We start from the raw sequence: 48,636 nt of genomic DNA on the forward strand, positions 1-48,636 counted from the left end.
GAATCACATAGGGGCACCCCCCGCCGCCCAGACTCTGCTATAATTCGCGTCCCGCCGGAGAGATGGATGAGCGGTTTAAGTCGCACGCCTGGAAAGCGTGTATAGGTTAATAGCCTATCGGGGGTTCGAATCCCCCTCTCTCCGCCAGGAAGAATTCCAAGCCCTTGATTTCAAGGGCTTTTTTCTTTTTTACTCGTTAGTACCCATACACCAACCCATACAACTCTCTCGCGCAGATTCCAACTTCTGCGCCCACGAAGTTGGCTACAATGGGCGTGAACAGGCATGGGAGACCGACGTGACTGATGATGCGCTTGCAACTAGAACCGACCTTAGCTTAGCGGCGTCGGGGATGAACAGCGTGCTGCGGCGAACGAAGTGGCAGTTGGCCACGTCGCAAATCATCGTTTCGATCGCCGTGCTCATCGCCCTAAAGTTCATCAACTGACCTAGGGCACAAAAAGCAAGTGCAACGCTGCGTCAGCACTATCAGTTCTTGTGGCACCCTAGTGCCGAACGTTGCGGGCCCGATCCGCTCCCGTCCACCCGCCCACGCACCCGACTCTCTTAGGTCTGACCGGATGCAGACTTTCGTTGCAACCTTTTGAGCCTCAATTCAATATAGTCAGCAAGGAACTCATACGTCTCTTGGCTCGGCTCTCCGCTAAAGGTAATAGTGACATCAAGCCCATTTGGGTCGATGATCTTTTCGCTGCGAGCGACCTTTTCGCTGCGGATTGGCTCGGGTGATGCCCTTGGATACGAGGGGAGTTGATTGACGACATCTTGGGCTATATCCAGAAGCCCTTCGCGCCGCACCGGCGGCGCGGCAGCTTCGCTCAGTGGAGCGTCGTCCTCCCCATCGTACGCGTCGTCTTTCGATGCCGGATCAACGTGGACTTCATTCTGTCGCAAGATTTTAGCGGCACGAACAGCGGTATCGTCCTGAAACCCACGGTCGAACATCAAAAAGTGGGTCAACGTATGATCTGACGGCAAACCCTCTGGCCATCGCTGGAAGACTTCACTTGCAACAGCCGGGGTAAGTGCCGCTTGACGCAACAATCCGCTTCGATCACGGGAATCCGGGCGGCCGTCTAACAAGATTCTGACTGCCAAATCAGAGAGGCGAACCATCCGCCCGCTGGAGCTTGGTTCATCCACCAACAGACCGTAGTTCTTCAAGGCGCCCAGAGTCTGCTTGAATCCACTACTTGTCTCGCTATATCCCCAATGTTTTGCAACGGCAACAGTCGGCGCACCGCCCCGCCGCTCATGCGAATACATTGCCTGCGCTCGCTGCAACGCGACGTCCAACGATATGAAAGGGAAATTCGGGCTACGTTCCTTACTCTTTCGCGGCTCAATGGTTTCGCTCACGGTATCCTCCCAGTATTCGTGAACTATACGCCCACACCCACCGGAACTCAAGAACCAAATTTATCTCTTAGTCACGGATAAAGTGATTGACTTCAGAGATAGTGCTACGCTACATTGTGCCGGTAGTGAAACCGTTTAGCGCGGTGAGGTACAGCGCAAAACAAAAAGCCCAGATCAGCCTTTAGCGAGGCGTCGATCTGGGCTTCTTCCTACGAGTCCCTGTGTTAGCGCACAGGGCATACGGCAAGGTGATAAGGACACACCGGATGCCGCACGGCTTGGTTGGAACCAACATTCTACCAAAAGTGGAATGGTGCTGTGGCGACACTTGTCCTAGATTCCTCATTGGGAGGGATTGGATATGATTCCATCCAGCACCATTAAGGACGTCTTTGTAACGGCGTACACACGGTTTCGGCTCGGTCGAATCGAATGCGTTTGCCAACACTGGCGCTCCTCGCCTAGTCGCTAAAGAGATCTAGGCAGTCGCGGCACCTTAAGGGTGTCGCGACTTCGATCGTCGCTCGCTTGGTGACACTCAGTTACTACGAGGCAGGCAGATCAAATTGCCATGCGTTTACGCAGCTCGATCTACTTCCGCCAAAAGCATTTCATAGGTGAACGCTTCGATCGCTTCATCGTGCGGAGTGTAGTTCTCGTCCCGCTCGCTAGCGGGAACACCCGCCTTCCAGATGTTTCGTAACGAAAAGCGCAACCAATATGATGCGTTGCACGAGGTTCGACTCTGAGTTAGGTTGGCAATGGCCCCCGCGAGATGAAACTTCTCCCAATATCCTAGCTTGCCTTCATACTGGTTCAGACGTGCGCGGATAACGTTGGTGATAGGCACTATCAGGATGTCCGGTCCTTCGCCCTTCTCTACGCGCTCCCAAAGTAACTCCAAGTCGTCCATCTCACTCTCCTCGCCGATCAGAGGTTTGATATTGCCACGGGCAGGCAAGGTTGACGCCCCGATACTTCCGGCGTCGGGGCCAGCGCGAGGGAAGCCGATTTAGCGTGATTTTCCCGTCACGCTCCCTTCGGCAACAGGGTATCCGCGGGTAGAACAGCCGAATCGATGTGATTTCCCCGTCACATCACCCCTCGGCAAACAGAGCACATCGGGCCCCTCCGATTCGGTGCGATTTACCCGTCGCGCCTCCCCTCGGAGAACAGGGCGGACCGGGTGTAATCGTTATGCGCGATCGATCGTTTCAAAGCCGCGCCGAACCAGGCCGACAGTCGCTTGGCTTAACGACACCCGCATGCCGGTTTGCTGCTGCACTTGCGCACGGTGCTGCTCAATGCGCGCCATCAGATCGGCGTCAACGCAGACCGTAAAGGAGCGGGCTTTGCCGCTGGTTGTGCTTTCGGGCGTTTTGGTTTTCATGCGGTTTAGACGATGAAATAGTTTGTCGAATACTTCGCTTTCGTGGGCTGCTGGGCTTGCCGCTCCCTTGCGATAGACGCGGCAACACCAGCGTCGATTGCCCGCAACACGTGGGCCACTTGCTCAGCTCTGAGATTGGGCCATGCCTTCGACACACGCTCTTGAAGGTTCGGCGTCTGCTGCACGATCAGATGGCCCAAGCCGACCATCCAAAACAGCGTCCGATGCCCTTCGTCAGTCGCCGCGCGCTGCATGTACGTCGCGCCCGCTATCGCGTCTTCCACGTCGCGTGGCAGCTTGACTGCCTTAGCCGTATTCTTCGCGGTCTTCATTACGCCCCCACCGTCCAGAAACGCGACGTATCCGGCAGCAAAGGTTGAAGGGAAACAATCGCCGTCACGGCGAGCGTTCCAGTCAGCGGGTTGGCCGCGCTCACACGTTCTGCAAAGACGTCAACTGTCGAGCGAATCATGATCGCGGAACGCGAGAATGCGCCCACGATGGTCGTCGCCATGTCGGCGGTCAGTTCGCCGCGCACACCTGCTGCTCGCAGGACACCATCCTGACCAACAGCTGCGCCCGTACCTGCAGTACCGATTACGGCGCGGAGTTCATCGAATCGAACAGACGCGGCAGCAGCGGCAGACAGGGTGAAGGCTGCGGGATTTTTCGCGACGATTGCGCCGAGCAAGACGGCATCGGCGGTGCGCGCCAGGCCCGCCGTAATCGCGTGCATGATCGCGTCGGAGAAATCCGGATAACCCTTCATCGTCGCGCGGTCGAACTCGAAACGCAGCATATAGATGCCGGTATTCGTCTGCGGCCCGCCAGAAGTGTCCACGTGAATCTGAGCGCGGCTGATGGGCAGCGTCGATACGGCCACTTCCTGCCCGTCAGGAACGAGAGCGAACGGCGATGCTTCGACCGTTTCAAAATAGGTCGGAATGTTCTGCATGAACACGTCGTCAGCGGGGCCAACCGGGATAGCGCTCGTCGTGTCCTGATAGATGATCACGTTTGCGCCAGCTTGCGCGACGAGGGACTGGGCGATGATATCGGCGCCGAGCGTGATCGTTTGACCGGCAGGACGGCCAACCGGTGGACGCTTCAGGTGCATGCCGCTTTTCGTCTGAAGCTCCGGCAGCATGTCGCCGTTCAGGTCGATAAGGCTGTTAACAATTGGCCGGCGCGGGATGTACCGGCGCACGTCGCCGTTACCGTCATACGTCACATCGGCGTTAGGCTCGCGCATCGCGCGTTCCAAAAGGTCGTTCAGGAACGTGGGTTTTTTCGTCATATCTCTAGGACTACTTATTGTGTGGAAATGGTGAAATTATGCGATCCAGTGAAGATCAGTTACACATGAGGGTTTCGGTTGTATCGCAGGCGGTCGAGAATCAATTTCGTTTCGAAGAACGCCATGCCTTCGTCAAGAGCGTCCGTGAAGTCATGTTGGTCGAGGCCGTTCCGCAGGAATATGGCCTTCAGCGGATCGAGGCCGCCTGGCTCGCCAACGAGGTCTCCGAGCGCTTGCATGTAGCCGACGAACACCGTGACTGGTGGCGTCAACTCTGCCGGGTTTTCCATCAGAAACGCGTGGCCCACGATGAAATAGGAAAGCCAAGCCGCGTCATATTCGCCACCGGCGCGGCGCGGGAGAGCGCATTCTGCTCCATACAATTCAATCATTGACAGGGGGATGCCATAACGCTTGTGGAGAGCGGCGGCGGAGTGGAAATAGCGTCCATGGTTTTTGCTAACTTCTCGATTTTGCGAAAATTTCATTGTTAAGAACCCCGGTTTTCTGTCTTTCCAGACGATAAAGACTATTCCTACAAACCAATTTCCCACATTGCAATCAACCATTTACAGCACGCGATATAGTCGTAGTCCGCGATTTCAAAACCCTCTCAGACTTTTATTCTCGCGGTGCTTTGTACCCCTCTCCCATCCGGCCTGAGGGAGGACCCGTGAGTTATCCACAGGCCGATGCGCTGCTGGGCTCCCCCGTCTTGCCCTGACATAACCTAGCTGACCTCATCGGGCAGTGGCGCGGAGTTGAGTCCGCGCCCTTTTACGTCCGACATCCGCATGTGCCACGTGGCCAGCCCACGTTCGAATGCCTCTGCCGCAACGATGCAACCGCACGCCATCCACGCAGCTACATCGCCGCGCGGCACAAGCTGCAGCATTTGCAGGTACTCCTTGCTCAATGAATCGCGAACAACAAGGTGCTTTGGACTCGGATCTGGGGCATGCATGCGCTTTTGTGAGGTATTCACTGTAGCCAACTAGATATAGTGTTTCGATGTGAATAAAGCGTAACACCAGAATCCAATTGAGCGTTATTTACATAGGTAAACGTTCAACGTTTACCTATTCGACAAACTATTGATTTTCATGAGAAAAAAGTCGAAAAAAATGTCGAAAATACTTATTCCGTTGCCCTTTGCCACTTTCCCTGTATGACGCTTTTCCGTAGGGCATACAGGGAAGGGGATTTTTTGCGCTTTCGCATCGATTTGGGGTGTCAGTCTCTTCTTGCCACCCCGGGGAAAGCCTTACTGGATAAGGCTTTTAACGAATCGGGGGGGGGCACGGTGGTGCAATTTCACAAGAGTTTATTGGGCTGTCTATCAAACTCTTCAGAACTACATACCCCATGCCCCCCCAAATCCATCTAAGCCAAGCTACATATGGGTTTCGCCGGGGGGGGCAGCACGAAAAAGCACCTCATTTGCCACCCCCGCACATACCCCGTGCCACCCCCGATTAGCGATTAACCGTTCAGAGAAAAAAACCCTCATGTGGAAACTGTCTCCATCAGTATTCAAACTCCGCCCTGCACTCACACACACTTTGGGCAAGCAAAATGCAAACACAACTGCAACCGACCAAGATCATCCGAATTGCAACCGTGATTGAGCGAACGGGCCTTTCGAAAGCGTTCATCTACCAAATGATTCGTCAGGGAGACTTCCCCGCCTCCGTGCGACTTGCGCCGCGTTACGCCGGCTGGGTAGAAAGCGAAGTGAATGACTGGCTTAACACGCGAATCGCCGCAGCACGCGCGCAATAAAGGGGGAGAAGCAAACGACATGACGGCTCAAAAAAAGAAAGCGGCGGCGCGGGCGGGCGAAGTGACACCTATCAATCGCCGTATCCGCCCCGCTGGCAGCCTGCCAGGCGCTCCAATGGAGCTGCCCTTGAACGTTCATGATTTTCCCGACCCCGGCAAGGATGCACCGCTTCCGACGCAAGGGAACCTGAAACACATGCTCGACCAGTACGGCGTGAAGGTTGTCTATAACCTGATCTCCAAAGAGGTGGAGATTTTGATTCCCCACGCGGATTTCACGCCGGAGAATCGGTCCGAAGCGAGCTATGGGAAGATCATCGACCTGTGCGCTAGAAACCGGATGCCGACGGGAAATGTCCCTGTCTATATCACCGCGCTGGCCGATTCGAACCGCTACAACCCCGTAGCCGAATGGATCGACTCAAAGCCGTGGGATGGCGTGGACCGTCTGGAACCTCTCGCGGACACGTTGGACGCGGCAGACCGCGACCTTACGCGCCTCTTGCTTCGGCGTTGGCTAGTCGGCGCGGTTCGCTGCGTGTACGAAGAGAAAGGCTTCTCGATGCAGGGCGTGCTAGTGCTGCAGGGCGCGCAGGGCTTGGGCAAGACGACGTGGATTATGGGCATGGCCGGCGAACACCAAGAATGGGTCGCGGAGTCCGTCATTCTCGACCCGTCGAACAAAGACAGCGTGAAGCAGTTCGTGTCCTACTGGCTGGTTGAGTTGGGCGAGTTGGAAGCCACTTTCTCGAAATCGGATATCACAGCGCTTCGCGGGTTCATCACTAGGAAGATGGACGAATTACGGCTGCCCTACGCGAAGACCAGCAGCAAGTTTCCGCGCCGCACGGCAGCGCTGGCCAGCGTGAACGAACACGCCTATCTGCGCGACGAAACGGGGAATCGTCGTTACTGGACGGTGCGGTGCGGTCCGAACTTGAATGGCCTGCACGGTATTGACATGCAGCAATTGTGGTCTCAAGCTAAAGCGCTTTATCTGGCAGGCGAGCAACACACCCTGTCTCGCGAAGAGTCGGCACGTTTAAACGCGTCGAACCTCGATCACACGGAGCGCAATCCGTTGGAAGACCTGATCATGTCAAGATTCGCATGGGACAGCCCGAGTACCGAGCGAATGTCCGCAGCCGATGTGTGCATTGCAGTTGGGTACGACAAGCCCACGCAGAAGCAAGCGAAAGACGTAGCGGTCATCTTGCGCAGGCTAACGGGGAACGAACCCAAGAAGTCCCACGGTCGCATGGTATTCGAGATGCCACGCCGCGCACGCGCCTCCGATGACGAAAACGGGAGGGCATTTTGACGGCGACGCTTCAGACTATCGCAGAGCGCTATCCTGATTTGACGGGCGGGGGCTTCCCTGGCGGGGAACCCCATGAGCGCCCTAACCTGCTTGATCACCAAGAAGAATTTGATGCGGCGATGCGTTTCCTGCAGGGTGTCAAAGTCACATCCAGGGCGAATAGCCCAATCACTAGCTACGCACTGAAGGGCGTGGCGCAGGCATGGAGCGGCCAATACATCAGCAACGGCGCAATGATCGCCGCTCTGATCGCGAGCGGCGTGCCGATTGACCGCGTGAGTGACGAATCCCCCAATGTACGATTCGGCATTATGAAAGGATGGGTCACTTGGCGGTCAAAGCGTTACGCCGATTGACTGTGCAGATTGACCACCGCGCCGGGTTGCCGTTTCACGCCGCAGTATGCCGCCCACGCTTCCATCATCTTGCCGCGCTTCGCCAGTAAATCGCCGCGCTGGTAGGCTGCTTCCGTTTCGCTGCGGACGGCGTGAGCAAGGGCCTTTTCAGCCTGTTCGCGCGGGAAGTTGGTGCATTCCGCCGCCCAGTCGCGAAACGTCGAGCGGAACCCGTGGACAGTCGCCGTCTTAGAGTCCACTCCCATGCGCTTCAAGACGGCAGACAGGCTCATGTTGGACAAGCCGGTGCCGTCCCGCATGCCGGGAAACACAAAGTCGCCGTGTCTGGCCGATTCCATTTCCTTCAGAATGGCAATGGCGCGCTTGCCCAGCGGCACACGATGCTCCTTTTTCATCTTCATGCGCTCGGCTGGAACCGTCCACAGCTTCGCGGCCATGTCGATTTCGCACCACTGCGCACCAATGATTTCATTCGTGCGCGACGCGTTCAGAATTCCGAACTCCAGCGCCCGCGCTGCAACGCCGTCCATAGCTCGCAGGCGTTCCATGAACTCGCCAATCTCTGCGTAAGAGAGCGCAGCATGATGCTCCTCCTTTTGGACCGCGCTAGGTTTCGCCAGCAAGGTATCGAGGTGACCTTTCCAGCGCGCCGGGTTATCACCGCTGCGGAGACCGCGTGTGCTTGCCCATGCGAGCACCTTTTCGAGTCGTCCACGCACGCGCGAGGCGGTTTCGTTCTTCTTCGTCCAGATCGGTTCTAGCACGCGCACAACGTCGTGCGTATCGACTAGCGAAACGTCCTTCTTTCCGATGATCGGTCCAGCGTAGGTTTCCAGCGTATTGGTCCACTGGTCGCCGTGCTTTTCGTTCTTCCAGCCGTGCTTGTGTGCGTTGATGTAGGCCGTCGCGCAGTCGGAGAAAGTCATTCTCGACGCGATCTTCGCGCGCTCTGATTGACGCATTGCGTGCGGATCATCGCCGTTCGCGATGGCGCGGCGCATGCCATCGGCCTTTTCCCGCGCGCTTTCGAGCGAGACGCTAAGGTATGGCCCCAACCCAATGTCAGTGTGCTTTCGTTTGCCGTTCTTCGTCAGCACGTCAGCTCGCGAATAGCGGAATATCCACGACTTCGTGCCGGTTTTGCTCACCTGCAAATATAGGCCACCGCCATCCGCGTAATAGCCTGGGTTCTTCTCCTGCTTAACCTTCACCGCCGACAGCTTCTTAATTGGTCTGGACATGGTCTCTGCCTAAGTTATCTACCCATACACCTACCCATACATTTGGTGTTGATGGTAGCACACTCAAGTGGACCCATGAACACGCAAAACCCTTGTTTTAAAGGACTTTAAGCGTGACTATTACCCTCATGAATATCTATGCAGACCCGCCTTAGGCGGACCCTCTCTCCGCCAGGAAAAATTCCCGAAACCCCGTAAGTTCAAGGACTTGCGGGGTTTTTGTTTTTTCTGGCCGGCCAATTTGCCCATCAGCGGGCACAGGCTCGCCGCCCATCCCATCCGCAGCCGGCCGACCCAGCGCGCCGAGGTGAGCGGCAAGCTGGAAGCCGCGCCTGCCAACTACAGGGCGATGACCGGCGAAGAATGGCCGACGATCATCGCAGCGACCCGCGTCGAGCGCGAAGCCAAAGCAAACGGGTAATTGCGCAACCAACCGCGCGCCACGGGCATCTGCTTATCAATCGAAGCACCGAGCCACCAAGCCTCGATCTGAACCCCCTTCCCCCTGCTGGCGCATTGCCAGACATCAAGCCGCGCTTCATCACGAATGCGCTACGAATCACTCACGCCTCAATTCAGACGTATCTGATGTTTGGCTCTGAAGAAGCGCGCAAGCATCCCTTTTCCGTTGAAAGCATTAACTTTCGCGCGTGCGGCGCGTACACAAGAAATTTGAACCTACGCGGCTCAAGATCTTGAATTCAATGTAAGCGTGAGGGGGATATATCAATGACGCCACCCGACTTCCCTACTTTTCTGGACATATCGAAAGCGGGCGTGGATGCCTTGGCTGATCGGCATCTGGAATATGGCTACAAACGATATGCGAGCCATGATCTACATGCAGCCGAACGCGCATTTCGCGACGCACTTCATATCAAAGACGAATGGCCGCCCGCCTTGAATGACCTTGGATTGGTCTTGAGAGACATGGGGCGATTTGACGAAGCCGAGGAATATTTTCTTCGCGCAACGGCGGCATTGCCATCATATAACGCGGCCCGGAACAATCTAGCCGTCCTTTACTGGAAAACAGAACGCATTCAAGAAGCAGAGATTGAATTTCGCTCCATTATGGAAAGTGACAGCAGGAACTGGCTGGCAGCGACAAATCTTGGCTTGATGTTGTATGAGCGAGACGCTATTGCCGAGTCCGAGTCCTTGTTTCGCCACGCGTTGATTCACAACCCAGGTTCGGCCGACATCACTGCGAACATTGCGGCGGCGATGTTACGCCAACATCGAGTGCGCGAAAGTATTCCAATGCTCGAATCCGCGCTGGCGATCGAGCGAGAGCATCTCAATGCCAATCAGCATATGGCGTCTGCGCTGCTAAGTCTTGGCGACTATGCTCGTGGCTTTGCGCACTTCGAATATCGCCTTCGCGATCGGAAGCCGGGCAGCCGCGGCGGCCCACCCGCGTTCCCTTATCCTCATTGGAACGGTGAATCGTTGGCGGGTAAATCTTTGCTCATTTGGCCGGAACACGGCTTTGGCGACATCATCCAGTTTTGTCGCTACGCACAGGTTTTGAAGGGGCGCGGCGCCAGTCGAGTCGATATTGCCTGCGCGCCTTCACAAAAGCGGCTATTCGAAAGTCTCGATGGCGTTGACGAAGTATTTGCGTTAGACGGCAAAGGGACCATCTCAGCGCATGATTACTGGTGTTGGATCATGAGCTTGCCGTTCAATTGCCATACGACGATTGAAACGATCCCGAATCACACGCCATATCTGCGAGCGCCGCATGATCGGGTTGAATTCTGGAAATCGAAAATTCCATCGAACGAGTTGAATGTTGGGATTGTATGGAGTGGCGATCCCCGTCCGAATGAGCCCCATTGCCATGCAGTCGACAAGCGCCGATCCATGCGCCTTGCCTTATTTTCACCGATGCTAAGTATCGACAATGTGAACTTCTTCAGTTTGCAAAAAGGCGAATCGGCAGAGAAGCAAATTTACGAACTTCCCGAAGAGATACGGCCATTGGACGTGATGCGGGACGTGTCTGATTTCGCCGAAACCGCGGCAATCATCGAGTGTCTGGATTTGGTCATAACCGTCGATACCTCGGTTGCGCACCTCGCAGGCGCATTGAATAAACCCGTCTGGATTCTGTCTCGCCACGATTCCTGTTGGCGCTGGCTGCTTGAGCGCGATGACTCGCCGTGGTATCCGAGCGCACGCATTTTCCGCCAGCGGGAATCAGGAAATTGGGTGGAATTAATGGAGCGAGTCCATCAAGCGTTGATGGAGCTTAGGAACGATTCCGCAGCGGCTCGATGAATCGGACGTGGCGCGTTCGCTTCGCTACGCAGCGCCATCAACTCCTAAGGATGCCGAATATAATCCACCAGCGCGACCATATACTCATCCGGCTTCCGATCGACAAGACTCACTAAGATAGCGACCAGAAACCCGGCCGGCACGCCGAACACGCCTGAAGAAATCGCGTCGATGCCAAACCACCTTGGGCCTTCGAACCCGGTCAACTGCGTGAAAAACGGATACGTCGAGACGATGTAATACACGCACACGACCAGCCCGGCGATCATCCCCGCCACCGCGCCGAGCCGCGTCGTGCGCTTCCAGAACACGCCCAGCACCAGCACCGGGAACAAACTCGACGCCGCCAGCGAAAACGCCGCGCCCACCAGAAACAGAATATTCCCCGCGTTCAGCGAAGCCACCCACGAAGCAAACAACGCCACACCCAGCAGCAGGATCTTCGACATCGTCACGCGCCGCTGACTCGACGCATTCGGATCGACCATGTGGTAGTAGACATCGTGCGAAAGCACGTTGGAAATCGTGAGCAGCAAGCCGTCGGCGGTCGACAGCGCCGCCGCGAGCGCGCCCGACGCAATCAATCCCGACATCACATACGGCAGCCCCGCGATCTCGGGCGCCGCGAGCACGACCATATCGGCCTGCATCTGAATGTCGCCCCAATGCACGATGCCGTCGCCGTTCACGTCGCTCACGCTGATCATCGACGGCTCCACGCGCCGCCACTGCATCACCCAATGCGGCAGATCCGAAAAATGCTGTCCGACGAGATGCGAAAGAATCTCGTACTTCATCAGCACCGCCAGCACCGGCACGGTCAGATAAAACAGCGCGACGAAGAACAGCGTCCAGCCGACCGAGCGCCGCGCCGACGCCACCGAAGTCGTCGTGTTGTAGCGCGTGAGGATGTGCGGCAGGCTCGCCGTGCCCAGCGAAAGACACAGCAGCAGCGACAGAAAATTGCGCTGATGCACGCGCCGCGCTTCGTCGCTTTCGGCGGGAAACGCTTCGTGCATCGGCACGGGCGGCGTCGCCAGCGCGAGCAGGTCGTCGCGTGCGCGCGTCCACGCCACGCGCGCGGCCTCGGCGTCGCGCGGAAAGCGCGCGACCTCGCGCTCCAGCGAATCGATATCGCGCAGCGGCCCGTTATGGCGGCGCAGATCCACGAGCGCATCGACGAGGCGCGATTTCTCCTCGACATAGGAACCCGGCAGCGCATCGATGCGCGATTGCCACAGCGCCGCGCGCCGCTCGTATTCGTCGCGCACATTGGCCTCGGCGCTCGACGCGCGCACGTCGCGTTCGAGCGTTTCCACGCGCTGCATCACGTTGCCGTAATTGAGTTGCGGCACCCAGCCGAGTCCGTCGCGATGCGCGATCAGCGAGATGGGAATCAGGATCGCCGCGATCAGGATGATGTATTGCGCGACCTGCGTCCACGTCACCGCGCGCATGCCGCCGAGGAACGAGCAGACGAGAATGCCCGCGAGTCCGCAGAAGATGCCGATCGCGAAGTCCACGCCGATAAAACGCACCGCGATCAGCCCCACGCCCTGGATCTGCGCGACGAGATAGACGAACGAGCACAGGATCGTCGCCAGCACGGCGAGCGCGCGCACGAGGTTGCTCGAAAAGCGCGTGCCCAGAAAATCGGCGATGGTGTAGCGCGCGAGCTTGCGCACGTACGGCGCGAGCAGAAACGCGACGAGGCAGTAGCCGCCGGTCCAGCCCATCAGGTACGCGAGGCCGTCGTAGCCGGTCGCGTAGAGCGAGCCCGCGAGGCCGATGAACGAGGCCGCCGAGAGCCAGTCGGCCGCCGTCGCCATGCCGTTGAAGACCGAGGGCACGCGGCGTCCCGCGACGTAGTATTCGACGAGGTCCGAGGTGCGCGAGAGCAGCCCGATCACGGCATAGACGGCGATCGGCACGAACAGGAACACGTAGCCGATCCACATGCCCGGCCCGGTCACGCGCTCGATGCGCCCCATCACGAAGACGAAGGCGAGAAAGCCGAGCGTATAGAGCGCGTAGGAGCGGATGAGCCGGTGCGCGAGCTTCATCGTTGCGGCGCCTGGCTGGCCTGGCGGATGGCCAGGTCGGCTTCGCGCGCGGCTTGTAGCACGCGGTCGGCGCGCTGCATCAGCACGATATAAACGACGACGAGCGCCACGTAGATCAGAATCGCCCCTTGCGCGCCGAGGTAGAACGGCAGGCTGAAGCCGGCGAAGCGCAGGCCGTCGAGCGTGCGCGCGAACAGCGGCGCGACGAACGAAACCGCGAAGCCGATCGTCATGAGCACGGCGATCAGCGCGAGATTGAAACGCCAGTAGCGCCGATGCGCGTGCGCCATCGCCTCGCTGACCGCGGGCGGCTCAGGCAAGGGATTGACGTTGTTCCGGGGTGTGGTGTGTGGCGCGGCCATGCGCCTGTGTAGCAAAAAGGCGCATGACCGGCAATTGGGGGCAACTCGGTGCGACCGGGAGAAGCGTTGCGGGCGGCCCGTCGAAGCGGGTCGAAGCGGGCCGCCGCGCGCCTGCTGTGAGCTTAAAGCGACTCGCCGAGCTGATCGAGAATCGCCGGGTTCTCCAGCGTGGAAACGTCCTGCGTGATCGCCTCGCCCTTCGCGAGCGAGCGCAGCAGGCGGCGCATGATCTTGCCCGAGCGCGTCTTCGGCAGGTTCTCGCCGAAGCGGATGTCCTTCGGCTTGGCGATCGGCCCGATCTCCTTGCCCACCCAGGCGCGCAGATCGTTGGCGAGCTTCACGGCGTCGTCGCCATGCGGACGGTTGGCCTTGAGCACCACAAACGCCACCACGGCTTCGCCGGTCGTGTCGTCGGGGCGGCCCACCACGGCGGCTTCGGCCACGAGCGGATTCGCCACCAGCGCTGACTCGATTTCCATCGTGCCCAGCCGGTGGCCCGAGACGTTCAGCACGTCGTCGATGCGGCCCATGATCGTGAAGTAGCCGGTTTCCTTGTCGCGCACGCTGCCGTCGCCGGCGAGATAGAGCTTGCCGCCGAGTTCCTCGGGGAAGTAGCCCGACTTGTAGCGCTCGGGCTGGCCCCAGACGTTGCGGATCATCGACGGCCACGGACGTTTGACGACCAGAATGCCGCCCTGCCCGTTCGGCACGTCCTGGCCGGTTTCGTCGACGATCGCGGCCATGATGCCCGGCAGCGGCAGCGTGCACGAACCCGGCACGAGCGGCGTGGCGCCCGGCAGCGGCGTGATCATGTGGCCGCCGGTTTCGGTCTGCCACCAGGTGTCGACGATCGGGCAGCGCTTGCCGCCGACGTTCTCGTAGTACCACATCCAGGCTTCCGGATTGATCGGCTCGCCGACCGTGCCGAGAATGCGCAGCGACGAGAGGTCATAACTCTTCGGATGCACCTTGGCGTCGGCTTCCGAGGCCTTGATCAGCGAGCGGATGGCCGTGGGCGCCGTGTAGAACACGCTGACCTTGTGGCGCGCGATCATGTCCCAGAAGCGACCCGCGTTCGGGAAGGTGGGCACGCCCTCGAACACGACCTGGGTCGCGCCGATCGTGAGCGGGCCGTAGGCGATATAGCTGTGGCCCGTGATCCAGCCGATGTCGGCGGTGCACCAGAACACGTCGGTGGGCTTCCAGTCGAAGGTCCACTTCATCGACTGCGCGGCCCACAGCAGATAGCCGCCCGTGCTGTGCTGCACGCCCTTGGGCTTGCCCGTCGAGCCCGACGTGTAGAGGATGAAAAGCGGATGCTCGGCGCCGACGGGTTCCGGCGCGCAGACGTCGCTTTCCGCCGCGGAGACTTCGTGCATCCAGAGGTCGCGGCCTTCGTGCCAGGCAACCTTGCCGCCGGTGCGCTGATAGACGATCACGGTCTTCACCGCGTCGCAGCCGCCCATGGCGATGGCTTCGTCGGCGATGTTCTTGAGCGGCAGCGCCTTGCCGCCGCGCATCTGCTCGTCGGCGGTGATGAGCGCGACCGCGCCCACGTCGACCATGCGTTCGTTGAGCGACTTCGACGAGAAGCCGCCGAACACGACCGAATGCGTCGCGCCGATACGCGCGCAGGCCTGCATCGCCACGACGCCTTCGACCGACATCGGCATATAGATGACGACGCGATCGCCCTTCTTCACGCCGCGCTTCTTGAGCGCGTTCGCGAAGCGCGAGACGCGCGTGAGCAGGTCTTGATACGTGATGTTGGTGACGGTGCCGTCGTCGGCTTCGAAGACGATGGCGACGCGCTCGCCGTTACCCGCTTCCACGTGACGGTCGAGGCTGTTGTACGAGGCGTTGAGTTCGCCGTCCTCGAACCAGGTGTAGAACGGCGCCTTCGACTCGTCGAGCACCTTCGTGAAGGGCTTTTGCCAGGTCAGCGTTTCGCGCGCGAGGCGCGCCCAGAAACCCTCGTAATCGCGTTCGGCTTCGGCGCACAGCGCCTTGTAAGCCTCCATGCCGGACACCGTAGCGTCCGCCACCGTTTGCGCGGACGGCGCAAACACACGATGTTCCTGAAGAACCGATTCAATCGCAGACATCGACAACCCCTTGGTGAAGATGAAACGTCAAACTCGTGGACGCGCCCAGCATCTTCGATGCCTGCGCGCGCCGTCTCCATGTGCCGCCGCGCTGCGATCCAGGCAAGCCTGGACGCGCGGCGGCGCGTTGTTTACCACCGCTCGAAGCGGCGAAGCCGGGGCGCGTGAAGCGCGCACGAACTTCGCAGCCGGCGGTTTGCACGGACCCGCGCGCGAGGCCCATGCGTTCAAAGGTTAAGCGTGGCAACTTACCCGCTACTTACGTGCGGCCCTGCGCGTCGCAGGGGTTTGCCCCAAGGCGTCGCGCGCCGCATCGCCTTGTGGCACACCTCGCTGCCTTCACCGGCCACCCTGGCGAGGCATTAAGCGGGCATTTAGAATGCTAACTGATCTCTGCGCCCGGATTCCAGCTTGAACCGCCATTCATTTTTTCTCGTCGCCGCCATGCTGCTGGTCGGCAGTAACGTCGGCATCGGCAAGTCGATCGTCGCCTATTTGCCTGTTCCGCTGTTCGCGCTGCTGCGCTTCGTGATCGCGCTCGCCGTGCTCTGGCCCCTGCTGCGCCTCGCGCGCATGCGCCGCGTGAAGCGCGACGAATGGATCAATCTGTTCCTTCAGGCCCTCTTCGGTACATTCGGGTTTACGCTGCTGATGCTCGGCGGCGTGCATCGCACGAGCGCCGTCGCCGCGGGCGTCATCACGAGCACGATTCCGGCCGTGGTCGCGCTGTTCGCGTGGCTGTTCCTGCGCGAGCGTCCCGACGCGCGCGCCTTCGCGTCGATCGTGCTCGCCATCGCGGGCATCGCCGTGGTCAATCTCGCGCACGCGGACGCCGACGCGCACAATCCCGGCTCGTTCGCGGGCAATCTGATGGTGCTCGGCGCGGTCTGCTGCGAATCGCTCTACGTGATCCTCTCGCGCCGTCTCACGCAGACGCTCGCGCCGCTCGAGATCTGCGCGTACACGCATCTGTTCGGCTTCTTTCTGATGCTGCCCGTGGGGCTGGCCGGCGCGTTCTCGTTCGACTACGCGAGCGTGCCCGCGGGCGTCTGGGGCCTCGTGATCTGGTACGGGCTCTCGGCGAGCGTGTTCTCGTTCGTGCTCTGGATGATGGGCATCCGTCACGTGCCCGGCAGCATCGCGGGCGTGTTCACGGCAGTGCTGCCCGTGGCCGCCGCGCTCTACGGCATGGCCTTCCTCGGCGAGCGGCCGACGCCCGCGCACGGCGTCGCGCTCGCCTGCGTGATCGCGGGCATCGCGCTCGCGAGCGTCAAGACGAAGCGGCTGCCGCCCGTGGCGTCCTGAGCCGGTGGACTGAAAGCGGTGCGCTGAATTGGCGTGCTGGATTGGCCCTGCCGCAGCGCCTTGCCTGGCGGCGTTTGAATCGCCTCGGCCCTGTCCTGGCGTAAGCGCCCTGAAAGTTTGTCTGCCCGCATCCCGGCGACGCGCGCCGCCGACGCGTTACAATAGCGCCCGCCCGGCCCCTGCGGCATTGCGGCGCAGCGCGCGAACGTGAAATACGTGCCAGCGCGCGCGGCGCGCGCCGTCGCGGCCCTGCCCGAATCGTCAGAACCGTCCGTTGCGCCTGCTGCGGGCGTTTCGTCCGGTTCCCACGATCATCGCGACCCACAACGCACATGTCAGCCGCTCGTCCCCAGCCGCCGTCCCGCCATCGCATGCCGCTGCTGCCCAGCATCATCTTCATGAGCCGCTGGCTGCAGGTGCCGCTGTACCTCGGCCTGATCGTCGGGCAGATCGTCTATTGCGTGCTGTTCCTCAAGGAAGTGTGGCATCTCGTCAGCCACGCGACGTCGCTCGACGAGACGAGCATCATGCTCGCCGTGCTCGGCCTGATCGACGTGGTGATGATTTCGAATCTGCTCATCATGGTGATCGTCGGCGGCTACGAGACTTTCGTCTCGCGCATGGGCCTCGAAGGCCACCCCGATGAACCCGAATGGCTCGACCATGTGAACGCCGGCGTGCTCAAGGTGAAGCTCGCGATGGCGCTCATCAGCATTTCGTCGATTCATCTGCTGAAAACCTTCATCAATCCTGATGCCGTTTCCGAGCGCACCGTGATCTGGCAGGTGGCGATTCACGTCGCCTTCCTGCTCTCCGCGCTCGTGATGGCCTGGATCGACCGCATCACGACGCACACGCATCCCGAGCATTACCACGACCTCGCCGCGCGCCATCCGGTGCCGGAGCGTGTCGTGCGCGAAACGGCGACGTCGGAGTAATACCGGCGCACCGGCCACAATTCGAAACACCCCTGTCCCCACAGAAGCTAGCCATGACCGTCATCAAGCAGGAAGACCTGATCCAGAGCATCGCGGATTCGCTCCAGTACATCAGCTACTACCATCCGCAGGATTACATCGAAGCGCTCGGCCGCGCCTACGAGCTCGAAGAGAGCCCGGCAGCGAAGGACGCGATCGCGCAGATCCTCACCAACAGCCGCATGTGCGCCGAAGGCCGCCGCCCGATCTGCCAGGACACCGGCATCGTCACGATCTTCGTGAAGGTCGGCATGGACGTGCGCTGGGATGGCGCGACGATGGGCGTCACCGACATGATCAACGAAGGCGTGCGCCGCGGTTACCTGAACCCGGACAACGTGCTGCGCGCGTCGATCGTGTCGCCGCCCGAAGGCGGCCGCAAGAACACGAAGGACAACACGCCGGCCGTGATCCACTACGAGATCGTGCCGGGCGACAAGGTCGACGTGCAGGTCGCGGCCAAGGGCGGCGGCTCGGAGAACAAGTCGAAGTTCGTCATGCTCAACCCGTCCGACTCGATCGTCGACTGGGTGCTCAAGACCGTGCCGACGATGGGCGCGGGCTGGTGCCCGCCGGGCATGCTCGGCATCGGCATCGGCGGCACCGCTGAAAAGGCGATGCTGATGGCGAAGGAATCGCTGATGGAGTCCATCGACATTCAGGACATCATCAAGCGCGGTCCGAAGGACTGGATCGAAGAACTGCGCGTCGAACTGCACGAAAAGGTCAACGCGCTCGGCATCGGCGCGCAGGGTCTGGGCGGTCTCGCCACCGTGCTCGACGTGAAGATTCACGCTGCACCGACGCACGCGGCCTCGAAGCCGGTCGCGATGATCCCGAACTGCGCCGCCACGCGCCACGCGCACTTCGTGCTCGACGGCTCGGGTCCCGCGAAGCTCGAAGCGCCCTCGCTCGACGCATGGCCGAAGGTCAACTGGGAACCGAACACGGAAACCAGCAAGCGCGTCGACCTGAACACGCTCACGCCGGAAGAAGTGGCTTCGTGGACGCCGGGCCAGACGCTGCTGCTGTCGGGCAAGATGCTCACGGGCCGCGACGCGGCGCACAAGCGCATCGCCGACATGCTCGCCAAGGGCGAAAAGCTGCCGGTCGATTTCAAGAACCGCGTGATCTACTACGTCGGCCCGGTCGATCCGGTGCGCGACGAAGTCGTCGGCCCGGCAGGTCCCACGACGGCCACGCGCATGGACAAGTTCACCGAACTGATGCTCTCGCAAACGGGCCTCATCTCGATGGTGGGCAAGGCCGAGCGCGGTCCGGTCGCGATCGAGGCGATCCAGAAGCACAAGGCTGCGTACCTGATGGCCGTGGGCGGCGCCGCCTACCTCGTGTCGAAGGCGATCCGCGGCTCGAAGGTCGTCGCGTTCGAAGACCTCGGCATGGAAGCCATCTACGAATTCGACGTGTTCGACATGCCGGTGACGGTCGCCGTCGATTCGTCGGGTACCTCGGTTCACAAGACCGGCCCGGCGGAGTGGCAGGCGAAGATCGGGAAAATCCCCGTCGCGACCGCATGATGTGTATGATTCGGTTTCACACCGAAATCTAAAAACCGGGGCTTACGCCCCGGTTTTTGTTTTGGAAAACGCAAAACGTAACGAGATTAATTCTCAGCACGTGCAAGTGTTTGATTTCAGCCGGGATTCGGCCTTGGCATTTGCGTATTGAGCGTTTATTGTTCGAACCAGTGTTTGAAAACCCACGCCCCACAAGGAAGGAAAGATCATGCAAGGCGACAAAAAAGTCATCGAGTATTTGAACGCGCAACTCAAGAATGAGCTTACCGCGATCAACCAGTATTTTCTGCATGCGCGCATGTACAAGCACTGGGGGCTCGAGAAACTTGGCAAGCATGAATATGACGAATCGATCGGCGAAATGAAGCACGCCGACTGGCTTATCGAACGCATTTTCATGCTCGACGGCCTGCCTAATCTCCAGGATCTGCATAAGCTGCTGATCGGCGAAGAGACCAAGGAAATCCTCGAATGCGATCTGAAGCTCGAACAGATTTCGCAATCCACGTGTAAGGAAGCCATCGCTTATTGCGAATCGGTGCGTGACTTTATTTCGCGTGAAATCTTTACGAAGATTCTCGACGACACTGAAGAACATATCGACTGGCTCGAAACGCAGATCGACCTGATCGACAAAGTCGGCCTCCAGAACTATCAGCAAACGATGATGGGTTCGGTAGAATCCTGATCGCCCGGGCTCACGCGGCGCATCCGCAGCGATTGCGGGTGCGGCCCCGAGCGCGGCGTGGCTTCTCTATATAGTCACGCCGTCCGCGAGCCCTGATTCTTTTCCGCTTTCCCGACGCACTTGAACCTTCCGGCTTCCACTCGCGCCGCGCCCATCGGCATCTTCGATTCCGGTCTGGGCGGCCTCTCGGTGCTGCGCGCCGTGCGCGCGCTGCTCCCCGCCGAACGGCTCGTCTATGTGGCCGACTCGCGCTATGCGCCCTACGGCCAGCGCGACGACGACTTCATCGCCGACCGCACGCTCGCGATCGGCGAATGGCTGGTGGCGCAGGGAGCCAAGGCACTCGTGGTGGCCTGCAACACAGCCACGGCGCAATCCATCGAATTCGTGCGCGCGCGCCTGCCGATTCCGCTCGTGGGCGTCGAGCCGGGCATCAAGCCCGCCGCGCTGCTGTCGCGCTCGCGCGTCGCGGGCGTGCTCGCCACGCAGGTCACCTTGCGCAGCGCGCGTTTCCAGGCGCTGATCGAACGCCATGCCGCCGATCTGCGCGTGCTGAGCCAGCCGGGCCACGGTCTGGTGGAAGCAGTCGAGCGTTGCGACGTCGACTCGCCCGATCTGGTGCAACTGCTGCGCGGCTATGTCGAGCCCATGCTCGATGCGGGCGCGGATACGCTCGTGCTCGGCTGCACGCACTACCCATTTCTCGATGCCGCGATCCGCTCGATCGTCGGCGAACGCATGACGCTCGTTGATACGAGCGTCGCCATCGCGCGTCAGCTCGAACGCGTGCTCGATCAGCACGGCCTGCGCGCCGACGCGCTGGCATCCGGTTCCGAAAGCCCCGAGGCGCGCTTTTGCTCGACCAGTGACGGCGCGCATCTGCGCACGCTCGCGGCGGCACTGCTCGGCATCGAGGCGCAGGTGGAACGCGTGAGCATTCCGTCGCGCCGCACGCGCGAACTCGCCTCGCTCTAATCTCCCCATCGGCGTCAGGGTCGCTCGGCGATTTTTCGCCGCTCGCGCCACGCCGCTCGCGCCCCTTTTTCTCGCAGCCCGTCTCTGCGCACGCGCTCGATCGGCGCTCACGTCCCCATCCCGCGACGCCCACCCAGCGGGGCTTTCACGCTATCGGCCCTCTCGGCGGCCCACATCGCGCCCCGATTCGCCGCACCCCGCCCCGATCCCACCCCTTGATCTCAAACAGCAATTTCTCTGCTAAGCCCCGAGTTTCGTTACAAAAATTCCCTGCGCATGCTTGCCAAATGGTCCAAACATAATGATAATAATTCGCATTAACTCTCTCTATTGCGCTCCATCATGATTGTCTGCGTGTGCAAGTCCGTCTCCGACCGGACGATTCGTGCCTCGATCGCCGAGGGCATGGACTCTTTCGACGAGCTGCAGTTCGAGCTTGGCGTCGCGACCTGCTGCGGCAAGTGCGAAGAATCCGTTCGCGACGTGATGGCGCAAAGCGGCGTCTGTGCGAGCCGCTGCGGCGTGACCCGCCCGCAAGTGGCCGTCGTCCCGCACGTGGTGCCGATGACGTTCTACGAGCGCAAGGCGGCCTGAACCGGCGCTTGCACCGAGTTTCCGGCGCGCGTTCGCAGCTCCCGCGCGCCGTGCTTCACCGCTCGCTAGCCGAGCGCTTTACCGCCGACAGCAAGCCAGTTTCTTGACCAGCCAGCTAGCGCCTGTTTCCTTTTTCCCGGAGGATGCCCGCTATGGAATTGCTGATCGGATTCGTGACCACCGTGTGCATCTCGCTGTTGATTTTTCGCCCATAAAGCTGCCTGTAGCGACGCGTTGCCCAGCCTGCGCGCCGTCGTTATCCGGGCGGCAACGCTAATATGCAGGCTACCCAAACCACCGCTAGCGCGTTCTCGTTTCCCGCCGTCCGCACGAACCGCCGAGTCGTGACGGCGAGCGCGATCGTCATCGCGCTCCACGCCGCGCTCATCGCCGTCGTGCTCATGAAACGCGACGCCGTCACGCCGGTCGCCCTCGAATCGCAGACGATCACGGCCGAGCTGCTCAAGCCCGAACCGGTCGCCGCGCCCGCCGCGATCCAGTCCACGCCCACGCCGCCACCGCCCAAGCCGGTGCCGGTCAAGCACGAAAAGCCCAAGGTCCAGCCCAAGCCGAAACCCACGCCCACCCCGCCGCTGCCGGTCGCGGACGCGCCTTCGCAGCACGTCGTGGAAACGCCCGCTCCGTCGCAGCCGGCTCCGCCCGCGCCCACGCCGCCGGCTCCGGCCGCCCAGGCCGCACCCGCGGTCGGCAAGCCGACCATGGCCCTGACGGCGCCTAAGAACGTGTCGCACCTGGAGTGCAACATCGTCAAGCCCGACTACCCGACGCTGTCGCGCCGCCGCGGCGAAACCGGCACCGCCTATGTCCACTTCGTGGTGGGCCTGACCGGAAAGATCGAGAATATCGAGCTGAAGAAGAGCAGCGGCTACAGCCGTCTCGACGACGCCGCGATGGGCGCGATGCGCGACAGCTCGTGCAAGCCGTACCTGGAGGACGGCCAGCCCGTGCGCGCCGCCTACACGCAGCCTTTCGGTTTCACCCTCGACGATTGACGACGCCCGGTGTAACGGCAGCGCCATCCGTCTGAATGAGAATCACAACGTTTAACGCATCGAATCAAGGAAAAAAGCATGCAGAGCTACGGTATCGCCCACGTTTGGGCGCAAGGGGATTTCGTCACACGCGGCATCGCGCTCGCGCTGTTGATCATGTCGGTGCTGTCGTGGTGCGTGATCGTCATCAAGGGCTGGAACGTCGCGCGCCTCAAGCGCCTCACGAAGAACGCCGAACAGCAGTTCTGGCACTCGGACGACCTCGCCGACGGCGTCAAGAAGCTCGGCACCGGCACGCCTGAGGACAATCCGTTCCTCGCGCTCGCGCTGTCGGGCCAGGAAGCCGCCGATCACCATCACCAGACGCAGCCGCATCTGCACGACCGCATGGACGTGTCGGACTGGGTCACGCGCTGCCTGAAGGACACGATGGACGAGTCGGTCGCGAAGATGCAAAGCGGTCTCGCGATTCTGGCCTCGATCGGCAGCACGGCGCCGTTCGTCGGCCTGTTCGGCACGGTGTGGGGCATCTATCACGCCCTGCTCTCGATCGGCGCGACGGGCCAGACCTCGATCGACGCGGTCGCGGGTCCGGTCGGCGAAGCGCTCATCATGACGGCGTTCGGCCTGTTCGTGGCGATTCCGGCGGTGCTCGGCTACAACGCGCTCACGCGCGCCAACAAGTCGATCGTGACGAAGCTCAACCGCTTCGCGCACGGCCTGCACGCGTTCTTCGTGACGGGCGCGCGTCTGTCGTCGACCACGGCGAAGAACGGCAACCTGCGCGTCGCCGCACGCAGCCACTAATTCGCGGAGGCAGCAAACATGGCGATGAGCCCCTTTGCCAGCGACGACGACGATGGCCTGATGAACGAGATCAACATGACGCCGCTCGTCGACGTCATGCTGGTTCTGCTGATTGTTTTCATGGTGACGATCCCCGTGATCCGCCACGCCGTGAAGATCGACCTGCCGCACGCGAGCAGCGTGAAGGAAGACAGCAAGCCCGCGCAGATCAACGTATCGATCGAAGCGGACGGCACGGTGCTGTGGGACGGCGACGCCGTCAACGACGATCAGCTCACGGCGAAGATCGCGGCGGCCGCGCAGCAGCAGCCGCAGCCCGAACTGCATCTGAACGCCGACCGCAAGGTGCAATACGAAAAGGTTGCCCAGGTGATGTCGGCCGCGCAGAGCGGCGGTCTGACGAAGCTCGGTTTCGTGACCGATCCGGCGCATCACTGATGCGTTGATCCGCACGTCAAACGCGGGATAAAACGCGCGGCGCTCATCGCCGCGCGTTTTTGTTTTCAGGCCTTGTTTTCAGGGCCCAAAAGTAAAAGGCCTTCATCGTCAGATGAAGGCCTTTTTTCGTGCGCACGCAGCGCATTCGGGCGGTGGCGACACTCCCCGACAATCGATCGGTTCACATCGGCACATGCGACTGCCGTGGTCGACACGGACTGCGCTTTCAGCCCTGAAGGCCCACTATGATAGCGGCCATCTAATCCCGCTCAAGACCGGTGCTTGGCGAGACGGCTTCAATATATGCCTCCCGCCGCACACGTTCAATAGTTCGGCCATTGAAAGTAACGATTGCCGGCCGCGCTTAAATGCCAAAAGGCAAAGACGTGACACGCGCGCGGATGTTCGCAAAGCTTCGAACGCGTTGAACCGCAACGCGACTCAAGCCGTTTCGACTCAAGCCGTTTCGATATTGCTCGGCGACTTCGTGCGCGGCCGGCCGCCCGTCGAAAGCGAACTACTGGGTCCCTGATTGCCCTGCCCAGCCTGGTTCTGTGCGGCAAGCGCGGCGATCTCGCTGCGAAGCGGACATTCCTGCTGAAGACCCTTGTCGGCGTCGAGCACTTCGACGAGGTAATCGACGAACGCGCGCACAGCGGGCACCATGCCCTGACGCGAGAGGAATACCGCATAGAGTTGCGGCACCGGCAGCGTCCAGCCCGGCATCACCGGCGAAAGCTTGCCCGAGCGCAGCGCGGCGCCGTACATCATCTCCGGCATCGCGGCGATACCGAGGCCCTGCAACGCAGCCTCGCGGATCGTCGTGAGGTCGGCGCTGATGAGGCGCGGCTCGTGTTCATGCGCGTGGCGCGTACCGTCCGGCGCGATCAGCTGAAAGACGTGGCGGCCGTCGCCCGTGGGCGTGTCGAGCGTCTCGAAGCGGGACAGATCGTCGGGCGTGAGCGGCGGCGCGTTCTGCGCGAGCAGGCTCGGCGCGCCCACCAGCATCTGCTCGGTGCGCCACAGCGGACGCACGACGATATTGGCGTTCTGCGGCGGCTCCGAGCGCACGCGCAAAGCGATATCGACGGAGTCCTCGAACAGGTCGATCACGCGATTCGTCACGCGCATCACCACCCGCACTTCGGGATAGCGATGCATGAATTCGGGGATGATCTGCGAAAAGATGGTCTGCGACAGCGTGACCGGCACGCTCACGCGCACCGTGCCGCGCGGCGAGGAACGCAGCGACTGCACCACGTTCACGGCGGCCTGCGCCTCGGCGAGCATGGCGCGGCAGTGCTGGTAGAACAGCTCGCCCGCCTCGGTGAGCGCAAGCTTGCGTGTGGAGCGTTGCAACAGACGCACGCCGAGCGACGACTCCAGCTCGCTCACGCGCCGCGACAGCCGCGACTTCGAGATGCCGAGCACCCGTTCGGCCGCCGAGAATCCGCCGTGCTCCACCACCTGCGAGAAGTACATCAGGTCGTTCAGGTTGTGCGAATCGATTTTCATGTCGTCGTTCCAGCGATGGGACAATCCATTGCGATCAGGCGGTCAAACAGGCCAAATCGGCTACCTATAATAGCGGTTTGTTTCGCATATCGCGCAATTCCCATTTTTCCGAGGTGATATCCATGCCGGCCATCCGCTCGATCGAACGCGTCTTTCCTGCTGTTCGCACCACCGAGGGCGGAGGATTCATCGTCCACCGCCCGTTCCCCACCCGTCAGTTGATGGATTTCGACCCGTTTCTGCTGCTCGACGAAATGGGCCCGACCGACTACGCGCCCGGCGCCGCCAAGGGCGCGCCCGATCATCCGCATCGCGGCTTCGAGACGGTCACCTACATGCTCGCGGGCCGCTTCGGCCATAAGGATTCGTCGGGCCAGTCGGGCACGCTGAACCCCGGCGACGTGCAATGGATGACGGCGGGCGCGGGCGTGATCCACAGCGAGATGCCCGACCCCGAGTTCACGCGCACGGGCGGCCGCATGCACGGCCTTCAGCTGTGGGTGAACCTGCCTGCGCGCGACAAGATGATCGCGCCGCGCTATCAGGAGATGCCGCACGCGAGCATTCCGCAGGGACGCTCGGCGGACGGCAAGGCCACGGTCAAGGTGATCGCGGGCGAATCGCTCGGCGCGCAGGCGGCGATCGAGACGCGCACGCCGATCCTCTATCTGCACTTCACGCTCGCGCCCGGCGCGCGCGTCGAGCAGCCGGTGCCGCACGCGTGGAACGTGTTCGCTTACGGTCTCGCGGGCAAGGCGCTGTATGGCGATCACGCCGAGGCGATCGACGCGCAGAACATGGTGGCTTTCGCCGGTGACGGCGAAACGGTGGCGATCGCCGCGCCCGCCGACGCGACGGCGCCGGTCGAAGTGCTGCTGATCGGCGGCCTGCCGCTCAACGAGCCGGTGGTGCGCTACGGCCCGTTCGTGATGAACACGGAAAACGAGATCCGCCAGGCGGTGCTTGACTATCAGGCTGGTCGTATGGGTCGTATTACGCACTGAGCCCCCCCTAGCCCCCCCAAAGGGGGGGGAAGCACTTGGGAGACGGGAGACGAAAGCACCCGGGGGACGGGGGGCGAAAGCCCCCAGCGGCGCGTAGCGCCGCTTTTTGTCACAATAAGCGTTCACTGGCCGCACCCCGCCCGCTGCATCGCGGGCGCCGCGGCCACTCTCCGTTCAACTGTTCCGTTAGCGAGAAGCGCATGAGCGATTCCGTAGTCACCGCACACATCGGCTCGACCAACTACCAAGTCCAGTTCGACGACGGCACCCACACCTGGATCGCCGACGAACCGGCCTCGCTCGGCGGCGGCGACCGCGGGCCCACGCCCTTCTCGCTGCTGCTATCGAGCCTGGGCGCCTGCACGTCGATCACGCTGAAGATGTATGCGCAGCGCAAGGAATGGCCGCTCGACGGCGTGCGCGTGAAGCTCTCGATGGAAACCGGCAGTGCGGGCACCACGATCGACCGCCAGATCGCGCTCGAAGGCAATCTCTCGGAGGACCAGCGCGAGCGCCTCCTGCAGATCGCGAACGCGTGCCCGGTACATAAAGTGCTCACGAATACGATCACGATCCGCTCGGGCCTCGTCGTCGCCTGAAGGCGGCGCGCCCGGCGCACGGACATAGACACACAGGACGTTGCCTTGAATTTCGAACACCTTATCCAGATCAACGACCCGCAGAACCCGCTCGTCCTGCCCATGACGCGCGAACAGCTCTGGGAAGGCCTCGTGCTGCGCGCCGAGCAGCCGCAGCTGTTCGTGATCGGCCTCGACGGCTGCACGATCCTCTCTCACGAGGCGAACACCATGGAGCGCGAGCTGCATTACGGCCAGGCCACGGTGCGCGACCGCGTGACGTTCACGCTCAACGAGAGCGTGCGCTACGACATCCTGCCGACCGCCGAGCACGTCGGCGGCTCGCTGACGATGACGATCGAGGAACCGGAGGAGGCGCAGCTGTTCCTGCGCTTCGAGTACCGCACCACTCTGCCGACCGCCGAGAACGAAGACGATCGTCAGACCTCGGAGATCGTGAAGTCGGCGTATCGCGAGTCGGATATCGACACCGTGCGGCTGATCCGCCAGTACGTGCAGGGCATGCCCGGCGAGCTGGACGCGCCGCTGCATTGAGGTTTGGAGGCACGCGCGCGGGTAAAACCGCGCGCGTGCCGAGCTTGTGCCGGGTCGCGTCAGGCTTGATTTGTAAGCCATTTTTCACGCGACACGCATAAAGCTATCGACACACGAATCCGATGAATTTATCGCAGTTGAAAATAGGAACGATTATCATTTAGAATTCATCCATCGAATCGAGACACGCACAAGACGTCACGTTCATGACTGAATTCAACCGCTCATCGACACTCAGCCTGCGCCGCAACGGTTCCGCGCTGACTGGCTCGCGACCCGCGAAACCCGTCACCGTCGCCGCTGCCGCCCGCAAGAGCGCCGACACCGCCAGCACGGCAGCACCCGCCAGCAGCGAGCGGACGCTCGACAGCACGGCCCTGTTGCAAGGCCGCAGCCATGTGAGCATCCTGCACAACGGCGAGACGTATCAGCTGCGCGCCACGCGTCTGGGCAAGCTGATTCTCACCAAGTGAGGCAGACGAGTTTGTTGTAGTACCGAGTATTGTGGGGACCGCCTCCATCGAGAGGCGTTGGGCAGTAGCCAGCAACGACGGCTTGCACGCGAGATCTAGACCCCTTCGTGCAGACATCCTTCAAGCCAGCCGTCACAGCAAGCCAAGCCATTTTTTTGTTCTCACCTGTGATGACGGAGCGGCGCGCGAAGCGTGCCCGCCCGAGGCGAGCGCCGCGGCAATGTCCGCGGCGTTTGTCATTCTATGGGGTATTTTTTTGTGCCGCCTGGGGATGGCAGCCAACGCTCGCCGTCTTGTTCGACTGTGCTGCTCGATACAGCAGCGATGCGTGAGCCGCGATTATAACCACAGCTCCGCGTCGCCGCGCGTAAACCCTGGCGGTTTGCTCGGGATTGCCGGATCACTCCAGGCAATCGATGAGCATCCCTAAGCGTATTCGGACGTAAGACGACCGAACCTATTCGATGCCGAGCGCCGCGATACCGGCGCGCGCGATCTCCGCATCCTGATCGGACTTCACGCCCGACACGCCCACCGCGCCGATCACATCGCCGTTCACGACGATCGGCACCCCGCCCTCCAGCATCGCCGTCATCGGCGCGCTCAGGAACGCCGTGCGGCCCTGGCGGATCGCCTCCTCGTAGAGCCGGCTTTCGCGGCGTCCGAGCGCCGCCGTGCGCGCCTTGCCGGGCGCCATCTCCGCGCTGATCGGCGGCGCGCCGTCGAGGCGGCGCAAGAACAGCAGATGCCCGCCGTCGTCGACGATCGCGATCGTCACGTTCCACTCGTTCGCACGGGCGTGCGCGGCGGCCGCGTCGGCCACCTTCGTCACATCTTCTTCGGTCAGAACTGCTCGCGTTCGCATACGTCTCTCCGAAAAGTCAAAAACCGGGTGGCAAGGGCCAACCCGGTTTTTGAGATTAACATCCGGCGGCGCGCCGCGACACGCTGATCCCGCATATAGCGGCCGCTCGCGATGAAGCGCTTAGTGAACGATCCGTGAACGACGATCAGCGCGTCCAGCCCCAGAACATCAGCCACCACGCACTGTCGACCACCGCGAGCGCGAGCGCGAAGCCCACGAAGGCGAGTCCGCGCTGCCAGAAACGCGTGCTGTAGCGGCCCGTCACGCGCCACGCGAGCCACGCGCTCCACAGATTCGTGATGACGAGAATGCCGATCCGCACCTCGGTCGCCCAGTCGAGCGGCACGTGCTCGGCGCGCAGCAGCGAGAGCGTCGTAGCCGACAGGCCGAGGAACACGCCCGCGCCCGCGAGCGGAATCAGCGACTGCGCGAGATGATGCAGGCGGCGCATCTCGAAGCGGCCGAGCATCGCGCTCGACGCCGCGAGAATCGCGAACAGCACCGTGCCGTAGATCAGCCCCGTCGTCATGATGTAGCCGACGATCATGGTGCCGTCGAGCCACGAGAACACGTCGTTCTGCGCCGGATAGTGCGTGAGCAGGAACCACGGCGCATTCGTTTCGAGCGGCCAGGTGATGTCGCGGTCGATGAGCCAGCCCGCGAGCCACTGCTTGATGTCGATGAACCACGGCGAGCCGGTCCAGTGGAACGCGCCAATCGCGATGCCGAGCAGGCCGTAGAGAATCAGCGCCGTGTCCCAGCCGCTGGCCTGGCTGTCGCCGAGTTCGACCACTTCTTCCGCGGGCGAGCGCCACGTCAGCGCGATGGCGTCGCGGTGGCCGCTGCAGCGTCCGCACATATGGCACTGCGCGGCGCCCTTCATGTTGCGCAGGGGCACGAGCGGCGCGCAGTTCACGGGAATCACGCGCTGCCCGCCGTGCTCGCCGTGCGTGTACGAGTTGCGCCAGGCGTCTTCGTCGACCTTGAAGCGGAACGGCGCGAGGCGCGCCAGAAGCGCAAAAACCCCGTTCACGGGGCAGAGGTATTTGCACCAGACGCGTTTCTCGCGTCCGTACAGGAATCCGATAATCATGGCGCCGAGCGTCGATCCGCCCAGCACCAGCAACACCGCTTTCGGGTACTGGTAGACGCTGACCATCTGGCCGTAGATGGTGGTCAGGCCGAAGGCCACGAACGGCCAGCCGCCCCAGCGCATCCAGCGCGGGATCGCCCAGCCGCGCCCGAACTTGCTGGCGAACTCGGTGAGCGCGCCTTCGGGGCACAGCACGCCGCACCAGACGCGCCCGAGCATCACCATCGAGAGCAGCACGAACGGCCACCAGATGCCCCAGAACACGAACTGCGCCGCGAGCGTGAGGTTGTTCCAGAGGTGCGCCGTGTCGTCGGGCAGCGGGATGACCGCGGGCACGAGAATCAGGAACGCATAAACGGCGACGACGACCCACTGCACAGCGCGGATCACCGCACTGTGCCGTTGCATCCATTGGCCCGCCTGGGCCAGCTTGCCCCGCTTCTGAAGCGGCGGGGCCGATGCACAACTCATGCTGCCTTCCTTTTGGTCACGGCGGCGTGACGTCCGCTCGCGCGGCGCGCGAGGAACCACACCACCAGCCAGTAAGCCGCGTAGGCGATCAGGTTCATCAGCGCCGGATGCGCACGATAACCCGTGAGCGTCGCGACGAGCGACCCGAAGGTGCTCGAATCGTCGAGGATCGCCGACGAATTCCACACCTGGTCGACGATGGTCGGCAGGATTTCCTTGTCGATCAGCTTGTCGACGCCCGTCTGGAACAGGCCCGCGCCGAGGAACAGCAGCATGATCTCGGTGACGCGGAAGAAGTAGCGCCACGAGAAGTACTTGCCGCCCAGTTGCAGGATGTAGAACGTCAGGAACGCGAGGCCGAGGCCGAGCAGCACGGCGACATACTGGCTCAGATCGACGTGACCCGACTGGCCGAAGCCGAGGCCGTACAGGAAGATCACCGTTTCGCTGCCTTCACGCGCGATGGCGAGCGCGACCAGCACCGTGATGCCCCACCAGTTCGCGTCGCGCGTGCTTTTCTCCAGCGACTCTTCCATCTCGCGCTTGAGCGTGCGGCCGTGCTGCTTCATCCACAGCACCATCTGCACGATCAGCACGCAGGCGACCAGCACCATGCCGGTCTGGAAGTAATCCTGGGCGTCGCCCGAGAGCACTTCGGTGAAGCCCACGAGCGCCGCGCCCAGCGCGATCGCCGCGAGAATGCCCAGACCCACGCCGGCCCACAGATACGGCAGGCCTCGGCGCGCGTCGGCGTCGCCGTTCTTCAGCCACGCATACAGAATGCCGACCACGAGCAGCGCTTCCACGCTCTCGCGCCAGACGATGAACAATACCTGACCCATTCCTTACCTCCTGCCGCCGGCTCATGCGCCGGCCACGTTCTTCACTTCGCGACGATCGCCGCCCTTGTCGGAACCCGACGCTCGCCTTACTTCGCGACGATCACGCCCTGCGCCTGCTGATGGAAATCGTCGAAAAACTTGTACTCGCCCGGATCGAGCGGCGCGATCACGACGAACGAATCCGCGCCCGGCGCCAGCACTTTTTCCTTGCGCAGCTGGACGCTTTCGAACTCGGCCGCGCCCTTGCCCGTGTTACGCACCTCGATCTTGATGCGCTTGCCCGCCGGCACTTCGATGCGCGCGGGATTCAGCTTGCCGTCGGTCATTTCGAGCTTGAACGTCGGCAGATCCTCGGCGTGCGCCACCGTGGCCACGCCCGCCAGCGACGCTGCAAAAGACGCGCTGAGCGCGAGCGCCGCAAACTTGCGAATTCCAGTCATCAGTCTTACCTGCTCCTTCGTGTGCGGCGCGCATTCGCTGCGCGCGACTCGGGGTCCTGCTGGATGCATCGCGACGCGGCCCGCGCGGCGTCTGGCGCGCGCGGGCCGCATGCGGATTTAGTAACCGCCCTTCTTGCCGATGCCCGCGAACGGGAAATCGTATTCGATCGTGATGGGCTTGAACCACGCGCCCACGCCGGTTTCCTTGTCGACGTGACGGCCGAACGCCATGTGGCCCGTCTGCATCGGCGCCTCGACGATCAGCTTCAGATGGTACTTGCCGGGACCGGCGAGCTTGACGTTGTCGCCGTAGTGCGGACCGTCGTTGGCGACCATCGGCATCAGGTCGCCCTTCTGCACATAGCTCGAACCCGGCTTCGAGAGTTCGTAGTGGACCTGCAGATACGGCATCCAGTCGCCTTCGGCGAAACCGGTCGGGTTGTTCTTGACCGCGTGGATGTCCGACTCCAGGTGGATATCCGAGTCCGACGCCTTGCGCATCATGCCTTCCGGCTCCATGGTGATCGGCTGCAGATAGACCGCGCCGATTTCCATGCCGCCCTGGATGACCTGCTTGCCGATCGGGTATTCAGCCGCCTGGGCCGAGAACGCCGCCGCTGCGGCCGCCATGACGACGGTGCCGCGCACGAAAGATTGGATCCGCATCGAAACTCCTGATTTTTTTATGAGTGATACCACCGAACCGACAACGCGCATCAACCTGAAAACGTTAATGCGAACAATTCTCAATAATGGCGGAGTTTAACACCTAAGACAGTGCGGAACAATTTGTGAAAGCCAGAAAACCCTATCCCCACAGGGTTTTAGCAGCGTTATGTTAACGGAAGCTTACGGCTTCTTCCGATTCTATTTTCGGGTTTTATCGAGGCGAAAGCGAATCGCAGGATCGTGCACTAAAAAGTGCCGCGACCGGCGAAAGCCAAACATAAGGCGCGCCTCGAAACACCACGCGCCCCCGGCTTTCGCACGCATCGCGATCACGCCGGATGGTCGTCCACGTTCGCGCCGAACACGCGCCGGCGCAGCACGGCCAGTTGGTCGCGCGTCTGCGCGGCCTTCTCGAATTCGAGGTTCTTCGCGTAGTCCATCATCTGCTTTTCGAGCTTCTTGATTTCCTTGGCGATCTGCTTCTCGGACATGTCCTCGAACTTCGCGCGCTCCTGCTCCTCGCGCAGCTCGGCGCGCGCCTCGTCCACGTTGTAGACGCCGTCGATGATGTCCTTGATGCGCTTGACCACGCCGCGCGGCACGATGCCGTGCTCCTCGTTGAAGGCCATCTGCTTGGCGCGGCGGCGCTCGGTTTCGTCGATGGCCTTGCGCATCGAGTCGGTGATGCGGTCGCCGTAGAGAATCGCCTTGCCGTTCACGTTGCGCGCCGCGCGGCCGATCGTCTGGATCAGCGAGCGCTCGGCGCGCAGAAAGCCTTCCTTGTCCGAGTCGAGAATCGCCACGAGCGAAACCTCGGGAATATCGAGGCCCTCGCGCAGCAGGTTGATGCCGACCAGCACGTCGAAGGTGCCCAGACGCAGGTCGCGGATGATTTCCACGCGCTCGACCGTGTCGATGTCGCTATGCAGATAGCGCACCTTCACGCCGTGATCGGCGAGGAATTCGGTGAGCTGCTCGGCCATGCGCTTGGTCAGCGTGGTGACCAGCACGCGCTCGCCCACCGCCACGCGCTCGTTGATCTCGCCGAGCACGTCGTCGACCTGGGTGGACGCCGGACGCACCTCGATCACCGGATCGACGAGGCCCGTGGGCCGCACCACCTGTTCGGCGATCTGGCCCGTGACCCGCTTCTCGTAGTCGGCGGGCGTCGCCGACACAAAGACCACCTGGCGCATCTTGTGCTCGAACTCGTTGAACTTGAGCGGCCGGTTGTCGAGCGCCGACGGCAGACGGAAACCATAATCGACGAGATTTTCCTTACGCGCGCGGTCGCCGTTGTACATGCCGTTGAACTGGCCGATCAGCACGTGCGACTCGTCGAGGAACATCATCGCGTCGGACGGCAGATAGTCGACCAGCGTAGGCGGCGGCTCGCCGGGCAGCGCGCCCGAAAAGTGCCGCGAATAGTTCTCGATGCCCTTGCAGAAGCCCAGTTCCTGGAGCATTTCCAGGTCGAAGCGCGTGCGCTGTTCGAGGCGCTGCGCCTCCACGAGCTTGCCTTCGGTGTGGAAGAACTCCAGCCGGTCGCGCAATTCGGTCTTGATCGTCTCGACGGCGCGCAGCACGGTCTCGCGCGGCGTCACATAGTGCGACGACGGATACACCGTGAAGCGCGGAATCTTCTGGCGCACGCGGCCCGTGAGCGGATCGAACAGTTGCAGCGTTTCCACTTCGTCGTCGAACAGCTCGACGCGCACGGCCATTTCGGCGTGCTCGGCCGGGAAAATGTCGATGGTGTCGCCGCGCACGCGGAAGGTGCCGCGCTGGAAATCCTGCTCGTTGCGGCTGTACTGCATGGCGATCAGGCGCGCGATGACGTCGCGCTGACCGAGCTTGTCGCCCTGGCGCAGCGTGAGAATCATCTTGTGGTACTCGGACGGATTGCCGATACCGTAGATCGCCGACACGGTCGCGACGATCACCACGTCGCGGCGCTCCATCAGGCTCTTGGTCGCCGACAGCCGCATCTGCTCGATGTGCTCGTTGATCGACGAATCCTTCTCGATGAAGAGATCGCGCTGCGGCACATAGGCTTCCGGCTGGTAGTAGTCGTAGTACGAGACGAAGTACTCGACGGCGTTGCGCGGAAAGAACTCGCGGAACTCGGCGTAGAGCTGCGCGGCGAGCGTCTTGTTCGGCGCGAACACGATAGCCGGACGGCCGAGCCGCGCGATGGTGTTCGCCATCGTGTAGGTCTTGCCCGAGCCCGTCACGCCGAGCAACGTCTGGAACGAGAGACCGTCGCCCACGCCCTCGCAGAGCGTTTCGATGGCCGTCGGCTGGTCGCCGGCCGGCAGATACGGCTGATAAAGCTGGAACGGCGAGCCTTCGTACTGGACGAATTTCGACTCGTCGAGCGCGGGCGCGTCGGCCACGGAATGGTCGGACATGGGTGACATCCTGTGCGCGGAGCAAACAACTATTCTAGCGTCTCGCCCGATCTTGCCGGGGGGCGAGCCTGGGAGGGCGCCAGGCGAGGCGGTGCGGGTTCGGCGCGCGGTCTGGAACCGTTAATCGCCGCCGGCACCGTCTGCACCATCGGCAAGGTGCAAGCGCAGCCTGGCAAGCACCGCAGATGGGGCGTCGCACGCCGCGCTACAAGGGCCGCGCCGCACGCCGCGGCGCAAATTCACGTGCAAGCGCGGGTGCGGCGACACGAAATGGCCCCGCTGACGTCGCAGTCGGCGGAAATACGGCCAGAGGATTCGCTACAATAGCGAGTTGCGTGGCCGGCTGCCCGGCGCTCGTCGCTAGCGAGGAGCGCGCCAGAGAAGTCCCGAATTTGCCGAAGCACCGGCGGATATCGGCAGCGTGTGGTCCACCGAGCATCTCCCTTCACTTTTGCCGAACCATCATGTCCCTCTTTTCCGCTGTCGAACTCGCCCCCCGCGACCCGATCCTGGGTCTGAACGAAGCCTATAACGCCGATGCGCGCGCGACCAAGGTGAACCTCGGTGTGGGCGTGTACACCAACGAGGACGGCAAGATTCCGCTGCTGCGCGCGGTGCGCGATGCGGAAAAGGCCCGCGTGGAAGCCGGCCTGCCGCGCGGCTATCTGCCGATCGAAGGCATCGCCGCCTATGACGCCGCTGTGCAAAAGCTGCTGCTCGGCGACGACTCGCCGCTGCTGGCCGCAGGCCGCGTCGTCACGGCGCAGGCGCTGGGCGGCACGGGCGCGCTGAAGATCGGCGCCGACTTCCTCAAGCGCGTGAACCCGAACGCCAAGGTCGCGATCAGCGACCCGAGCTGGGAAAACCACCGCGCGCTGTTCGAAAGCGCGGGCTTCGAAGTCATCGCCTACCCGTACTACGACGCGCAGACCAACGGCGTGAACTTCGAAGGCATGCTGAGCGCGCTCAACGGCTACGCCGCGGGCACGGTCGTCGTGCTGCACGCGTGCTGCCACAACCCGACCGGCGTCGACCTCACGATCGACCAGTGGAAACAGGTGGTCGAAGTCGTGAAGGCGCGCGAGCTCGTGCCCTTCCTCGACATCGCCTATCAAGGTTTCGGTGACGGCATCACCGAAGACGGCGAAGTCGTGCGCCTGTTCGCCGCTTCGGAACTCAACGTGTTCGTGTCGTCGTCGTTCTCGAAGTCGTTCTCGCTGTACGGCGAGCGCGTCGGCGCGCTGTCGATCATCACGAGCAGCAAGGAAGAATCGACGCGCGTGCTGTCGCAACTGAAGCGCGTGATCCGCACGAACTACTCGAACCCGCCGACGCACGGCGGTTCGGTGGTCGCCGCCGTGCTCGGCTCGGCCGACCTGCGCGCCATGTGGGAAGCCGAACTCGGCGAAATGCGCAACCGCATCCGCGCGATGCGCACGGGCCTCGTCGAGCGCCTGACGGCTGCCGGCGTCGACCGCGACTTCAACTTCATCAACGTGCAGCGCGGCATGTTCTCGTACTCGGGCCTGACGGCGGCGCAAGTCGACCGCCTGCGCGAAGAGTTCGGCATCTACGCCGTGAGCACGGGCCGCATCTGCGTGGCCGCGCTGAACACGCGCAACCTCGACGCCGTCGCGACCGCCGTCGCCGCCGTGCTGAAGTAAGCGATTCGCCTCGACGCGCCGTTTTCGAACGGCGCCTTGAAGCCGCGATAAAAAAGGCGTCCGTTCGCAAGAACGGACGCCTTTTGTTTTGGCGCGAGCTTCTGCGCTTGCCGCCGCGCAGATAAAACGCTCAGCCGTGGCCGCGCATGTCGCGATGGATATCGTGCGTGACGAAGCCCGAATCGTTGTCGGGCTTGTCGAGCCAGCCCGGCTGCGCGAGCGACGCGCGAATGTCCTGCAGGCCGCTCGTCCAGTGCTCACGCATCGTCGAAATACCGAACTGGAAGTCCTTGAAGTGGCCTTCGTACTCCTTGTGCCGGTAGATCAGGTGGATCACGTTGTACTTCTTCGAGCACGAGAGTTCGTCCGCCAGCTCGACCCACGTATCCTGCCGATGCTCGGGCGCGACACGCTCCAGCACCTCGCGCAGCACATGCCGGAAACGCTGCGAGCGTTGCAGCATGTCGGTGACCAGACGCGTGCGGCTCGAATACTGGATGTCCTTCATGCGGCCCTGCACGTCGGTGATGTTGTCGGGCACCGGACCACGCGCGCTCCACAGATCGACCTGAAACGCGAGCGTGTCGCGCCGCGGCGTGGTCTGAATGACCTCGTAGAGCGGCGTGTTCGACATCAGGCCGCCGTCCCAGTAATACTCGCCGTCGATTTCCACTGCCGCGAAGCCCGGCGGCAGCGCGCCCGACGCGATGAAATGCTCGGGACGCAGCGTGGTGGTCGTGTTGTCGAAGTAGACGAAGTTGCCCGTGCCCACGTTCACCGCGCCCACCGACACACGCGTCTCGCGCGAATTGATGCGGTCGAAATCGCAGAGCCGTTCGAGCGTGGCCTTGAGCGGCGTGGTGTCGTAGTAGCTCGCCTTGCCGGGCTCGCCCGACGCCGTGGGCAGCGGCGGCGGAAAGCGCGGCGTGAAGAAGCCCTTCTGCCCTTCGATCACCGCGCCCGCCGCCTGCAAGGCCGTGAAGCTCTTGCGCACGGCGTCGCCGGAATTGAACAGCGCGTGCTCGATGAAAGCCGGCAACGGCGGACTCCAGGCGGGCTGGCAGATCGTTTCCCAGAACTCGCGCAAACGCGCCACGCGATGCTCGGGCGCGTTGCCCGCGATCAGCGCCGTGTTGAGCGCGCCGATGGAGATGCCCGCGATCCAGGTGGGCGCGATGCCCGCCTCGACCAGCCCTTCGTACACGCCCGCCTGATACGCGCCGAGCGCGCCGCCGCCTTGCAGCGTGAGCGCGACCGTCTCCCATTGATCGGAGTCGCTCGCGCAGCGCGAGACGCGCGGCTGCGCGCCGGGGTGCGGAGCGGACTTCGAAGCCGCTTGTGAGGACGCTTGTAAATCGGCCTCGGCGCCAGCCTGCGCGCCCGAGGCGGCGCCCACGCCGGTCGCGTCGTCGACGGCGCTCGACCGGGCCTGCCCTTTCTTGCGTTGCGCCATGACCGGCCCTCCGCGTTACTGCATGAACCAGCCGTGGCTCACCACGAACGACTGGCCCGTGAAGGCCGCCGTGGGGAACGCCGAGAGGAACAACACCGTCTGCGCGACGTCTTCGACGGTCGTGAAGATGCCGTCGACCGTACCGCCCAGCATCACGCGCTTGACCACTTCCTCTTCCGAAATGCCGAGTTCCTTGGCCTGCTCGGGAATCTGCTTTTCGACCAGCGGCGTGCGCACGAAACCCGGACACACCACGTGCGAGCGCACGTTGTGCTTGCCGCCTTCCTTCGCGAGCACGCGCGCGAGGCCGAGCAGCGCATGCTTGGCCGCCACGTAGGCCGACTTGAGCGGCGACGCCTCGTGCGAGTGCACCGAGCCCATGTAGATCACCACGCCGCCGCGGTCGTCCTTGTACATATGCTGGAGCGCGGCCTTGGTCGTGAGGAAGGCGCCGTCGACGTGAATCGCCTGCATCTTCTTCCAGTCGGAGAACGCGTAGTTTTCGATGGGATTGACGATCTGTATGCCGGCGTTCGACACGAGGATGTCGATCGAGCCGAATTCGGCGGCCACGCGGTCGATGCCCTGATTCACGGCGTCTTCGTTCGTGACGTCCATGGCCACGCCGATGGCTTTGCCGCCCGCGCCCTTGATCTCTTCGGCGACGGCGTCGGCGCCGCTCTGGTTGAGGTCGGCGATCGCGACGGCCGCGCCCGCCTGGGCGAGCGTCAGTGCGATCTGCTTGCCAATACCGCTGGCCGCGCCGGTAACGACCGCGACCTTGCCATCGAGCTTCGAATTCAGAGTGAGAGACGACATCGAGCACCTCCAGGAATGGGAACAACGACGTAGAAGAGATGAGACCTCGACGCGCACAATCCGTCAAACCTGTCGAATGGCGTAAGCGTTTTCCTGCATTTGCCCTACGCCATCCGGCCGGATGTTGCGCCGCGGCCAACCGCGCTATTGTGCATGAAGCCGCGTGCCGCGCGTGCCGATCTGAGCAAGGCGGCGCGTGCTTGCCGCAGCGCATCGTGGCGCGCCGGTGCTACGGCTTTACAAGCGGCTTCAGGAGCGGCTTCACACGCGGCCGCACAACCCGCTGTTCAACCCGATGTACAACCGTTTGTACGACACAGCGCGCGCTCAGCGCCGCCGCCGCGATCGTGCTAACTTTGCGTGCTCAACAAGGAGGCGTTCATGAACTATCGGCGACTGGGCCGCTCGGGCCTGCAGGTTAGCGAACTGTCTATCGGCTCGTGGGTCACGTACGGCAATCAGGTCGACCGCAATCTCGCGCGCGAATCGCTCGCCGCGGCGCGCGACGCGGGCGTCAACTTCTTCGACAACGCCGAGGTCTACGCAGGCGGCCAGTCCGAGGAAATCATGGGCCAGGCGCTCAAGGAACTGGCCTGGCCGCGCGTGAGCTACGTGGTCTCCACCAAGTTCTTCTGGGGCTTGAACGAAGCGCCCAACCAGTACCACACGCTCAATCGCAAATATCTGCTGAACGCGATCGACGAGTCGCTCAAGCGGCTGCAACTCGATTACGTCGACCTCGTGTTCTGCCACCGCCCCGACCCGAACACGCCCGTCGAGGAAACCGTCTGGGCGATGAGCGACATGATCACGCGCGGCAAGGCCTTGTACTGGGGCACGTCGGAATGGAGCGCGGACGAGATTCGCGCCGCGTGGGAAATCGCCGAGCGGCATCATCTGCACAAGCCGGTCATGGAGCAGCCGCAGTACAACCTGTTCCATCGCCGCCGCGTGGAAGACGAATATCGCCGTCTGTATGAAGACATCGGCCTCGGCCTCACCACGTGGAGCCCGCTCGCCTCCGGCCTGCTGACCGGCAAGTATCGCAGCGGCGTGCCGTCGGACAGCCGCGCGCAGTTGCAAGGCTACGACTGGCTGCGCAAGGAAGTCACCGACGCGGACAAGAACGCCATCGTCGGCCGCCTCGCCGACTTCGCGAAGGAACTGGGCTGCACGGTCGGCCAGCTCGCGCTCGCGTGGATCCTGAAGAACCCCAACGTGAGCACGGTGATCACGGGCGCGTCGCGTATCGAGCAGATCGGCGAGAACATGAAGGCGCGCGAAGTGGCCGAGAAAATCACGCCGGAAGTGAAGGCGAAGATCGAGGCGATCGTCGGCGAGCAGTACGAGTAAGGCGGGTCGTGTTGCGCGTCATGTTGCGAGTCAGGCCGCGCTGTACGACGCTGTACAATACGCGGCTTCGCCGGCGCGACATGTTGCTCGAGACCTTTGAAACACCCGGAACGCCGCCGGCGCGCATCGCCAGCGGCGCGTCTCTCAAGAGACGTCTCGAAAGAGCCTGAGCGCCGCCGTTTTTCGTTTCACCGCCATTGGCGCGCGTGCGCGCGCGCCGGTCGCCACCTTCCTCGCGTCCGCCCCATCATGCTGAGCTACCGCCACGCTTTCCACGCCGGCAATCACGCCGATGTCCTCAAGCACGCCGTCGTCGTGCAACTGCTGCATTACCTCAGCAAGAAGGACAAGTCGTACTGGTATATCGATACCCACGCGGGCGCGGGCGCCTATGCGCTGCGCGAGGGCTACGCCACCAAGAACGCCGAATTCGACACCGGCATCGGCAAGCTCTGGGGCCGCACCGACCTGCCGCCGATGCTCTCGGATTACGTCGACGAAGTCGCGGCGCTGAATCCCGACGGCCATCTGCGCTTCTATCCCGGCTCGCCCTATCTCGCATGGCGCCTGATGCGCGAGCAGGACCGCATGCGTCTGTTCGAGCTTCACAGCACCGAAATCGACGTGCTCCGTCATCGTTTCCACGACGCCGGCCGCCGCGTGATGATTTACGCGGGCGACGGCTTCGACGGCGTGAAGACGCTCCTGCCGCCGCCGCCGCGCCGCGCGCTGGTGCTGATTGATCCGTCGTTCGAGGACAAGCGCGACTATTCGCGCACGGTCAAGTGCGTCGAGGAAGGGCTGGAGCGTTTTGCGACCGGCACCTACGCGGTCTGGTATCCGCAGGTCACGCGGCCCGAATCGCAGCGCTTTCCCGAGCAGCTCAAGCGTCTGCAGGAAAAGAACTGGCTGCACGTCTCGCTGTCGGTGAAGCGTCCGCCGCGCGATGGTTTTGGTCTGTTCGGCAGCGGCATGTTCATCGTCAACCCGCCGTACACGCTGGTTGCCGCACTCAAGGAAACGATGCCCTGGCTCGTCAAGACGCTCGGCGAGGACGACGGCGCGCAATTCAAGCTCGAATCGCGCGGCGACTGACGTCCGGCGCGACCCTGTGGCATGCCCGTCCGTGGCATGCCCGTTTGCTGTATTTCCTTCTCGCCGCGCATCCGGCGCGGCGTATCGCGTGCTCGTGCACGTAGCTCGTCCAGATACCCGCCGTTAGTTGCCTCGCCTGGCGGCAGCTGTCAAGCGCCGCGCCTTATTGCTGAGGCGCGTACTGCTGCGGCGTGGGCCGCGGACGCGGCGGCCGTCCGCCCCCGCCGCCCGGCGCTTCCACATACGGCGCAACGATGATCGGCTGCTGCTGAGTGCTGCCGTCCGTCGGCAACTGCTGCATCGGCACCATCTGCGACTGGCCGAGCGGCGCATTCTGCAACACGATGCCTTTCTGGCCGTCGCTGATCCCGTGCTGCGTATCGAGGATCAGCGGCTGCCCCGCCTGCGCGCCCGCGCTGGTCAGCGCGGCGATCGCCGCGATCGCAACGACGCGCACGGAATGGTGAAAAAAGCTGACTGACACGCTGACTGACGCCATGAACCGTCCCCCGGTAGATAAAAGCGACTCCACTGTGTTGTCGGCTTGTCGCAAAAAAGACTTTACCTTACCGCGGTGGGAAGGCTGAGACTGCCTTCATCGGAACGCTTTGGACGCCGGAGCGCCGGACCGTCAGAAATGACAAAGCCCCGCCAGTGCGGGGCTTGCGACAGCGCAGATTGCCTGCGGCTGCTTACAGCGAGTAGCCGTTCGATTCGAGCGAGCGGATGCGCTGTTCGAGTTGCACGATGTCCGACGAAGAAGCGAGATACGCTTCGCGGCGACGACGTTCGGCAGTTTCAAACCAGGTGCTCAGCTTTTCAAGAAGGTACGCAAACATGATGATGTTCTCCAAGGATCTGTGTATCCCCGGTGGATTTTGCATCAGGGATTACCCTCGTAAGGGATAACCCGCATTATAGCGGTTGCACCTGAATTTGCTAGTGAATTGCTCGAATGCGGTGCATTCCAGTTTGGAATAATGCGCCGCGCGTATTTGGCAACTTGATGATTTATCGACACATTCCACGCCACGATCGCCTTACGTCAGGGGCTGATGGCGTTTTACGCACCAATTTTGTGCAAATCACCGCCACCAGCACGCCGGTTGCGACAATTTGCCTGCGCGGGTTGCACCTTTCGGTCGGCGGTTCGGTCGGCAAATCGATCGGCAAATCGGGCCGCTCAGGCCTCGCTACCCTGCGCGACCGGTTCGGGATCGGCGAGCCGCTCGATGATCGGGCAGTCGGGCCGGTCGTCGCCGTGGCAGTGCGCGGCCAGATGGCGCAGCGTGTCGCGCATCTGCGTGAGTTCGGCGATGCGCTGGTCGAGTTCGGCAACGTGCTCCATCGCGATCGCCTTGACCTCGGCGCTCGCCCGCGAGCGGTCGTGCCAGAGCGCCAGCAGACGGCGGATATCGTCGACGAGAAAACCCAGACGCCGCGCCTGGCGGATGAAACGCAGCGCGTGCACCTCCTCCATGCCGTACACGCGGTAGCCCGCTTCCGTGCGCGCCTTGGGCGCGAGCAGGTCGACGCTCTCGTAATAGCGGATCATTTTCGCGGTGACGCCCGATGCGCGCGCCGCTTCGCCAATGTTCATGCTGCTCTCCTGCCGAAATTCCAACGATTCTTTGATGCTATACCTTCCCATGATGGGAAAGTCCAGCGCTCACCGGCTGCCCTGCCGGTAAGCGCCGGACACCCACTGGCATAATCCGGCGCAGGCCGCATATGTCGTTTGTCTTTCCGTTCCGTTCACTCAGCAAAAGGAAATCACCATGATCCAGTTCAACGTCGAAGGCATGAGCTGCCAGCACTGCGTCGGCGCCGTCACGCGCGCGATCCACGAACAGGACGCCGCCGCCAAGGTCCAGATCGACCTGGCCGCTGGCCGCGTGAGCGTCGAATCGACCCAGAGCGCCGACGTGCTCAAGGCCGCCATCGACGAAGCCGGCTACACGGTCAAGAGCACGGCGGCCTGAGGCCGGGCGCGCCATGTTCAAGGTCGCCGTCATTGGTGCGTCCGGGCTGCTCGGACGCGCGCTCGTGCGCGAACTCGCCGCCGAAACCGGCTGGCAGGTCGTGCAGACCGCACACAGCCGCGTGGGGCCGCATCAGGTCGCGCTCGACATCCGCGACGCGCAGGCGGTCGCGGCCTTCGTCGCGCGCGAGGCGCCTGACGCCATCGTGATCGCGGCCGCCGAGCGTCGTCCCGACGTCTGCGAGCACGATCCCGTTGCGGCGCGCGCGCTCAACGTCGACGCGGTGCGCGGCATCGCCACGGCGGCGAAGGCGCGCGGCGCGTGGGTGCTGTCGATTTCCACCGACTACGTGTTCGACGGCACGCAGCCGCCGTATTTGCCGGACGCCGCGCCGAATCCGCTCAACGCCTACGGCCGCAGCAAGCTCGAAGGCGAGCGCGCGCTGCTCGACGCGAGCGACGATGCGCTCGTGCTGCGTCTGCCGCTGCTGTACGGTCCGATCGTCGACTGGAACGAATCGGCGGTCACGAGCCTCGTGCCGCCGATCCGCGCGGCGGCTTCGTCGGATGCGAACGCCGTGGCAAAGCCCGCGCCGATGGACGCCTGGGCCACGCGCTATCCGACCTTCACGCCCGACGTGGCCTTCGTGATCCGCGAGCTGCTCACGCGCTGCGCGGATGGCGAGGCCGTGCGCGGCATCGCGCAATGGTCCGGCGACGAGCCGATGACCAAGTACGAGATCGCGCAGCGCATCGCACGCGCGCTCGGCATCGAGGCGCATCTGATCGCGCTGACGCAGCCGACGGATGCGACGCCGCGTCCGCGCGACTGCCATCTCGATTCGGGCCGCCTCGAAGCGCTCGGCATCGGGCGGCGCACGCCGTTCGACGCGGGCATCGGCGCGGTGCTCGATGCGTTCGCGCGCGAATACGCGGACAAAAACTAAGCCTCGCGGCGATGCGGGCAACACGGCCCGCATCGCCCTCTCCCCTCGCCGTCAACACCGCTCAGTGGAAGTTACGGCTTTCCGTCGCGAGCCGCCCGAGCAGACGACTGTGATCTTCGAGCCGATGCGCGACCAGGTGCACCACCTCGCCCTCGCGCTGCACGACGCCCGCCACCGCCAGTAGCGACGCCCCGAGCAACTCCTTGCGCTGCGACTCCACGAGCGCCGCGTGCACGATCACGTTGATCGAGCCGGTTTCGTCCTCCAGCGACACGAAGATCGTGCCCTTCGCCGTGCCCGGCCGCTGCCGCACCGTGACGATGCCGCACACGCGCGCGAGCATGCCGTGGCGGCAGCGCGCGAGTTGCGCCGCGCTGCGAAACCGCTGCTTCGCGAGCCCTTCGCGCAGCAGTTCGAGCGGATGGCGATTGAGCGTGAGGCGCAGGCTCGCATAATCGGCGACGATTTCCGCGCCTTCCGACGCACGCGGCAAGTCGAGCCGCGCCTCGGCCACGGGCGCGTCGCGCAACAGCGCCGGCACTGCGTGCTGCGCGGTCACGGCCCACCACGCCTCGCGCCGATGCCCGGCGATGCTCGCGAGCGCGTTGGACGCTGCGAGCGCTTCCAGCTCGCGGCGCGTGAGCCCGGCGCGGCGCGCGAGGTCGTCGACATCGGTGAACGGCGCCTGGGCGCGCGCGGCCATGACGCGGCGCGCGGCAGCTTCCGAAAAACCCTTGATGAGACTGAAGCCGAGCCGCACCGCCGGGCCGTGGCGGCCGTAATGGCGCGGCGCGAGCAGGACACGCGCGCGCACGACGCCGCGATAGCCGCGCATGAGCGGGCGGCGGCGCGCTTTCGCTATCGCTTTCGTTTCCGCTTTCGCCTTCGTCCTCGTCAGCGCGTTCGCATCGTTGAACGTCGCGGCGCGCAGCAACGCGCGATAGCGCGCCACCTCGGCGCAACGCGCGGCCTCGCTGGCCGCGTCGGCGGCGAGACGCACGCCCGGCGCGCCGCGCACTTCCAGCACCGACGCCCAGTCGCTCAAGCCGATATCGGGCGCGCGCACCTTCACGCCATGCCGCTTCGCGTCCTGCACGAGTTGCGACGGCGAATAGAACCCGAGCGGCTGACTGTTCAGCAAGCCCGTGAGAAACGCGGCGGGCTCGTAGCGCTTGAGCCACGAACTCGTGTAGACAAGCAGCGCGAAACTCGCCGCATGACTCTCGGGAAAGCCGTAATCGCCAAAACCCTCGATCTGCTTGCAGATGCGCTCCGCGAACTCCGGCGTATAACCCTTGCGCAGCATGCGCTCCGTCAAATCGGCCTGATACGGACGCAGATCGCCATCGCGCCGCCACGCCGCCATCGCGCGGCGCAGCTTGTCGGCTTCCTCGCCGGTGTAGTCGGCGGCGACCATCGCGAGGTGCATGACCTGCTCCTGAAAGATCGGCACGCCGAGCGTGCGTTCGAGCACCGGCCGCAGCTCCTCCTTCGCGTACTCCACCGCTTCCTCGCCATGCCGGCGCTTCAGATACGGATGCACCATGTCGCCCTGAATCGGCCCCGGCCGCACGATTGCCACCTGGATCACGAGGTCGTAATACGTCCGCGGCCGCAGACGCGGCAACATGCTCTGCTGGGCGCGCGATTCGATCTGGAAGACGCCGACCGTATCGGCATGCGTGCACATCTCGTAGACCGCCCGGTCCTCGACGCCGATGTCCTGCACGCGGAACTGCGGCAGCCCGCGCCGCAGCGCGACGCATTCGAGCGAGCGCCGGATCGCCGAGAGCATGCCGAGCGCGAGCACGTCGACTTTCAGGAGACGCAGCGCGTCGATGTCGTCCTTGTCCCACTCGATCACGTAGCGGTCCTTCATCGCCGCGTTTTCGATCGGCACGAGCCGCGAGAGCTTGTCGCGCGCGATCACGAACCCGCCCACGTGCTGCGAGAGATGACGCGGAAAGCCGCGCAGCTCGCGCGTGAGGCGAATCAGCTGCTGCGTGACGTGCGAGTCGGGCGAAAAGCCCGCCTCCTGAAGATGATGCGCGATCGAGTCGGGACCGTCCCACCACTGATGCGCGCCCGAGAGTTTTTCGACCAGCATCGTGTCGAGCCCGAGCGCCTTGCCCACGTCGCGCAACGCGCTGCGCGAGCGATAGGTGATGAGCGTCGCGGCCAGCGCGGCGCGGCGCGTGCCGTATTTGCGATAGATGTACTGAATGACTTCCTCGCGGCGCTGATGCTCGAAATCGACGTCGATGTCGGGCGGCTCGTTGCGCGCGCGGGACAGAAACCGCGCGACCAGCATGTTCATGCGCACGGGGTCGATCTCCGTGATCATGAGGCAGTAGCAGACCACCGAATTCGCCGCCGAGCCGCGCCCCTGGCACAGGATCTTCTGCTCGCGCGCGAAACGCACGATGTCGTGCACGGTGAGGAAGTACTTCTCGTACTGCAACTCGGTGATCAGCGCGAGTTCCTGCTCGATCTGGCCTTTGCGCTTCTCGTTCAGGCCGTCGGGCCAGCGCTCGTCCGCGCCCTTCATGACGAGCTTGCGCAGCCACGTGCCCGGCGTTTCGCCGGGCGGCACGAGTTCCTCGGGATATTCGTAGGCCAGCTCGCCCAGACTGAAGGTGCAGCGGCGCGCGACGTCGAGCGTCGCGTCGAGCGCCTCGCGCGGGTAGATCGCGCCGAGCCGCACGCGCGAACGCAGATGGCGCTCCGCGTTGACCTCCAGCGCGCGCCCGCACGCGGTCAGCGGCTTGCCGATGCGGATCGCGCTCAGCGTGTCCTGCAAGGGCTTGCGCGAGCGCGCGTGCATCAGCACGCCGCCCGTCGCCACGAGCGGCAGGCCGCTTTCCTGCGAGACGTGGCGCAGGATTTCGATCTGCGCGTCGTCGCTGCCGGTCTGCCAGAGTTCGAGCGCGAGCCACGCGCGCTCGGCCGCGAAACCCGCGAGCCAGTGCGCGGCGCGCAAGGTTTGCGCGAGCGTGGCCGCGCGCTGCGGCACGAGCAGCAGCACGCAGTCGCGCAGATGCTTCAGGTGCGTGAAATCCTGAGTGGGATCGGCGGCATGCGTCTGCGGATCGGTGAAGTCCGACGGCGTCACGCGGTACTGCCCCTTCGGCGCGCGCGAACGCGCGAGCGTGATCAGCTCGCAGAGATTGCCGTAGCCCTCGCGGTTCATCGCGATCGCCACGAGCGTGCAGAACGGCGCGCCGTCTTCGTCGACGAGATTCAGTTCGCTGCCCGTCAGCAATTGCAGCGACGGCACGAACGGGCCGGGCGTGCGCGCCTCGGCGTGCGCCTTGCGGCGCGCTTCGTCGTAGTCGTTGAGCGCGCTCCAGGCGCGCACGATGCCCGCGAACGAGCACTCGTCGGTGATGGCGAGCGCGCGATAGCCGTGACGGATCGCCTGCTCGACCAGCTCGCTCGGGCGCGACGCGCCGCGCAGGAACGAGAAGTTGGTCAGGCAGTGCAGCTCCGCATACTCGGGCAATTGACCCGGCAACTGCGCAGGCAGTGGCGAAGACGGCAATGAAGGTTGCGCGGGCAACGAATCGCCCGCTCCGCTGATCGACATGATGCTCGATGAAAAACGCTAGCCGAACAGGCCTTGCAGATACCACTGGCCGCCGATGCGCTCGCGGTACAGCCAGAACATGCGGCCCTGATCGTCGGCGGCGACGTAGTAGTCGCGCTCGACGCCCTCGCCGTCCCACCAGCCCGCCTCGATGCGCTCGGTGCGCGTGAGCGTCTTGAGCGGACGCCGATACACCGGCCGGTCGCCGCGCATCGCGAGCTTGAGCGGCTTTTCGAGCAGCCACGCCGGACGCGGCTGCGACGGCAGCGGCACCTCGGGCAGATCGAAGGCGCTCTGCGCCGGCGTGCTTTCGCTCGGCTCGCCGGCTTGCGCGCGCGCGCCCTTGCGGCCCTCGCGCGGCTTGCGCGGCGCCGCGCGGCGCGCACTCGCCCGCCACGTGCGCGCCGACATGGCGTGCTCGGGCCGGTGATCGTCCTCGACGAAAAGCTGCAGCACGTTCTGCTCGCCCACGCGCGCGCCGATGCGCTCGAACAACTGCGTGATCGACGCCTCCGACGCCTCGGGCATGGGGAACAGCGTGTCGGTGGGCGCGGCGTACTCGCTGACCTGATCGGCGACCAGCGCAAGCCCGATCACGGGCGCGATCAGCTCGGTCTGGTTGAGCTTCTCGCGCAGCAGCCAGAGCAGATGCTCGGGGTCGCGCGACGGCGCGGCCCACGCGAGCGCGAGGCTCGACGTGCGCGGCGCATGGCGCGACGCGAGTTCGTGTTCGAGGCGCAATTCGAAGCCGCTCAGCGCGCCGTGCTGAGCGGCGAGCCAGCCCGCCAGCTGCATCACGAGGCGGCGCGCGGCGAACAGCAGCGCCTCGGCGCTCTCGACGCGCGCCTGCAATTCGAGCGACGCCTGGAACGACGGCGGCGCGGCGAACCAGACGCGCGGATCG

General features: G+C 63.2%; 47 protein-coding genes, 1 tRNA gene and 1 pseudogene. 25 read left to right on the forward strand and 24 right to left on the reverse strand.

The window, feature by feature from the left end:
• The first annotated feature begins 56 nt into the window (after positions 1-56).
• A tRNA-Ser gene (locus LDO54_RS37030) sits at positions 57-147 on the forward strand.
• A 151-nt stretch (positions 148-298) separates the two neighbouring features.
• Positions 299-448, forward strand: a complete 150-nt coding sequence (locus tag LDO54_RS37035; protein ID WP_224017861.1) for a hypothetical protein — start codon at positions 299-301, stop codon at positions 446-448.
• A gap of 119 nt (positions 449-567) precedes the next feature.
• Here LDO54_RS37035 and LDO54_RS37040 read toward each other — a convergent pair whose 3' ends face one another.
• The 6 genes from LDO54_RS37040 to LDO54_RS37065 form a co-directional block, all read right to left on the reverse strand.
• Entirely contained in the window at positions 568-1,380 is an 813-nt protein-coding gene (locus tag LDO54_RS37040) for a hypothetical protein (RefSeq protein ID WP_224017864.1), read from the reverse strand.
• 577 nt (positions 1,381-1,957) lie between these two features.
• Positions 1,958-2,293, reverse strand: a complete 336-nt coding sequence (locus tag LDO54_RS37045; protein WP_224017866.1) for a hypothetical protein — start codon at positions 2,291-2,293, stop codon at positions 1,958-1,960.
• Positions 2,294-2,575: 282 nt separating this feature from the next.
• Positions 2,576-2,770 carry a hypothetical protein gene (locus LDO54_RS37050; protein ID WP_224017868.1) on the reverse strand — a complete coding sequence of 65 codons (195 nt, stop codon included), beginning with the start codon at positions 2,768-2,770 and terminating at the stop codon, positions 2,576-2,578.
• A gap of 5 nt (positions 2,771-2,775) precedes the next feature.
• Complete coding sequence (locus LDO54_RS37055; RefSeq protein ID WP_224017870.1) at positions 2,776-3,102, reverse strand: hypothetical protein; 327 nt, start codon at positions 3,100-3,102, stop codon at positions 2,776-2,778.
• Positions 3,102-4,067 (reverse strand): hypothetical protein, encoded by a 966-nt coding sequence (locus tag LDO54_RS37060; RefSeq protein WP_224017872.1) that lies wholly within the window; start codon positions 4,065-4,067, stop codon positions 3,102-3,104. The genes LDO54_RS37055 and LDO54_RS37060 overlap by 1 nt, the downstream gene beginning before the upstream one ends.
• A 59-nt stretch (positions 4,068-4,126) precedes the next feature.
• Positions 4,127-4,555 carry a hypothetical protein gene (locus LDO54_RS37065; RefSeq protein WP_224017874.1) on the reverse strand — a complete coding sequence of 143 codons (429 nt, stop codon included), beginning with the start codon at positions 4,553-4,555 and terminating at the stop codon, positions 4,127-4,129.
• Positions 4,556-5,642: 1,087 nt separating this feature from the next.
• Between LDO54_RS37065 and LDO54_RS37070 the strand changes: the two genes are divergently transcribed.
• From LDO54_RS37070 to LDO54_RS37080, 3 genes are read left to right on the forward strand one after another with little or no spacing between them, the layout of a single operon-like run.
• Positions 5,643-5,849, forward strand: coding sequence for a helix-turn-helix transcriptional regulator (locus tag LDO54_RS37070; RefSeq protein WP_224017876.1), 207 nt, complete (start codon positions 5,643-5,645; stop codon positions 5,847-5,849).
• Positions 5,850-5,868: 19 nt separating this feature from the next.
• Positions 5,869-7,170 (forward strand): virulence-associated E family protein, encoded by a 1,302-nt coding sequence (locus LDO54_RS37075; RefSeq protein ID WP_224017878.1) that lies wholly within the window; start codon positions 5,869-5,871, stop codon positions 7,168-7,170.
• On the forward strand, positions 7,167-7,526 hold the full coding sequence (locus LDO54_RS37080) for a hypothetical protein (protein ID WP_224017880.1): 360 nt from the start codon (positions 7,167-7,169) through the stop codon (positions 7,524-7,526). The genes LDO54_RS37075 and LDO54_RS37080 overlap by 4 nt, the downstream gene beginning before the upstream one ends.
• Here the strand turns inward: LDO54_RS37080 and LDO54_RS37085 are convergent.
• On the reverse strand, positions 7,514-8,767 hold the full coding sequence (locus LDO54_RS37085) for a tyrosine-type recombinase/integrase (protein ID WP_224017882.1): 1,254 nt from the start codon (positions 8,765-8,767) through the stop codon (positions 7,514-7,516). The genes LDO54_RS37080 and LDO54_RS37085 overlap by 13 nt on opposite strands.
• A gap of 363 nt (positions 8,768-9,130) precedes the next feature.
• On the opposite strand from LDO54_RS37085, the gene LDO54_RS37090 reads away from it, so the two are divergent.
• Positions 9,131-9,466 carry a hypothetical protein gene (locus LDO54_RS37090; RefSeq protein WP_224017884.1) on the forward strand — a complete coding sequence of 112 codons (336 nt, stop codon included), beginning with the start codon at positions 9,131-9,133 and terminating at the stop codon, positions 9,464-9,466.
• A 30-nt stretch (positions 9,467-9,496) separates the two neighbouring features.
• Positions 9,497-11,053 carry a tetratricopeptide repeat protein gene (locus LDO54_RS37095; protein ID WP_224017886.1) on the forward strand — a complete coding sequence of 519 codons (1,557 nt, stop codon included), beginning with the start codon at positions 9,497-9,499 and terminating at the stop codon, positions 11,051-11,053.
• Between the two features lie 44 nt (positions 11,054-11,097).
• Here the strand turns inward: LDO54_RS37095 and LDO54_RS37100 are convergent, their stop codons facing one another.
• The 3 genes from LDO54_RS37100 to acs all read right to left on the reverse strand — a co-directional run bounded on the left by LDO54_RS37100 (position 11,098) and on the right by acs (position 15,583).
• Positions 11,098-13,116 carry a sodium:solute symporter family protein gene (locus LDO54_RS37100; RefSeq protein WP_224017888.1) on the reverse strand — a complete coding sequence of 673 codons (2,019 nt, stop codon included), beginning with the start codon at positions 13,114-13,116 and terminating at the stop codon, positions 11,098-11,100.
• Positions 13,113-13,436, reverse strand: a complete 324-nt coding sequence (locus LDO54_RS37105; RefSeq protein WP_405045160.1) for a DUF4212 domain-containing protein — start codon at positions 13,434-13,436, stop codon at positions 13,113-13,115. The genes LDO54_RS37100 and LDO54_RS37105 overlap by 4 nt, the downstream gene beginning before the upstream one ends.
• Positions 13,437-13,600: 164 nt before the next feature.
• Positions 13,601-15,583 (reverse strand): acetate--CoA ligase, encoded by a 1,983-nt coding sequence (gene acs, locus LDO54_RS37110; RefSeq protein ID WP_224017892.1) that lies wholly within the window; start codon positions 15,581-15,583, stop codon positions 13,601-13,603.
• A gap of 411 nt (positions 15,584-15,994) precedes the next feature.
• Here acs and LDO54_RS37115 point away from each other — a divergent pair, with 411 nt between their 5' ends.
• The 9 genes from LDO54_RS37115 to LDO54_RS37155 all read left to right on the forward strand — a co-directional run bounded on the left by LDO54_RS37115 (position 15,995) and on the right by LDO54_RS37155 (position 23,918).
• Entirely contained in the window at positions 15,995-16,888 is an 894-nt protein-coding gene (locus LDO54_RS37115) for a DMT family transporter (RefSeq protein ID WP_224017894.1), read from the forward strand.
• A gap of 332 nt (positions 16,889-17,220) precedes the next feature.
• Positions 17,221-17,826, forward strand: a complete 606-nt coding sequence (locus LDO54_RS37120; protein ID WP_224017896.1) for a TIGR00645 family protein — start codon at positions 17,221-17,223, stop codon at positions 17,824-17,826.
• A gap of 53 nt (positions 17,827-17,879) precedes the next feature.
• A complete protein-coding gene (locus LDO54_RS37125) occupies positions 17,880-19,403 on the forward strand; it encodes a fumarate hydratase (protein ID WP_224017898.1) in 1,524 nt (507 codons plus the stop codon).
• A gap of 208 nt (positions 19,404-19,611) precedes the next feature.
• Positions 19,612-20,091 carry a bacterioferritin gene (gene bfr / locus LDO54_RS37130; protein WP_074986406.1) on the forward strand — a complete coding sequence of 160 codons (480 nt, stop codon included), beginning with the start codon at positions 19,612-19,614 and terminating at the stop codon, positions 20,089-20,091.
• Between the two features lie 120 nt (positions 20,092-20,211).
• Positions 20,212-21,066, forward strand: a complete 855-nt coding sequence (gene murI, locus LDO54_RS37135) for a glutamate racemase (RefSeq protein ID WP_224017900.1) — start codon at positions 20,212-20,214, stop codon at positions 21,064-21,066.
• 342 nt (positions 21,067-21,408) lie between these two features.
• Positions 21,409-21,660, forward strand: coding sequence for a (2Fe-2S)-binding protein (locus LDO54_RS37140; RefSeq protein ID WP_065061382.1), 252 nt, complete (start codon positions 21,409-21,411; stop codon positions 21,658-21,660).
• 278 nt (positions 21,661-21,938) lie between these two features.
• On the forward strand, positions 21,939-22,673 hold the full coding sequence (locus tag LDO54_RS37145) for an energy transducer TonB (protein ID WP_224017902.1): 735 nt from the start codon (positions 21,939-21,941) through the stop codon (positions 22,671-22,673).
• A 78-nt stretch (positions 22,674-22,751) separates the two neighbouring features.
• Positions 22,752-23,480, forward strand: a complete 729-nt coding sequence (locus tag LDO54_RS37150) for a MotA/TolQ/ExbB proton channel family protein (protein ID WP_224017904.1) — start codon at positions 22,752-22,754, stop codon at positions 23,478-23,480.
• Between the two features lie 18 nt (positions 23,481-23,498).
• Positions 23,499-23,918, forward strand: a complete 420-nt coding sequence (locus LDO54_RS37155; protein WP_224017905.1) for an ExbD/TolR family protein — start codon at positions 23,499-23,501, stop codon at positions 23,916-23,918.
• Between the two features lie 456 nt (positions 23,919-24,374).
• Here LDO54_RS37155 and LDO54_RS37160 read toward each other — a convergent pair whose 3' ends face one another.
• Positions 24,375-25,433, reverse strand: coding sequence for a LysR family transcriptional regulator (locus LDO54_RS37160; RefSeq protein ID WP_224017907.1), 1,059 nt, complete (start codon positions 25,431-25,433; stop codon positions 24,375-24,377).
• A gap of 122 nt (positions 25,434-25,555) precedes the next feature.
• Between LDO54_RS37160 and LDO54_RS37165 the strand changes: the two genes are divergently transcribed.
• The 4 genes from LDO54_RS37165 (at position 25,556) to hemP (ending at position 28,043) form a co-directional block, all read left to right on the forward strand.
• Complete coding sequence (locus tag LDO54_RS37165) at positions 25,556-26,437, forward strand: pirin family protein (RefSeq protein WP_224017908.1); 882 nt, start codon at positions 25,556-25,558, stop codon at positions 26,435-26,437.
• 200 nt (positions 26,438-26,637) lie between these two features.
• Positions 26,638-27,036: an OsmC family protein gene (locus LDO54_RS37170; RefSeq protein ID WP_224017910.1), complete on the forward strand. Its 399-nt coding sequence runs from the start codon at positions 26,638-26,640 to the stop codon at positions 27,034-27,036.
• Between the two features lie 45 nt (positions 27,037-27,081).
• Positions 27,082-27,570: an SRPBCC family protein gene (locus LDO54_RS37175; RefSeq protein ID WP_224017912.1), complete on the forward strand. Its 489-nt coding sequence runs from the start codon at positions 27,082-27,084 to the stop codon at positions 27,568-27,570.
• Positions 27,571-27,776: 206 nt separating this feature from the next.
• Positions 27,777-28,043 (forward strand): hemin uptake protein HemP, encoded by a 267-nt coding sequence (hemP, locus tag LDO54_RS37180; RefSeq protein ID WP_224017914.1) that lies wholly within the window; start codon positions 27,777-27,779, stop codon positions 28,041-28,043.
• Between the two features lie 457 nt (positions 28,044-28,500).
• On the opposite strand, the gene LDO54_RS37185 is transcribed toward hemP, so the two are convergent.
• The 6 genes from LDO54_RS37185 to uvrB form a co-directional block, all read right to left on the reverse strand.
• A complete protein-coding gene (locus LDO54_RS37185; protein WP_224017916.1) occupies positions 28,501-28,908 on the reverse strand; it encodes a GlcG/HbpS family heme-binding protein in 408 nt (135 codons plus the stop codon).
• A 145-nt stretch (positions 28,909-29,053) separates the two neighbouring features.
• Entirely contained in the window at positions 29,054-30,472 is a 1,419-nt protein-coding gene (locus LDO54_RS37190; protein ID WP_224017918.1) for a 4Fe-4S binding protein, read from the reverse strand.
• Complete coding sequence (locus LDO54_RS37195; protein ID WP_224017920.1) at positions 30,469-31,314, reverse strand: FTR1 family iron permease; 846 nt, start codon at positions 31,312-31,314, stop codon at positions 30,469-30,471. The genes LDO54_RS37190 and LDO54_RS37195 overlap by 4 nt, the downstream gene beginning before the upstream one ends.
• An 86-nt stretch (positions 31,315-31,400) precedes the next feature.
• The gene (locus tag LDO54_RS37200) at positions 31,401-31,754 is read right to left on the reverse strand and encodes a cupredoxin domain-containing protein (RefSeq protein WP_065061371.1); all 354 of its coding nucleotides are present in this window, start codon (positions 31,752-31,754) and stop codon (positions 31,401-31,403) included.
• Between the two features lie 117 nt (positions 31,755-31,871).
• Entirely contained in the window at positions 31,872-32,420 is a 549-nt protein-coding gene (locus LDO54_RS37205; RefSeq protein ID WP_224017923.1) for an iron transporter, read from the reverse strand.
• 332 nt (positions 32,421-32,752) lie between these two features.
• Positions 32,753-34,834, reverse strand: coding sequence for an excinuclease ABC subunit UvrB (gene uvrB / locus LDO54_RS37210; RefSeq protein WP_224017925.1), 2,082 nt, complete (start codon positions 34,832-34,834; stop codon positions 32,753-32,755).
• 464 nt (positions 34,835-35,298) lie between these two features.
• Between uvrB and LDO54_RS37215 the strand changes: the two genes are divergently transcribed.
• Positions 35,299-36,498: an amino acid aminotransferase gene (locus LDO54_RS37215; RefSeq protein ID WP_224017927.1), complete on the forward strand. Its 1,200-nt coding sequence runs from the start codon at positions 35,299-35,301 to the stop codon at positions 36,496-36,498.
• A gap of 130 nt (positions 36,499-36,628) precedes the next feature.
• On the opposite strand, the gene LDO54_RS37220 is transcribed toward LDO54_RS37215, so the two are convergent.
• The gene (locus LDO54_RS37220; protein WP_224017929.1) at positions 36,629-37,951 is read right to left on the reverse strand and encodes a DUF3734 domain-containing protein; all 1,323 of its coding nucleotides are present in this window, start codon (positions 37,949-37,951) and stop codon (positions 36,629-36,631) included.
• Between the two features lie 15 nt (positions 37,952-37,966).
• Positions 37,967-38,770: a 3-hydroxybutyrate dehydrogenase gene (locus LDO54_RS37225; protein WP_183038243.1), complete on the reverse strand. Its 804-nt coding sequence runs from the start codon at positions 38,768-38,770 to the stop codon at positions 37,967-37,969.
• A 381-nt stretch (positions 38,771-39,151) separates the two neighbouring features.
• Between LDO54_RS37225 and LDO54_RS37230 the strand changes: the two genes are divergently transcribed.
• Both LDO54_RS37230 and LDO54_RS37235 read left to right on the forward strand, forming a co-directional pair.
• Entirely contained in the window at positions 39,152-40,123 is a 972-nt protein-coding gene (locus LDO54_RS37230; protein WP_224017931.1) for a potassium channel beta subunit family protein, read from the forward strand.
• Positions 40,124-40,372: 249 nt separating this feature from the next.
• Entirely contained in the window at positions 40,373-41,218 is an 846-nt protein-coding gene (locus LDO54_RS37235) for a 23S rRNA (adenine(2030)-N(6))-methyltransferase RlmJ (protein WP_224017933.1), read from the forward strand.
• 163 nt (positions 41,219-41,381) lie between these two features.
• Here LDO54_RS37235 and LDO54_RS37240 read toward each other — a convergent pair whose 3' ends face one another.
• The 3 genes from LDO54_RS37240 to cueR form a co-directional block, all read right to left on the reverse strand.
• Positions 41,382-41,702 carry a hypothetical protein gene (locus LDO54_RS37240; protein ID WP_224017935.1) on the reverse strand — a complete coding sequence of 107 codons (321 nt, stop codon included), beginning with the start codon at positions 41,700-41,702 and terminating at the stop codon, positions 41,382-41,384.
• A gap of 208 nt (positions 41,703-41,910) precedes the next feature.
• A complete protein-coding gene (locus LDO54_RS37245; protein ID WP_074986432.1) occupies positions 41,911-42,057 on the reverse strand; it encodes a DUF3563 family protein in 147 nt (48 codons plus the stop codon).
• A gap of 344 nt (positions 42,058-42,401) precedes the next feature.
• Positions 42,402-42,818: a Cu(I)-responsive transcriptional regulator gene (gene cueR / locus LDO54_RS37250; protein WP_224017937.1), complete on the reverse strand. Its 417-nt coding sequence runs from the start codon at positions 42,816-42,818 to the stop codon at positions 42,402-42,404.
• 178 nt (positions 42,819-42,996) lie between these two features.
• Between cueR and LDO54_RS37255 the strand changes: the two genes are divergently transcribed.
• Positions 42,997-43,200, forward strand: coding sequence for a heavy-metal-associated domain-containing protein (locus tag LDO54_RS37255; protein ID WP_224017939.1), 204 nt, complete (start codon positions 42,997-42,999; stop codon positions 43,198-43,200).
• Positions 43,201-43,213: 13 nt separating this feature from the next.
• Positions 43,214-44,146, forward strand: a complete 933-nt coding sequence (locus LDO54_RS37260) for a dTDP-4-dehydrorhamnose reductase family protein (protein WP_224017941.1) — start codon at positions 43,214-43,216, stop codon at positions 44,144-44,146.
• A 61-nt stretch (positions 44,147-44,207) separates the two neighbouring features.
• Here LDO54_RS37260 and LDO54_RS37265 read toward each other — a convergent pair whose 3' ends face one another.
• Both LDO54_RS37265 and LDO54_RS37270 read right to left on the reverse strand, forming a co-directional pair.
• Positions 44,208-47,732: an error-prone DNA polymerase gene (locus LDO54_RS37265; RefSeq protein WP_224017943.1), complete on the reverse strand. Its 3,525-nt coding sequence runs from the start codon at positions 47,730-47,732 to the stop codon at positions 44,208-44,210.
• A gap of 18 nt (positions 47,733-47,750) precedes the next feature.
• Positions 47,751-48,636: pseudogene (locus tag LDO54_RS37270) on the reverse strand (Y-family DNA polymerase); the annotation flags it as partial.

The organism is Paraburkholderia tropica, assembly GCF_914484835.1.
Classification (GTDB): Bacteria; Pseudomonadota; Gammaproteobacteria; order Burkholderiales; family Burkholderiaceae; genus Paraburkholderia; species Paraburkholderia tropica_A.

What these genes read in the sequence shown, in the direction of transcription:
- LDO54_RS37045 (WP_224017866.1), bottom strand. Translation starts at nt 2,293, where the DNA reads ATGGACGACTTGGAGTTACTTTGGGAGCGCGTAGAGAAGGGCGAAGGA.
- LDO54_RS37050 (WP_224017868.1), bottom strand. Translation starts at nt 2,770, where the DNA reads ATGAAAACCAAAACGCCCGAAAGCACAACCAGCGGCAAAGCCCGCTCC.
- LDO54_RS37055 (WP_224017870.1), bottom strand. Translation starts at nt 3,102, where the DNA reads ATGAAGACCGCGAAGAATACGGCTAAGGCAGTCAAGCTGCCACGCGAC.
- LDO54_RS37060 (WP_224017872.1), bottom strand. Translation starts at nt 4,067, where the DNA reads ATGACGAAAAAACCCACGTTCCTGAACGACCTTTTGGAACGCGCGATG.
- LDO54_RS37065 (WP_224017874.1), bottom strand. Translation starts at nt 4,555, where the DNA reads ATGAAATTTTCGCAAAATCGAGAAGTTAGCAAAAACCATGGACGCTAT.
- LDO54_RS37070 (WP_224017876.1), top strand. Translation starts at nt 5,643, where the DNA reads ATGCAAACACAACTGCAACCGACCAAGATCATCCGAATTGCAACCGTG.
- LDO54_RS37075 (WP_224017878.1), top strand. Translation starts at nt 5,869, where the DNA reads ATGACGGCTCAAAAAAAGAAAGCGGCGGCGCGGGCGGGCGAAGTGACA.
- LDO54_RS37085 (WP_224017882.1), bottom strand. Translation starts at nt 8,767, where the DNA reads ATGTCCAGACCAATTAAGAAGCTGTCGGCGGTGAAGGTTAAGCAGGAG.
- LDO54_RS37090 (WP_224017884.1), top strand. Translation starts at nt 9,131, where the DNA reads ATGGCCGACGATCATCGCAGCGACCCGCGTCGAGCGCGAAGCCAAAGC.
- LDO54_RS37095 (WP_224017886.1), top strand. Translation starts at nt 9,497, where the DNA reads ATGACGCCACCCGACTTCCCTACTTTTCTGGACATATCGAAAGCGGGC.
- LDO54_RS37100 (WP_224017888.1), bottom strand. Translation starts at nt 13,116, where the DNA reads ATGAAGCTCGCGCACCGGCTCATCCGCTCCTACGCGCTCTATACGCTC.
- acs (WP_224017892.1), bottom strand. Translation starts at nt 15,583, where the DNA reads ATGTCTGCGATTGAATCGGTTCTTCAGGAACATCGTGTGTTTGCGCCG.
- LDO54_RS37120 (WP_224017896.1), top strand. Translation starts at nt 17,221, where the DNA reads ATGTCAGCCGCTCGTCCCCAGCCGCCGTCCCGCCATCGCATGCCGCTG.
- LDO54_RS37125 (WP_224017898.1), top strand. Translation starts at nt 17,880, where the DNA reads ATGACCGTCATCAAGCAGGAAGACCTGATCCAGAGCATCGCGGATTCG.
- bfr (WP_074986406.1), top strand. Translation starts at nt 19,612, where the DNA reads ATGCAAGGCGACAAAAAAGTCATCGAGTATTTGAACGCGCAACTCAAG.
- LDO54_RS37140 (WP_065061382.1), top strand. Translation starts at nt 21,409, where the DNA reads ATGATTGTCTGCGTGTGCAAGTCCGTCTCCGACCGGACGATTCGTGCC.
- LDO54_RS37145 (WP_224017902.1), top strand. Translation starts at nt 21,939, where the DNA reads ATGCAGGCTACCCAAACCACCGCTAGCGCGTTCTCGTTTCCCGCCGTC.
- LDO54_RS37150 (WP_224017904.1), top strand. Translation starts at nt 22,752, where the DNA reads ATGCAGAGCTACGGTATCGCCCACGTTTGGGCGCAAGGGGATTTCGTC.
- LDO54_RS37155 (WP_224017905.1), top strand. Translation starts at nt 23,499, where the DNA reads ATGGCGATGAGCCCCTTTGCCAGCGACGACGACGATGGCCTGATGAAC.
- LDO54_RS37160 (WP_224017907.1), bottom strand. Translation starts at nt 25,433, where the DNA reads ATGAAAATCGATTCGCACAACCTGAACGACCTGATGTACTTCTCGCAG.
- LDO54_RS37165 (WP_224017908.1), top strand. Translation starts at nt 25,556, where the DNA reads ATGCCGGCCATCCGCTCGATCGAACGCGTCTTTCCTGCTGTTCGCACC.
- LDO54_RS37170 (WP_224017910.1), top strand. Translation starts at nt 26,638, where the DNA reads ATGAGCGATTCCGTAGTCACCGCACACATCGGCTCGACCAACTACCAA.
- hemP (WP_224017914.1), top strand. Translation starts at nt 27,777, where the DNA reads ATGACTGAATTCAACCGCTCATCGACACTCAGCCTGCGCCGCAACGGT.
- LDO54_RS37185 (WP_224017916.1), bottom strand. Translation starts at nt 28,908, where the DNA reads ATGCGAACGCGAGCAGTTCTGACCGAAGAAGATGTGACGAAGGTGGCC.
- LDO54_RS37190 (WP_224017918.1), bottom strand. Translation starts at nt 30,472, where the DNA reads ATGAGTTGTGCATCGGCCCCGCCGCTTCAGAAGCGGGGCAAGCTGGCC.
- LDO54_RS37195 (WP_224017920.1), bottom strand. Translation starts at nt 31,314, where the DNA reads ATGGGTCAGGTATTGTTCATCGTCTGGCGCGAGAGCGTGGAAGCGCTG.
- LDO54_RS37200 (WP_065061371.1), bottom strand. Translation starts at nt 31,754, where the DNA reads ATGACTGGAATTCGCAAGTTTGCGGCGCTCGCGCTCAGCGCGTCTTTT.
- LDO54_RS37205 (WP_224017923.1), bottom strand. Translation starts at nt 32,420, where the DNA reads ATGCGGATCCAATCTTTCGTGCGCGGCACCGTCGTCATGGCGGCCGCA.
- uvrB (WP_224017925.1), bottom strand. Translation starts at nt 34,834, where the DNA reads ATGTCCGACCATTCCGTGGCCGACGCGCCCGCGCTCGACGAGTCGAAA.
- LDO54_RS37215 (WP_224017927.1), top strand. Translation starts at nt 35,299, where the DNA reads ATGTCCCTCTTTTCCGCTGTCGAACTCGCCCCCCGCGACCCGATCCTG.
- LDO54_RS37220 (WP_224017929.1), bottom strand. Translation starts at nt 37,951, where the DNA reads ATGGCGCAACGCAAGAAAGGGCAGGCCCGGTCGAGCGCCGTCGACGAC.
- LDO54_RS37225 (WP_183038243.1), bottom strand. Translation starts at nt 38,770, where the DNA reads ATGTCGTCTCTCACTCTGAATTCGAAGCTCGATGGCAAGGTCGCGGTC.
- LDO54_RS37230 (WP_224017931.1), top strand. Translation starts at nt 39,152, where the DNA reads ATGAACTATCGGCGACTGGGCCGCTCGGGCCTGCAGGTTAGCGAACTG.
- LDO54_RS37235 (WP_224017933.1), top strand. Translation starts at nt 40,373, where the DNA reads ATGCTGAGCTACCGCCACGCTTTCCACGCCGGCAATCACGCCGATGTC.
- LDO54_RS37245 (WP_074986432.1), bottom strand. Translation starts at nt 42,057, where the DNA reads ATGTTTGCGTACCTTCTTGAAAAGCTGAGCACCTGGTTTGAAACTGCC.
- cueR (WP_224017937.1), bottom strand. Translation starts at nt 42,818, where the DNA reads ATGAACATTGGCGAAGCGGCGCGCGCATCGGGCGTCACCGCGAAAATG.
- LDO54_RS37255 (WP_224017939.1), top strand. Translation starts at nt 42,997, where the DNA reads ATGATCCAGTTCAACGTCGAAGGCATGAGCTGCCAGCACTGCGTCGGC.
- LDO54_RS37260 (WP_224017941.1), top strand. Translation starts at nt 43,214, where the DNA reads ATGTTCAAGGTCGCCGTCATTGGTGCGTCCGGGCTGCTCGGACGCGCG.
- LDO54_RS37265 (WP_224017943.1), bottom strand. Translation starts at nt 47,732, where the DNA reads ATGTCGATCAGCGGAGCGGGCGATTCGTTGCCCGCGCAACCTTCATTG.